This is a genomic window from Pseudomonas sp. NY11955 (assembly GCF_048068035.1).
Classification (GTDB): Bacteria; Pseudomonadota; Gammaproteobacteria; order Pseudomonadales; family Pseudomonadaceae; genus Aquipseudomonas.
Window position 1 is genome coordinate 394446 of record NZ_JBLUPS010000004.1, and the last position, 50682, is coordinate 445127.

General features: G+C 59.2%; 75 protein-coding genes (2 of these 75 running past the window's edge). 19 read left to right on the forward strand and 56 right to left on the reverse strand.

The annotated features are described in order from the left end of the window. The 22 genes from ACNFBR_RS10315 to ACNFBR_RS10420 all read right to left on the reverse strand — a co-directional run. Positions 1-246 carry the 5' portion of a DUF3168 domain-containing protein gene (locus ACNFBR_RS10315; protein WP_416734834.1) on the reverse strand. 141 nt of this gene lie to the left of the window's left edge, so only the first 246 of its 387 coding nucleotides appear in the window; the start codon lies at positions 244-246; its stop codon lies beyond the left edge, outside the window. Beyond that, positions 239-739 carry an HK97 gp10 family phage protein gene (locus tag ACNFBR_RS10320; RefSeq protein ID WP_416734835.1) on the reverse strand — a complete coding sequence of 167 codons (501 nt, stop codon included), beginning with the start codon at positions 737-739 and terminating at the stop codon, positions 239-241. The genes ACNFBR_RS10315 and ACNFBR_RS10320 overlap by 8 nt, the downstream gene beginning before the upstream one ends. Before the next feature lie 3 nt (positions 740-742). Beyond that, complete coding sequence (locus ACNFBR_RS10325; RefSeq protein WP_019750982.1) at positions 743-913, reverse strand: DUF7302 family protein; 171 nt, start codon at positions 911-913, stop codon at positions 743-745. A gap of 8 nt (positions 914-921) precedes the next feature. After that, positions 922-1248 carry a head-tail adaptor protein gene (locus ACNFBR_RS10330; protein WP_416734836.1) on the reverse strand — a complete coding sequence of 109 codons (327 nt, stop codon included), beginning with the start codon at positions 1246-1248 and terminating at the stop codon, positions 922-924. Beyond that, entirely contained in the window at positions 1245-1586 is a 342-nt protein-coding gene (locus ACNFBR_RS10335; RefSeq protein ID WP_416734837.1) for a head-tail connector protein, read from the reverse strand. Before ACNFBR_RS10335 ends, ACNFBR_RS10330 begins: the two co-directional genes overlap by 4 nt. 3 nt (positions 1587-1589) lie before the next feature. Next, positions 1590-2153 carry a hypothetical protein gene (locus ACNFBR_RS10340; protein WP_416734838.1) on the reverse strand — a complete coding sequence of 188 codons (564 nt, stop codon included), beginning with the start codon at positions 2151-2153 and terminating at the stop codon, positions 1590-1592. A gap of 58 nt (positions 2154-2211) precedes the next feature. Then, positions 2212-3396 carry a phage major capsid protein gene (locus ACNFBR_RS10345; protein WP_416734839.1) on the reverse strand — a complete coding sequence of 395 codons (1185 nt, stop codon included), beginning with the start codon at positions 3394-3396 and terminating at the stop codon, positions 2212-2214. 2 nt (positions 3397-3398) lie between these two features. Continuing rightward, the gene (locus ACNFBR_RS10350; protein WP_416734840.1) at positions 3399-4256 is read right to left on the reverse strand and encodes a head maturation protease, ClpP-related; all 858 of its coding nucleotides are present in this window, start codon (positions 4254-4256) and stop codon (positions 3399-3401) included. A gap of 16 nt (positions 4257-4272) precedes the next feature. After that, the gene (locus ACNFBR_RS10355; protein ID WP_416734841.1) at positions 4273-5571 is read right to left on the reverse strand and encodes a phage portal protein; all 1299 of its coding nucleotides are present in this window, start codon (positions 5569-5571) and stop codon (positions 4273-4275) included. 150 nt (positions 5572-5721) lie between these two features. Further along, positions 5722-7401 (reverse strand): terminase large subunit, encoded by a 1680-nt coding sequence (locus ACNFBR_RS10360; RefSeq protein ID WP_416734842.1) that lies wholly within the window; start codon positions 7399-7401, stop codon positions 5722-5724. 3 nt (positions 7402-7404) lie between these two features. Then, entirely contained in the window at positions 7405-7905 is a 501-nt protein-coding gene (locus ACNFBR_RS10365; protein WP_416734843.1) for a terminase small subunit, read from the reverse strand. A gap of 158 nt (positions 7906-8063) precedes the next feature. Beyond that, entirely contained in the window at positions 8064-8402 is a 339-nt protein-coding gene (locus ACNFBR_RS10370; RefSeq protein ID WP_416734844.1) for an HNH endonuclease, read from the reverse strand. Further along, positions 8402-8713 carry a phage holin family protein gene (locus tag ACNFBR_RS10375; RefSeq protein WP_416734845.1) on the reverse strand — a complete coding sequence of 104 codons (312 nt, stop codon included), beginning with the start codon at positions 8711-8713 and terminating at the stop codon, positions 8402-8404. Before ACNFBR_RS10375 ends, ACNFBR_RS10370 begins: the two co-directional genes overlap by 1 nt. 88 nt (positions 8714-8801) lie before the next feature. Beyond that, positions 8802-9710 carry a hypothetical protein gene (locus ACNFBR_RS10380; RefSeq protein ID WP_088512197.1) on the reverse strand — a complete coding sequence of 303 codons (909 nt, stop codon included), beginning with the start codon at positions 9708-9710 and terminating at the stop codon, positions 8802-8804. A 177-nt stretch (positions 9711-9887) separates the two neighbouring features. Then, positions 9888-10574, reverse strand: coding sequence for a hypothetical protein (locus ACNFBR_RS10385; protein WP_416734846.1), 687 nt, complete (start codon positions 10572-10574; stop codon positions 9888-9890). An 11-nt stretch (positions 10575-10585) separates the two neighbouring features. After that, positions 10586-10903 carry a hypothetical protein gene (locus tag ACNFBR_RS10390; protein ID WP_416734847.1) on the reverse strand — a complete coding sequence of 106 codons (318 nt, stop codon included), beginning with the start codon at positions 10901-10903 and terminating at the stop codon, positions 10586-10588. Beyond that, positions 10900-11148 carry a hypothetical protein gene (locus ACNFBR_RS10395; RefSeq protein ID WP_416734848.1) on the reverse strand — a complete coding sequence of 83 codons (249 nt, stop codon included), beginning with the start codon at positions 11146-11148 and terminating at the stop codon, positions 10900-10902. Before ACNFBR_RS10395 ends, ACNFBR_RS10390 begins: the two co-directional genes overlap by 4 nt. Then, positions 11145-12443: a tyrosine-type recombinase/integrase gene (locus ACNFBR_RS10400; protein WP_416734849.1), complete on the reverse strand. Its 1299-nt coding sequence runs from the start codon at positions 12441-12443 to the stop codon at positions 11145-11147. Before ACNFBR_RS10400 ends, ACNFBR_RS10395 begins: the two co-directional genes overlap by 4 nt. Next, complete coding sequence (locus tag ACNFBR_RS10405) at positions 12440-12868, reverse strand: VRR-NUC domain-containing protein (protein WP_416734850.1); 429 nt, start codon at positions 12866-12868, stop codon at positions 12440-12442. The genes ACNFBR_RS10400 and ACNFBR_RS10405 overlap by 4 nt, the downstream gene beginning before the upstream one ends. Then, entirely contained in the window at positions 12865-14244 is a 1380-nt protein-coding gene (dnaB, locus tag ACNFBR_RS10410) for a replicative DNA helicase (protein WP_416734851.1), read from the reverse strand. The genes ACNFBR_RS10405 and dnaB overlap by 4 nt, the downstream gene beginning before the upstream one ends. Continuing rightward, positions 14237-14953 carry a helix-turn-helix domain-containing protein gene (locus ACNFBR_RS10415; RefSeq protein WP_416734852.1) on the reverse strand — a complete coding sequence of 239 codons (717 nt, stop codon included), beginning with the start codon at positions 14951-14953 and terminating at the stop codon, positions 14237-14239. Before ACNFBR_RS10415 ends, dnaB begins: the two co-directional genes overlap by 8 nt. A 322-nt stretch (positions 14954-15275) precedes the next feature. Beyond that, complete coding sequence (locus tag ACNFBR_RS10420) at positions 15276-15488, reverse strand: YdaS family helix-turn-helix protein (RefSeq protein ID WP_060709090.1); 213 nt, start codon at positions 15486-15488, stop codon at positions 15276-15278. Positions 15489-15575: 87 nt separating this feature from the next. On the opposite strand from ACNFBR_RS10420, the gene ACNFBR_RS10425 reads away from it, so the two are divergent. The 6 genes from ACNFBR_RS10425 to ACNFBR_RS10450 all read left to right on the forward strand — a co-directional run bounded on the left by ACNFBR_RS10425 (position 15576) and on the right by ACNFBR_RS10450 (position 18583). Beyond that, positions 15576-16223, forward strand: coding sequence for an XRE family transcriptional regulator (locus tag ACNFBR_RS10425; RefSeq protein ID WP_238066228.1), 648 nt, complete (start codon positions 15576-15578; stop codon positions 16221-16223). A 211-nt stretch (positions 16224-16434) separates the two neighbouring features. Beyond that, positions 16435-16686 carry a DUF1654 domain-containing protein gene (locus tag ACNFBR_RS10430; protein WP_416734853.1) on the forward strand — a complete coding sequence of 84 codons (252 nt, stop codon included), beginning with the start codon at positions 16435-16437 and terminating at the stop codon, positions 16684-16686. A 435-nt stretch (positions 16687-17121) separates the two neighbouring features. Then, positions 17122-17322: a hypothetical protein gene (locus ACNFBR_RS10435; RefSeq protein WP_416734854.1), complete on the forward strand. Its 201-nt coding sequence runs from the start codon at positions 17122-17124 to the stop codon at positions 17320-17322. A gap of 127 nt (positions 17323-17449) precedes the next feature. Then, positions 17450-17833, forward strand: a complete 384-nt coding sequence (locus ACNFBR_RS10440; protein WP_179027669.1) for a response regulator transcription factor — start codon at positions 17450-17452, stop codon at positions 17831-17833. Positions 17834-17852: 19 nt separating this feature from the next. After that, entirely contained in the window at positions 17853-18122 is a 270-nt protein-coding gene (locus ACNFBR_RS10445; RefSeq protein WP_179027670.1) for a hypothetical protein, read from the forward strand. Next, the gene (locus tag ACNFBR_RS10450; protein ID WP_416734855.1) at positions 18119-18583 is read left to right on the forward strand and encodes a hypothetical protein; all 465 of its coding nucleotides are present in this window, start codon (positions 18119-18121) and stop codon (positions 18581-18583) included. The genes ACNFBR_RS10445 and ACNFBR_RS10450 overlap by 4 nt, the downstream gene beginning before the upstream one ends. A 12-nt stretch (positions 18584-18595) precedes the next feature. On the opposite strand, the gene ACNFBR_RS10455 is transcribed toward ACNFBR_RS10450, so the two are convergent. Further along, positions 18596-19195, reverse strand: a complete 600-nt coding sequence (locus ACNFBR_RS10455) for a hypothetical protein (protein WP_416734856.1) — start codon at positions 19193-19195, stop codon at positions 18596-18598. Positions 19196-19285: 90 nt separating this feature from the next. Here ACNFBR_RS10455 and yejK point away from each other — a divergent pair, with 90 nt between their 5' ends. Next, on the forward strand, positions 19286-20287 hold the full coding sequence (gene yejK / locus ACNFBR_RS10460) for a nucleoid-associated protein YejK (protein WP_416734928.1): 1002 nt from the start codon (positions 19286-19288) through the stop codon (positions 20285-20287). An 18-nt stretch (positions 20288-20305) separates the two neighbouring features. On the opposite strand, the gene ACNFBR_RS10465 is transcribed toward yejK, so the two are convergent. Both ACNFBR_RS10465 and ACNFBR_RS10470 read right to left on the reverse strand, forming a co-directional pair. Beyond that, positions 20306-20905 (reverse strand): hypothetical protein, encoded by a 600-nt coding sequence (locus ACNFBR_RS10465; RefSeq protein ID WP_416734857.1) that lies wholly within the window; start codon positions 20903-20905, stop codon positions 20306-20308. 115 nt (positions 20906-21020) lie between these two features. Beyond that, positions 21021-21848, reverse strand: a complete 828-nt coding sequence (locus tag ACNFBR_RS10470) for a hypothetical protein (protein WP_416734858.1) — start codon at positions 21846-21848, stop codon at positions 21021-21023. Positions 21849-21898: 50 nt separating this feature from the next. On the opposite strand from ACNFBR_RS10470, the gene ACNFBR_RS10475 reads away from it, so the two are divergent. Next, positions 21899-22822, forward strand: a complete 924-nt coding sequence (locus tag ACNFBR_RS10475) for a DNA cytosine methyltransferase (RefSeq protein ID WP_416734859.1) — start codon at positions 21899-21901, stop codon at positions 22820-22822. 296 nt (positions 22823-23118) lie between these two features. On the opposite strand, the gene ACNFBR_RS10480 is transcribed toward ACNFBR_RS10475, so the two are convergent. Further along, the gene (locus ACNFBR_RS10480; protein WP_416734860.1) at positions 23119-23751 is read right to left on the reverse strand and encodes a hypothetical protein; all 633 of its coding nucleotides are present in this window, start codon (positions 23749-23751) and stop codon (positions 23119-23121) included. Positions 23752-23816: 65 nt separating this feature from the next. Here ACNFBR_RS10480 and ACNFBR_RS10485 point away from each other — a divergent pair, with 65 nt between their 5' ends. Both ACNFBR_RS10485 and ACNFBR_RS10490 read left to right on the forward strand, forming a co-directional pair. Further along, complete coding sequence (locus ACNFBR_RS10485; protein ID WP_416734861.1) at positions 23817-24137, forward strand: hypothetical protein; 321 nt, start codon at positions 23817-23819, stop codon at positions 24135-24137. After that, positions 24137-24388, forward strand: a complete 252-nt coding sequence (locus ACNFBR_RS10490) for a hypothetical protein (RefSeq protein ID WP_416734862.1) — start codon at positions 24137-24139, stop codon at positions 24386-24388. The genes ACNFBR_RS10485 and ACNFBR_RS10490 overlap by 1 nt, the downstream gene beginning before the upstream one ends. Before the next feature lie 337 nt (positions 24389-24725). Here the strand turns inward: ACNFBR_RS10490 and ACNFBR_RS10495 are convergent, their stop codons facing one another. After that, positions 24726-25025, reverse strand: coding sequence for a hypothetical protein (locus ACNFBR_RS10495; protein ID WP_416734863.1), 300 nt, complete (start codon positions 25023-25025; stop codon positions 24726-24728). Between the two features lie 179 nt (positions 25026-25204). On the opposite strand from ACNFBR_RS10495, the gene ACNFBR_RS10500 reads away from it, so the two are divergent. From ACNFBR_RS10500 to ACNFBR_RS10525, 6 genes are read left to right on the forward strand one after another with little or no spacing between them, the layout of a single operon-like run. Next, on the forward strand, positions 25205-25531 hold the full coding sequence (locus tag ACNFBR_RS10500; protein ID WP_416734864.1) for a hypothetical protein: 327 nt from the start codon (positions 25205-25207) through the stop codon (positions 25529-25531). Continuing rightward, positions 25528-25824, forward strand: coding sequence for a hypothetical protein (locus tag ACNFBR_RS10505; protein WP_416734865.1), 297 nt, complete (start codon positions 25528-25530; stop codon positions 25822-25824). Before ACNFBR_RS10500 ends, ACNFBR_RS10505 begins: the two co-directional genes overlap by 4 nt. Further along, on the forward strand, positions 25821-26075 hold the full coding sequence (locus ACNFBR_RS10510; RefSeq protein WP_416734866.1) for a hypothetical protein: 255 nt from the start codon (positions 25821-25823) through the stop codon (positions 26073-26075). The genes ACNFBR_RS10505 and ACNFBR_RS10510 overlap by 4 nt, the downstream gene beginning before the upstream one ends. Continuing rightward, complete coding sequence (locus ACNFBR_RS10515; protein ID WP_416734867.1) at positions 26072-26323, forward strand: hypothetical protein; 252 nt, start codon at positions 26072-26074, stop codon at positions 26321-26323. The genes ACNFBR_RS10510 and ACNFBR_RS10515 overlap by 4 nt, the downstream gene beginning before the upstream one ends. Then, positions 26320-26574, forward strand: coding sequence for a hypothetical protein (locus tag ACNFBR_RS10520; RefSeq protein ID WP_416734868.1), 255 nt, complete (start codon positions 26320-26322; stop codon positions 26572-26574). Before ACNFBR_RS10515 ends, ACNFBR_RS10520 begins: the two co-directional genes overlap by 4 nt. Then, on the forward strand, positions 26571-26975 hold the full coding sequence (locus tag ACNFBR_RS10525) for a phage protein NinX family protein (protein WP_416734869.1): 405 nt from the start codon (positions 26571-26573) through the stop codon (positions 26973-26975). The genes ACNFBR_RS10520 and ACNFBR_RS10525 overlap by 4 nt, the downstream gene beginning before the upstream one ends. Positions 26976-27034: 59 nt before the next feature. Here ACNFBR_RS10525 and ACNFBR_RS10530 read toward each other — a convergent pair whose 3' ends face one another. Then, on the reverse strand, positions 27035-27427 hold the full coding sequence (locus tag ACNFBR_RS10530) for an NUDIX hydrolase (protein ID WP_416734870.1): 393 nt from the start codon (positions 27425-27427) through the stop codon (positions 27035-27037). A 223-nt stretch (positions 27428-27650) separates the two neighbouring features. On the opposite strand from ACNFBR_RS10530, the gene ACNFBR_RS10535 reads away from it, so the two are divergent. Together ACNFBR_RS10535 and ACNFBR_RS10540 are read left to right on the forward strand one after the other, a co-directional pair. Next, on the forward strand, positions 27651-27863 hold the full coding sequence (locus tag ACNFBR_RS10535; protein ID WP_021782767.1) for a hypothetical protein: 213 nt from the start codon (positions 27651-27653) through the stop codon (positions 27861-27863). Further along, positions 27863-28969 (forward strand): tyrosine-type recombinase/integrase, encoded by a 1107-nt coding sequence (locus ACNFBR_RS10540; RefSeq protein WP_416734871.1) that lies wholly within the window; start codon positions 27863-27865, stop codon positions 28967-28969. The genes ACNFBR_RS10535 and ACNFBR_RS10540 overlap by 1 nt, the downstream gene beginning before the upstream one ends. Before the next feature lie 298 nt (positions 28970-29267). Here the strand turns inward: ACNFBR_RS10540 and ACNFBR_RS10545 are convergent, their stop codons facing one another. From ACNFBR_RS10545 to ACNFBR_RS10620, 16 genes are all read right to left on the reverse strand, one after another. Then, positions 29268-29567, reverse strand: coding sequence for a hypothetical protein (locus tag ACNFBR_RS10545; RefSeq protein ID WP_416734872.1), 300 nt, complete (start codon positions 29565-29567; stop codon positions 29268-29270). Next, on the reverse strand, positions 29564-29857 hold the full coding sequence (locus ACNFBR_RS10550) for a hypothetical protein (protein WP_416734873.1): 294 nt from the start codon (positions 29855-29857) through the stop codon (positions 29564-29566). The genes ACNFBR_RS10545 and ACNFBR_RS10550 overlap by 4 nt, the downstream gene beginning before the upstream one ends. 71 nt (positions 29858-29928) lie before the next feature. Beyond that, the gene (locus ACNFBR_RS10555) at positions 29929-31050 is read right to left on the reverse strand and encodes a hypothetical protein (RefSeq protein ID WP_416734874.1); all 1122 of its coding nucleotides are present in this window, start codon (positions 31048-31050) and stop codon (positions 29929-29931) included. Continuing rightward, positions 31051-31425 (reverse strand): hypothetical protein, encoded by a 375-nt coding sequence (locus tag ACNFBR_RS10560; RefSeq protein WP_416734875.1) that lies wholly within the window; start codon positions 31423-31425, stop codon positions 31051-31053. It lies immediately after the preceding gene. Then, positions 31425-31721 carry a hypothetical protein gene (locus ACNFBR_RS10565; RefSeq protein WP_416734876.1) on the reverse strand — a complete coding sequence of 99 codons (297 nt, stop codon included), beginning with the start codon at positions 31719-31721 and terminating at the stop codon, positions 31425-31427. Before ACNFBR_RS10565 ends, ACNFBR_RS10560 begins: the two co-directional genes overlap by 1 nt. A gap of 22 nt (positions 31722-31743) precedes the next feature. Beyond that, a complete protein-coding gene (locus ACNFBR_RS10570) occupies positions 31744-32256 on the reverse strand; it encodes a DUF2514 family protein (RefSeq protein ID WP_416734877.1) in 513 nt (170 codons plus the stop codon). After that, a complete protein-coding gene (locus ACNFBR_RS10575) occupies positions 32253-32756 on the reverse strand; it encodes a glycoside hydrolase family 104 protein (protein WP_416734878.1) in 504 nt (167 codons plus the stop codon). Before ACNFBR_RS10575 ends, ACNFBR_RS10570 begins: the two co-directional genes overlap by 4 nt. A gap of 57 nt (positions 32757-32813) precedes the next feature. Beyond that, entirely contained in the window at positions 32814-35078 is a 2265-nt protein-coding gene (locus tag ACNFBR_RS10580; RefSeq protein WP_416734879.1) for a hypothetical protein, read from the reverse strand. A gap of 39 nt (positions 35079-35117) precedes the next feature. Continuing rightward, on the reverse strand, positions 35118-38171 hold the full coding sequence (locus ACNFBR_RS10585) for a host specificity factor TipJ family phage tail protein (protein ID WP_416734880.1): 3054 nt from the start codon (positions 38169-38171) through the stop codon (positions 35118-35120). Beyond that, positions 38140-38544: a hypothetical protein gene (locus tag ACNFBR_RS10590; RefSeq protein ID WP_416734881.1), complete on the reverse strand. Its 405-nt coding sequence runs from the start codon at positions 38542-38544 to the stop codon at positions 38140-38142. The genes ACNFBR_RS10585 and ACNFBR_RS10590 overlap by 32 nt, the downstream gene beginning before the upstream one ends. 2 nt (positions 38545-38546) lie before the next feature. After that, positions 38547-39026 (reverse strand): DUF1833 family protein, encoded by a 480-nt coding sequence (locus ACNFBR_RS10595; RefSeq protein WP_416734882.1) that lies wholly within the window; start codon positions 39024-39026, stop codon positions 38547-38549. Beyond that, positions 39023-39493 (reverse strand): transposase, encoded by a 471-nt coding sequence (locus ACNFBR_RS10600; protein ID WP_416734883.1) that lies wholly within the window; start codon positions 39491-39493, stop codon positions 39023-39025. The genes ACNFBR_RS10595 and ACNFBR_RS10600 overlap by 4 nt, the downstream gene beginning before the upstream one ends. Positions 39494-39505: 12 nt before the next feature. After that, on the reverse strand, positions 39506-43156 hold the full coding sequence (locus tag ACNFBR_RS10605; RefSeq protein WP_416734884.1) for a phage tail length tape measure family protein: 3651 nt from the start codon (positions 43154-43156) through the stop codon (positions 39506-39508). A 57-nt stretch (positions 43157-43213) separates the two neighbouring features. After that, complete coding sequence (locus ACNFBR_RS10610; protein WP_416734885.1) at positions 43214-43528, reverse strand: superinfection immunity protein; 315 nt, start codon at positions 43526-43528, stop codon at positions 43214-43216. 57 nt (positions 43529-43585) lie between these two features. Beyond that, positions 43586-43894, reverse strand: a complete 309-nt coding sequence (locus ACNFBR_RS10615; protein ID WP_416734886.1) for a hypothetical protein — start codon at positions 43892-43894, stop codon at positions 43586-43588. A 56-nt stretch (positions 43895-43950) separates the two neighbouring features. After that, positions 43951-44208 carry a hypothetical protein gene (locus tag ACNFBR_RS10620; RefSeq protein ID WP_416734887.1) on the reverse strand — a complete coding sequence of 86 codons (258 nt, stop codon included), beginning with the start codon at positions 44206-44208 and terminating at the stop codon, positions 43951-43953. A 63-nt stretch (positions 44209-44271) separates the two neighbouring features. On the opposite strand from ACNFBR_RS10620, the gene ACNFBR_RS10625 reads away from it, so the two are divergent. Next, positions 44272-44532 (forward strand): hypothetical protein, encoded by a 261-nt coding sequence (locus ACNFBR_RS10625; protein WP_416734888.1) that lies wholly within the window; start codon positions 44272-44274, stop codon positions 44530-44532. On the opposite strand, the gene ACNFBR_RS10630 is transcribed toward ACNFBR_RS10625, so the two are convergent. From ACNFBR_RS10630 to ACNFBR_RS10685, 12 genes are all read right to left on the reverse strand, one after another. After that, complete coding sequence (locus tag ACNFBR_RS10630) at positions 44525-44677, reverse strand: hypothetical protein (RefSeq protein ID WP_416734889.1); 153 nt, start codon at positions 44675-44677, stop codon at positions 44525-44527. The two genes, ACNFBR_RS10625 and ACNFBR_RS10630, sit on opposite strands and share 8 nt — an antisense overlap. Positions 44678-44686: 9 nt before the next feature. Next, on the reverse strand, positions 44687-44899 hold the full coding sequence (locus tag ACNFBR_RS10635; protein WP_416734890.1) for a hypothetical protein: 213 nt from the start codon (positions 44897-44899) through the stop codon (positions 44687-44689). 47 nt (positions 44900-44946) lie between these two features. After that, positions 44947-45420, reverse strand: a complete 474-nt coding sequence (locus ACNFBR_RS10640; RefSeq protein WP_416734891.1) for a hypothetical protein — start codon at positions 45418-45420, stop codon at positions 44947-44949. 76 nt (positions 45421-45496) lie between these two features. Beyond that, positions 45497-46660 carry a phage tail tube protein gene (locus ACNFBR_RS10645; RefSeq protein WP_416734892.1) on the reverse strand — a complete coding sequence of 388 codons (1164 nt, stop codon included), beginning with the start codon at positions 46658-46660 and terminating at the stop codon, positions 45497-45499. A 66-nt stretch (positions 46661-46726) separates the two neighbouring features. Further along, positions 46727-47140: a hypothetical protein gene (locus tag ACNFBR_RS10650; protein WP_416734893.1), complete on the reverse strand. Its 414-nt coding sequence runs from the start codon at positions 47138-47140 to the stop codon at positions 46727-46729. Beyond that, positions 47137-47556 carry an HK97 gp10 family phage protein gene (locus tag ACNFBR_RS10655; RefSeq protein ID WP_416734894.1) on the reverse strand — a complete coding sequence of 140 codons (420 nt, stop codon included), beginning with the start codon at positions 47554-47556 and terminating at the stop codon, positions 47137-47139. The genes ACNFBR_RS10650 and ACNFBR_RS10655 overlap by 4 nt, the downstream gene beginning before the upstream one ends. After that, positions 47556-47942: a glutamate 5-kinase gene (locus ACNFBR_RS10660; protein ID WP_416734895.1), complete on the reverse strand. Its 387-nt coding sequence runs from the start codon at positions 47940-47942 to the stop codon at positions 47556-47558. Before ACNFBR_RS10660 ends, ACNFBR_RS10655 begins: the two co-directional genes overlap by 1 nt. Before the next feature lies 1 nt (position 47943). Beyond that, complete coding sequence (locus ACNFBR_RS10665; protein ID WP_247282990.1) at positions 47944-48315, reverse strand: hypothetical protein; 372 nt, start codon at positions 48313-48315, stop codon at positions 47944-47946. Beyond that, on the reverse strand, positions 48315-48620 hold the full coding sequence (locus tag ACNFBR_RS10670) for a hypothetical protein (protein ID WP_416734896.1): 306 nt from the start codon (positions 48618-48620) through the stop codon (positions 48315-48317). The genes ACNFBR_RS10665 and ACNFBR_RS10670 overlap by 1 nt, the downstream gene beginning before the upstream one ends. 41 nt (positions 48621-48661) lie before the next feature. Next, positions 48662-49630, reverse strand: coding sequence for a major capsid protein (locus ACNFBR_RS10675; protein WP_416734897.1), 969 nt, complete (start codon positions 49628-49630; stop codon positions 48662-48664). 9 nt (positions 49631-49639) lie between these two features. Further along, positions 49640-50386 (reverse strand): DUF6651 domain-containing protein, encoded by a 747-nt coding sequence (locus ACNFBR_RS10680; protein WP_416734898.1) that lies wholly within the window; start codon positions 50384-50386, stop codon positions 49640-49642. Between the two features lie 150 nt (positions 50387-50536). After that, positions 50537-50682, reverse strand: the end of a protein-coding gene (locus tag ACNFBR_RS10685; protein WP_416734899.1) for a hypothetical protein. It continues 931 nt past the right edge of the window; 146 of the gene's 1077 nt are visible here — the last part of the coding sequence; the start codon falls outside the window, past its right edge; the stop codon is at positions 50537-50539.

A 50682-nucleotide genomic window follows, 5' to 3' on the forward strand; every position in this document is an offset into this window, starting at 1 on the left:
AATGACTTCGCCGTTGATGCGCTTGACCTCAGCCTGGCCCACAGCATCCGACCAAACCGACAGGTAAAGCAGGCGCGTTTCACGCTTGCGGCCCGAGATCGGGCTGCTGTTGACTGAGACCTCTCGATCGATCGAGACGTACGGCATATCAGCGTTCAGCGGCGCGCCGTCGTATATCGGGCAGCTGATTTCGGCCTGAAGCCTGGCAAAGACCGCCTCCTGCAGTGCCAGTGATGGATCAGCCATTGCCTACCCCCTGGCTTGCCTTGCGCAGTGTGCGGCGCACTGCTGCTTCAATGTCAGCCATTACATACTCCCTATTGACGTGCATTGATGGGCGCAGCCACGGATGAGCTGGCCTGGCGGGAATGTCAGGATGTTTGCCGAAGAAGTGCGTACCGTCGCTCTTGTTGCTGACGCGCCGGTTGCGATCGCCTGCTCGCTTGCCGCCGATGTAGCCCTTGGTGCCGTACTCAATGAAGCGCAGGTAGAAGAACCGCCGATTGTCCCGCTTTCCACGGATCCCGATCTGGGCGTCCAGGCCGCTGGGTGAGACGTACACCCGTAGTGCTGCAGCAGCGGCGCCAGTGTCCTTGGGCATCAACTGCCGCTGGGTTTCCAGGATGCGGTTAGCCGCCTCCAACATCGCGGGCTGCAGCTCGTTGTCCATCGTTCGATGGATATTGCGCAGTGTCCGGCGTAGCCGGATATCGCCGCGAATGCTGGACCTGCGAGCCATGGCTTACTCCTTGGCCGGATCAGCCTTCGCTGGCTTCGCGGCCTTGTCGGTTACTGCTTCGGCGTAGCCTCGAGCAATCAGGCCTTCGCCATAGGCATTGTCGACCTCGAACTCTTCGCCCTTCTCACGCTCACCAGATGCGCCCGTCAGCGGGCCTAGTGCTCGAATTTTCATTGTTCACCTCATGGGTTTGGTACCGATGAGCAGAGCAGCCTCATCAGGGTGTTATCGTTGTCCGGCAAAACCGCCTCGACCTGGTAAGTGACCCCGCGGCGTATCAGACGCGACCCGGCAACGATGTCTGAGCGCGGCCTGCCGATGATTTCGGCCGTGACAACAGCGCTCAGTTTTTCAGCAACTGCCGTTACGCGCCCAGTAGGGGTGCGAACTTCGCACCACATTTCAGGGCGGGCTGCAGGGAACCACGTCACTGAGGCTCCCCCGGACTTATTGCGTTCTTCATGTCGGTGGGTCACTTCAAACCGGTGACGTAGCGGCCCGGCTCTCATACGCCCCACCCAACACGGTGCGGGGTCAGAAGCGCCTTCGAACCTTGCGGCAGATCGGTGGCAATGGTCCCGATCACAACGTCCTCACGGTTGGCGTAAAGGTGGCCGAGGATCAGCAAACAGGCAGCCTTGATCTGCTTGTTGCAGACCATGGGGGATTCACCGGCATCCTCGGCGGCGACGGCCTCATCCAGCGCCTGCTGGTCGGCGTAAAAGCGGCGGTTCAGATAGTCTATCGCCTGCCCTTCAGCGGCCTCGATCAGGAGCTCCAGGTATTCATCATCATCATCAGGATCTCGAAGATGATGTCGTGCGATCGACATGCTGATGACCGCCATGTGTTACCCCTCCGGGCGTTTGAGGGAAGCAAGGCCGCGCTGCACCAAAGCATCGGCATGGCGCTTGTCCACCACGTAGCCTGTACCACCACGCCGACGCAATTCACCGTCATCCTGGTAGGTGCGAAGCGGGAACACTTCGATCACAGCCGGCTTCACCGCCGCAAGCTTGGAGGGGATGGCTTCGCTGAGAATGGACAGATCGGAGGCTTCACTGCCCGATGCATCTGCTGCTACCTCCGCTGCCAACTGCTCCCCCGTGGCAGCCGACAAAGACGCTTCATCATTGCCCGCATCAGATGCAGGGGCGCATTGCGCCGCCTCGGATTCCAGGCCCGACGCTCCTGCGACGCTGGTTTCAGCTGGTTGAGCAGCGGCAACACTGGCACCAGCAGAGCCGTCCTCAGCAGGCGTGGCGCCTGCATTATCGCCCGATGGATTACCGGCATTACCCGGGCTGGAAGTTGGATCAGCGGCATCTGCACCGGCTGCAACAACTTGGTCATCCGAGCTAGGGCCCAGGCCTTCCGATTGAGCCTTACCGGCCTTTCTTCCTGTGTTCGACATACATCATCTCCTTCAAGATTGGCGCCCTTGCGAGCGCCGTTCCTGCTATTGGGCAGCGTTACTCGCCAGTCAGCGGACCGGTAACAAACGCTTCCCCGCGGTAGATGGCCAGGGCCAGGCGCTGCTCGGCTCGGACGGAGACCATGTTGTTTTCGAAGTCCTTGTCGTTCTCGGTGGAAATCAGGATTTCCACGTCCATACGATCGAAGATCTGCGCACCTAGTCCGAAGGCACCGACCAAGAAGTCGTTCTGCGGCATGGCCTGGGTGGAAACCACAGGGCGGCGCCACAGGGTTGGCTGGGTGTCACCTTGAGGCTGGCCAATCAGGTAGCGGCCTTGAGCATCCTTCAGCAACTCGATCAACGCCCAGTCGATCGGGTTGAGGACGATGCCATCCGACGGGAATTCAGCGAGCTCTGCTTGCAGCAGGGCCAGGCGCAGCCGGTCGATACGTTGTTCGCCAGTTACTACGACGCCGCCAGGGGCCGCGTAAATCTGCGCGGCGGGAACGATGCCGCCGATATTTGCACCGGTGCCATTACCAAAGAGCAGCTGGGACTCTTCGGCCAACTTGAGGCCGTAGTGGCCGCGAGCGTCGATGAAGCTCTTGAGGGCCGGGGCGTCGTCGAGAATCTGCCGGCTAGCCTTGAACAGGTGAGCCAAGGTGCGCACCGGCGCGTTTTCCAACTTGAACTTGATGTCGGAGTACGGCTTAGATCCGCCTTCCGCCACCGGTGCGGCGTTGTTGGTAAAGCCGTCTTCTCGAACGTACTCCACGGAGTTACTGCCAGTCTGGCCTGGGGCGATCAGATCGCGGATGGTCAAACGACGCTCGGGCATGGCTTGGATGCCATAACGGCGGTCAGGTGCCACCAGGTCGCCAGCAGAGCCGGGAACGGAGGTGATTGCCGCACGAGTCACAGAAATGCGGCGGGAGCCGCGGAAAGAGGAATCGACGCCTTCCATTTCCTTAGAGGCAGCGACGATTTCACCGGCCGAGTGCTGACGCTCAGGCTGGCCACGGTCGCGGTTGGCGTTTACAAGCTTCTGCTCAGCCTCTTGCAGGCGCGCCGAAACCTCGCCCTGCTTGGTTAGCAGTTCATCGACCCTCGCGCGGGTTTCGGCATTCATTTCACCGGAGGCCTTGATTTGCTTCTCGGTCGCCTCGGCCTGGCTTTTGATCTGATCGCCAATGCCCTTGAGGCTGGCATTGAGTTCCTTGACTTGGGCTTCAAAGTCCATGGTCAGTTTCCTTTCAGAGAATTGAGGATGTTGGTTGCCGCGCTCAGGGAGGCGGAGAGGTCTGGCGCGACAGCGCGGGGCTTATCGGTCGGGGCAGCGTTATGCGTGCCCCCGCCGGCAGCGCGAGGCATGCCGGACTTGAAATTGGCGAACAATTCTCGGCGCTCGGAGCGAGGCATGCCCCCTTTGGCCAGGGCGACGTCCATGGCCTTAAGCGCATTGTTCTGGGCGGCATCCTCGGTTTCGCGCTCGATGACTTCGCTGGAAGACAACAGCCCAGTGGCCAGGCCAAGCTCCACGGCACGCTTGCCACGGATGTAGGTTTCATCGTCCATCAGCTCGGCCATGTCCTCCGCCGACTGCCCACTCGTCTCGGCATAGAGGTCGGCCATGGCTGCATCGAACTCCTCCATGTCATCGGCGATGTCACGTAGGTAGTTGCGATTGCCGGCGAGCCAGGTCCAGCAGTTGTGGATCATGAGGAAGCCGCTACTGGCCACCTCTCGCGTGCTACCCGCGAGATAGATGATCGAAGCAGCGCTGGCCGCCATGCCGAGCACCTTGGTGGTGACCTTGTGGCTGTGTTCGCGCAGGCGGTTGTAGATGGCGATGCCTTCGAACATGTCACCGCCAGGCGAGTTGATGTACACGACCACGTCACGCTCACCAATGGCGCGCAGCGCGGCATCGATACGCTTCAGCGTGACGCCCTCGCCGTACCAATCCTCGCCGATCACGCCGTAAACCGTGATGGTGTCCGAGGTGTTCTCGACGGCCGCCTGTATCGCGGGGTTCCATTTATCGAGCGCGCGCGGGCTCATCTCGCTGCGCAGGCCGCGAGACTGGATCTTGTGTTTCATGGATTACTCCCGTGATTTACTTTTCCGGCTGTTGGAGCCAGTTCATCAGAGCGGCCCTTGCGGCCTGGCTATCGTTTTGCTTGCCCAACTGGTCAAGTGGCACCAGGTTGGATTGCACGGTCAGTACATCGCCACCCGGCATGCTCGGAAGGTTTTCTTTCCGCCGGCCCTCGTTTCGGGTCATGTAGCCGTTCTGCCCCATCGTGCTGAGATAGGCTGCACGGCCGGCGCTGTCCGCACGCAGGAACGCTTCAAGTGAGTACTCGGCGTAGAACTTGATCCGGTCAACCGCCGTCATGCACCACTTGTTCACGCACTGCTCGATCGGCGCCGTGAAGGACATGATGCAGTAAGTGAGAAACGCGATCTGCTGTTGTTCCAGGCCGGTCCCCCAGTTACTGCCCTTGTCGGTCTTCATCACCATCCAGGGCGGGACGCCAAACCATCGGCAGATCTCCTCGATGCTGTGCCCCCTCGATTCCAGCAGCTGCGCGTCAGCGGGGTTGATGCCGATCATCTCCGGCTTCACGCCTTGCTCGAGCACAGGGCTCTTACCGGCATTCAGCGCCCCGGAGATGGTCTTCACGTACTCCCGAAACTCAACGCGCTGGGCCGGGTTCAGTGTCTTGTCCACCGAAAACGCGACCGTTGGCATCATGCCGTTGCGGAAGGTGCTGTTGGCCGCGTCGTCTGCCGACATCGCCGAACCAAACACATCCGCGCCGTAGCGAATGGCCGAAAGGCCAACCCGGCCGTCCAAAGTGAAGGCCGGGATGTGCAGCATGTTCTGCCGCACAATCTCCCGACGCGCGCCCTTGCGAGGCTTGAAGAAGTATCTCAACCGGCCGTCATCATCGAACTCGAGGTCGACTCGGGACGGCATCAGGAAGTCCAGTGCAATGACGCGACCTGCGGAGCGGTGAATCTCGCAGTAGGCATTCCCCCACAGCAGCATCGAGGCAACGACTGCCTGCCAGAAATGAAAGGCGGCCATGTCCTCGTTGGGGCTGGTGTGCACCACGTCGTACAGCGGGAAGTCCCGCGCGCTCTCGCGACTGCCATCAGGCATTCGCCGGTAGATGCTCAGGGGCAAGCCAGCCACCGAGGTGGAGATGATGCGTACGCAGGCCCACACCGTAGAAAGGCGCATTGCCTTGTCGACGCTGACCGACTTGCCGCTGCTGGACTGGCCGCCCGCGAACGCTCCCCAGAATCCGCCATCCGATAACTTGATGCTCTTGCCCAGCCATTCACTCATGCTGGCCGAGGGCTTCGCGGCGGCAGCCCCCAATGCCTGGGATAGGGTCTTAATCACTAGTCAATCCTCTGCGGAGGAAGCCGGCGATGCAAAAGAAGCTCACCGCACCAGCAATCAGGGCCCAACCAGTGCCGGCCAGCACCCAGACCCCGGCACATGCCAGGCAGAAAGCCACCAATGCGCAGGCGATGAAAATGTAAAGTGCATTCATGCGATCAGTGGGTCCCGAATGCCAGCCATGAAGTTGTCCATTCCCCCGCGCCCCTCAGGATTGAGGCTGATCAGAGAAACGGCGTTGAATGTAGCCATCAGCGGGTCAATCTTCGCTGTGCCCGAAGCCTGCTTGGTGATCAAGAAGGCATTGGCCGACGGAACCCCTTTGGCGTTGCCGCAGGACCATGCCATGAGCGGCTGACCGCAGTGCAACAGTGTGCCCTCGGCAAGCTTGCGCTCAGTCGTCTTGATAGCGCCGGTGAGCTTCCACCCCTGGGAAATGCCAACGATTTTGTCTTCCTCGACACCGGCATCAGCCAGGGCATCCAGAACAGAGCCGATTCCTGCAGGGTCGAGCCCGACCTTGTCCAACAGGCCCGACTCGTTGATACGAGCGACGATGGCTGCGAACTGCTCCACGTCTTCACCGATCCGCTTGACGATGGTTAGGTCACCCACCGCCTCCAGATCCTTGAGCCGTGGCGCTTCGGACTTGCGGCGCTCAAGAACCGATGGGTGAGCCCAAGCGTGAGCCCAGTGGAACCAACGGCGGGTGCTCGTTTCCCGACCGACGACGGCAAGACCCAGCAAGTCGTCGAGCCCTCCCCCGTCGCCACCAACATCGATGACCTCACACCGCTCAAGGATTTCATCCAGGTTGAGCCAGGTGGCCGCCTGCGGCTCCCAGAACTCAGCACCGACCCAGGCGTCAGACATGAGGGCCAAGCCGATTTCGATGTTGAGGTGCTTGGCCAGGAAGCCGCGCAGCTCGGCCTCACCGTCGATCTCTGCCTGCATGAACAAGCGCTCAAGCGTCGGGCGATCGACTGAGAACCCCATGTTGGGGTTCACCAGGTGGAAGTTCTCTGGCTTGCGGGCGTCGCCGCTGTCGATCATCTCCTTCGAGAATTCATAGATGACCGGCAGGAAGCGATTGTCACTGATGCGGCCGTCGCGCACGCCGCGGGCATAGTTCAGCTTCGACCGGAACACACCAGCTGGCGGTTCGTTCGACTGCGTGGTCAGCCAGATGACGAAGCCTTCGGGCCTGGACAGCAGGCCGCCGGTGGCCTCTCGAATCATGTCGGCTGCTTTCGGGTTTTTACCGAACAGCCAGGCCTCATCGATCAGTACGCCCACGGCCTTTTTGCCACCCACCACGTCGCTGTCAGCGGCGACGACCTTCAGCGTGGCGCCGGTCTCTCGATGGGTGATCAGCCGAAGGTGTGGCTGCACATGAAGCAGGTCCTTCAGCTCTTCGTCGTTGTTGACCATGTCCTTCGCCGGCACGAAGGCGTTGTCGGCAATCTCTTTGGTCGGCGCGAGGATGATGAACTCGGCCGACATCCGCCAATTGCGCACCAGGGCTGTCAGCATGATCGCGGCGGCGATGGTCGACTTGCTGTTCTTCTTCGGGATGCAAAGCATGAACTCCCGAATCAGGCGCTCACCGGTCTCGCTGTTGTAGCTGCCGAACACGGCCCCAGCGAAAGCGAGCACCCACGGGGCGCATGCGCTCTCAATAGTTGGGCTACCCGGGGCATCTACAATGCGGAGCCCCTTGAAGACATCGAGGCTTTCTTCTGCCTCTTGGGGAAAGAGCGGTTCAGGGATGATGGATTCGCTGGCAGCCAGGCGCCGCCACCAGTCAGGGCAGGCTGTTGTCCAAAGCATGTGTCACCCCTTGACGACTGTGAGGGGCGGCTTGCTCTGGGAGTACTTGCCCTTGCCTGCCTCTTTCGCGGCCTCCGCCTTCTGCTCTTTCTTGCCCGCCTCTGCCTTCTTCCCGTGGATGTACGGCACGGCCGTCTGCGCAGCGTTGCGCCGGTCGAAGACTTTGGCTCGAGGCTCGTTCATCAGCGCGATCAACCACTCGAGCGGATCCTGTGTTTCTGGCAGACAGCTCAGGAACTCGCCATCCGCCTCATTGACCTCGAGAGGGTCATCTGTGGCCTCATTGGCCTTTGCTTTTCCTCTGCGTTTTTTCGGCTCAGGGTTAACACTGAGCTCTGCTCTACGAGCCAGAATTGCGGATGCGATCTTCGGATCATTGGCCCAGCGCGAACCAGCTGCAGCAGCCGTCGAGGGCTTACTGCCCGCGGCTTCCGCTGCTTCTTTGTTGGACGCACCCCGGGCCTTAGCGTCAACAAACTGTCGCTGTTTGTCTGTTAACACCATTAACAAAAACCTTCAGGGGGGAGAAAAATGTCTACGTGGGGTCGGTGGCGGTCTAGCTAGATGAGAATCCCTAGCTTTTGCCCCCCCTACCCCATTCGCAGCACGTCAATGGCGTGTCACTCTGTCGCCGGGCTGGGTTTCGGCAATCCGCTGACGTGTCAGCCACCCAGCCCCGCCGCCTCCTCGGCCTGCTTGACCGAGTCGTGGCAAGGCTTGCAGAGGCTCTGCCAGTTGGTCTGATCCCAGAAGAGAACCATGTCTCCACGGTGAGCAACGATGTGGTCGACAACCCCGGCCGCAGCTGTGCGGCCGTTCCGCTCGCAGTACGCGCACAATGGGTTGTCACTTAGATACTGCTCTCTCGCCTTCTGCCATCGATAGTCATAGCCTCGCTGGGAGCTGGTCATGCCGCTTCGCCAGCTGCCGGGTGCGACTACCTTGACCCGTGAACCTGCGCTCTCCTTGATGCGAGAACCGAGCGTCTTGAGCCTGGCCATCAGCCGTCGACCTTCCGTTCCGCCCAGCGCCTGCCAAGCTGGCGAGCCTGCTCAACGCCAAGCACGCCGACAAAGCCAGCGGTGGCGAACGACCAAGCGATGCTGAGGCCGAACTCCTTCACGGTAAGACCGACCACCATCACGATCAACGCGCCAAGAGTAGCCTCAATCAGCTGTCGGACTGGGCGGGTTTCCTGGCCATCGTATTGAATACGCAACCAGGTCAGGGCGAATGTCAGGCCCATCGCCAGGCCGTTCTCTCTTAGGGCTGTTAGTACAAGCACCCAGAAGGATGGGTCTTTCTCTGGCATATGGACCATCTCGATTCCTCCCGTTGCGGGGAGCACAAATGAAAAAGCCCTGACAATTGCCAGGGCTTGTTGGTGAAACTAGGTACTGCTAGTAAATTTTCTGAATCTCGACGCCCTTCGGCACCAAAGTACCTTGGCTGAAGTCTTGGCTGTAGGTGACCAGCACGTCAGCTACGATCTCGGACTCAGTTTTAGCTTTAGCGGTATCGGCATCATCAGCAAAGGTCATCCGAAGCCTTTTCTCAGCAGATATGGTCGGTAGCACGACCCACCAGCCGGTATCTTCCTTGTCGCGATCAAGCGCCCTGATCGAGACAGGAACCCTCTCGTAAGCCAGCACCTGGTCCTTAACTTTGAAATCCGGAGCCTGCGGAGTGTCACGCGCCATTTCGACGGAAACGTTCAGCTCCGCGCCCTTGTCACCCGCGTATAGGGTTCCGCCGTTCTCAGTACCGGCTGGGGCAATGAAGTTCATGGCAGCAGCAACTGCTTTTTTCTTGTCTTTGGACAAAGCCGCGTCGATCGCTTTCTTCAGCTGGTCTTCCGACACAGAAAGGGCGTCGGCGCCTATGTTAATGATCGTATTGTTGTTGGCCTGGATCGATGGAGTATTACCGCCAGTGAAGCTGTCGTAGGCCGCAACCGCTCCTACAGCCACCATGGTCAAGGCGGCCGCTACCACACCAGCACAAGCCACATACCGCAGCCCCGTCCCCATCTTCGTCCCCTGAAGCCATACCTTGAATTTTTCCTTCTCTGCCTCTGTAAGGAACATCAAGAGGCATTCGAAGTTTTCTTTGAGGCTACCTGTCTCAATCCGCTCGACCTTGAGTTCGACCCCGTCGATTTTCGCGCCGCTGAGCTCAGTGAAGAATCTTGGTAACGATTTCGCCAGCTTATCCAGGCCATCAAGGGACTTGATGATTTCAGGGATAGGTACAGGCGTCTTGGTATCAAAGTAGAACGCGAGCGGTAAAGAGACAACGATATCGTTCACAGCAGACTCCTTTCTCAGTGCGAAAGGACTCTACATTTCCAGATATCATTTTGCTATCAGCTTGACCACGAAAAAGCCCAGCACTATGGCTGGGCTTCTTGGGTCAGTCCTCAACGTGCGCAGGAATGACAGGATGGGGATAATTTCGCTCAGTCGCTCACTGATGTCAACAGGCAATCATGCAGCCTCTTTCATCAGCAGGCCCTCGGCTTCCAATATCACCCGCACCTCTGCCAGCGCATCGTCGATCATCCCGTCCAGCTTCTCGTTGATGTCCAGCCTCCACCGCCGGCGGGTCGACTCCGGCGTAGCATCGAGATCCCAAGTGTTCATGTCGTAGAAGCTGTCCGGCAGAATGATCACATCCTCTTCGACTGCCTCGATCCTTTTCTTCGCTGCCTGGCCAGCGGCAACTGCAGCATTTACTGCGGCCTCCCGGCGCCAAGGCGAAGCATCCAGCGGGATATCCACCGAAACAGATTGCGGCGCCTTGCGGCGTGCTCCCTTGAGCTTTGGAATGGCCCAGGCGGTCACCGCCTTGTAGATGAACAGTGTCGGCGCAGGGCTCGCGATGAGTGGCCGGATCAGCGTGATCGCCTGAACCTTCTTCGCTTTGTTGGTGCTGTATTTGGCGACCAGTGCATCCCAGTGCCTACCCTTGAGCATGTGGTGCAGGCGGGCAGACAGCCAGTAATCGATCTGCGTACGATCGATGCCGCCCGATCGGCCGCCCAATGAGGCCAGGCAGCCGCCCTCCTCCTCTGCCGACTTGTACAGCTTCTGCCAGGCCTGGGCCTTTGCCGATCCCTTCTCGCCCGCCGCCAGAGCGGCAACTACTGCACCCGATACGCTGCTATAAATCATGTCCTTCCCCCTCAATCGCCGGTGTAGTTGGTGCCGCCGGCGCCGCGCCGGTTGCTTCCCTGATATGTAGCCTCAGGCCCGGATGCCTGAGGGTTCTTCAACTGCTCGATCTGCCGTGTCGCGGCCTGCAGCTTGAGGCTGAGCTGGGTCACCAGTTCATCCAAGGCAAGGGCCTCGCCAGTGGCCGCCACTACCCAGCCGGAGCCGTTGCAGTGGTCGCATGGCAGTTCGTGAAACACGCCCTGAATGACCGCTCTCCCACGGCACAAAGGGCATACATCCAAATCAATTACGGCCTTCTTGAAAGCTGGGCCGTGGCTTTTTCTCATTGGCGGGCACGCCCCTTTTTGGCTCGTAGCCAAGGCTTGGTCGCACGGCTGCGCGGCACGACAGCACTGCCAGCCACAATCGTCTTGTCGAACTGCTCTAGGCCAAACAAACCTCCTTCCCGCGGCTCCACGGTCACTTCCTCGCCGAGATCCAAGCCAAACCACTCATCAATGATCACCTGCCCAACGATTCGACCTCTCACGCCGTAGAGGAAGGCGACGGCTCCATGCTCGGAAACATTCATTTCGAATCCTCGCTAATCACTAATTCGCTAAGGTCGCCCGAGGCCTCGCCGCCCTTGGCTTGTGGCGATTTCTGCGGGATTTCAAATAAGGCCTCTTTAAGGCCGTGGATGGCGGTGAAACCGATCCGGTCAAGCCACGCATGCCACTTCTCCAGAGCCAACTTGCGCTGCTCCATGGCCTGCGTGTGGATGTAGGTGCTGGCGATCTTGCCCAGCGTGTGGTTCAGCAGCATCTCGCCGATGTGGCCGTCGATGCCGAGGTCGGTCCAGGTGGTACGGGACACCTTGCGCAGATCGTGACTGGTCCACTCGCCCTGCCCCAGGCGGGTGAACACCATGCTGGCCTGGGTCTCGCTCAGGCACTGACCACGGCGATTTGGGAACAGGTAAACGCCTTCGTACCCTCGGGCCTGTTGAATAGCCCGGTACCGGATCAGCAGCGCTTTGAGCTGAGCGGTCAATGGCAGACGGTGCTCGGTGCGGGTCTTGGTGTGAGCCGCAGGAATGAACCACTCGGCAGCAGCCAGGGTTACGTCACTCCAGCGGGCCATCCGGGTTTCGCCGATTCGGGTACCGTGGGCCAGCATCATCAGGGCAAGCATGGCGTCGTGCGGGGTCGCCTCGAATGCCTGGGTCAATTGCTGCATCAGCTCGGGCAAGTGCACACCCCGCAGGCGAGCAGCCTTTGGAGCGATTCGTGCCTTGGTGAAATCACTGAAGCGCACTCCGGCCAAAGGATTGCTGCCGACCATCTCCAGCTTGAGGGCTTGGCGGAAGGCGGTCAGCAGCATGCCGAACATCTGCCGCAGATAGGACAGCGATAGCTTGGCCTGGGCTGGCCAGATCAGATGCTTGTCGATCAGCTCGGCGGTGACGTACTTGACTGGCAGCTCGCCGAGGCATGGGCGCAGATGCTGCCCGATGGCGGCGCGGGCGGCAGCCTTGCGCTTTGCAGACAGCGAGCGATCACGACCCATCCGGTCGGCGTACCAGTCGAGCAACTGACCCACGGTAGACATGCCCGAAACCACAGGCGCGGTGGCCGGGTTGCGCAGCAGCCGCTGCCGCAGCGCAGGCAGCTCGGCAATCACGGCCGCCACGGTCAGGTCGGGCCAACGGCCGATCGGCACCCACTTCTTGCCGCGCACCAGGTGCCAAGTGCCGCGCGCACGGTTGCTCCAAAAACGCAGGTACAGGCCCGGGTGACGCGGGTCGCGCAGGTCACGCACCGACTTGTCGGCAGCCTGCCGGCGCACCTCGGCCTCGCTCAGCTTCACTTCGCGGGTCGCGCTCATACAGCCACCGTGGCCGGCAGCAGAAGGTAGGCACGGATGGCCTCGACCGCATCGATGTTGCCCCGACACACGATGGCCAGGTAGTTCTCATTCGTCAGCAACTGCAGGAAGGCATCCTGGCTGGCCGACACCGGCGCATCGAACGGTGGCTTGGCCTTGAACTCGATGTACAACCCGAAATACCCACCGCGCGCCATGGGAAGCACCAGGTCGGGCACACCGGCCTTGACACCCTGCCCTTTCAGCTTGGCGGCGACTGCCTTGATCCGATGGCCACCGTTCGGGACGTGATAAATCAGCTTGTAGGCCTGCGGGTAGCGCAGCTGCATTTCTTTCATCAGCGCGGCCTGCTCCTGCCCTTCCCTGTCGACGGGCTTGGCGCGAGCCACTTTGGCCTTGAACGGGCGAAGGGCGGGTGCTGTCATGCGACTTCCTTGCGTGCGTAGCGGGCCGACAACGGCCGCTCGGATTGGCTTTGGGCCTTGGCCGGCGGCTGCCAGCTGGCCGATAGGGTTTCAAAGCGGTTGTATTGGCCGAGGAAGGCTGCGCGGACGGTGCCGGTTTCGATGTCGCGCCCCTTGCCGACGATGATCTCGGCGACGCCCTTGAGCTCGCTGTTTTCGTGGTAAACCTCGTCGCGGTACACGAACAAGATCACGTCAGCGTCCTGCTCAATGGCCCCCGACTCGCGAAGGTCCGAGTTCACGGGGCGTTTGTTCGGGCGTTCCTCGCACTTGCGGGAAAGCTGGCTCAGCAGCACGACCGGAATGCCCAGCTCGCGGGCCAGCAACTTGCAGCCGCGGCTGATGCTGCTGACCGCTTCGGTGCGGTTGCCGCCCTCGCCGTCCATCAGCTGCAGGTAGTCGACCATCAAGATGTCCAGGCCGTACCGCATCTTGTGCCGGCGGGCCAGCGAGCGTATGCGACCAACCGTGGCGGCGGCGCGGTCGGCGATGAACAGGTTGGCGTTTTTCAGCTTGGCCGCTGCAGCGCAGAGCTCGGCGCCATGCGACTCACAGGCCGAGCCGTTCTTGATCAGGTTGAGCGGAATACGGCCTTCGGCGGCGACGGCACGGTCAATCAGCTGGCCTTTGCTCATCTCCAGGCTGATGACCAGGCCGGACTTCTTCTGGCGCACCACGGCATCCAGCACGAAGCCCATGGCCAGGGTGGTTTTGCCCATGGCCGGTCGCCCCGCCACGATGATCAGCTGCTCGGGCTGCAGGCCGCCCAGCTTCTCGTCGAGGTCGGCCAGGCCGGTCGAAAGACCGATCAGCGTCTCACCGTGTGACAGCCGGTCGTGGCGCTCTTGCCAAACCTCCAGCTGGTCAGCCATCAGGTCGGAGACCTTCACGACCTCTTCGCCATCACTGCCTGCGTCGATGCCCATGGCCGCGGCCTGCACAGCCGCGATCTTGTCTTGGATATCGCCGCCACCCTGGACGATCTCCAGGGTGCGGTCGCTCAACTCGTACAGAGCGCGCTCAATGGCCCGCTCCCGGACGATACCGGCGTAGGTGCCGGCGCTTGCCACGCTCGGGGTGTTGGCCACCAGCGATGCGCAGTGGCCCAGCGCGCGTTCGCCGTTGTCCAGCATGCCGATGTGATCAGCCACCGTCAGCAGGTCCACAGACTTGCCGGCCGCGCGCACAGCCATAATCCCGCGGAACACCTCGGCGTTCTCGGCGAAGTAGAACGATTCGGGCGTCAGGTCATCGGACAGGGTGTCGATCAGCTCCGGGCGCTGCAGCATGGCACCCAGCAGGCCGTGTTCGGCCTCGGCGTTGTATGGCTCACGCATCGTAGTTGCCCTCCACCACCTTCACGAAGTTGGACGGAGCGATCAGCCAGTCGAACGTGCAGCGGAACTGGGTATCGCGGCCTTTCAAGCGTCCCATCAGGAAATCACTGGTCGCCACCTGGGCGAAGAAGTCGTTCCAGAAATCAAGATCCTGGTGGACAGAGCTTTCTGCCCAGCGAGCCTGGATCTTTGCCCTCCGGTCTTTGTTGATCAGCACGACACGTGGCAGCTGGTGGAGTACCTGGTTGAACAGGTCGACGATTTGTTCAACCGGGGCTTTTTTCGAGCCAGCGCTTGCACCTGTTTCTTCTTCTGACGGTTCCTTGATGGTTCCTTTACGGTTCTGGGGGCACGAGGTGCCGGGGTGGGGGGCATCTGGTGCCGGGGTGGGGGGCATTTCCTGCCGGGGTGGTGGGGCATCTGGTGCCGGGGGGCATATCGTGCCGGGGGCATATGCTGCCGGGGTCAAGGTGTACCAGGTGGAACGACCGAAACGTTGGTGGCTTTTCATCAAGCCAGCCTCTTCCAACCAGCGCAGTGCGTTGCGGACTGCACGCTCAGACAGGCACGTGCGCGAACCAATCGTGGCAACGGAGGGCCAGCAAACGCCGTCGTCGTTGGCATTGTCTGCCAGTGAAATCAGCACGGCCTTCTGCGCCGGGCTCATACCTTGCAGTGGCCAGCAGGCCGTCATGACGATCGTGCTCACGCCTCACCTCCGCAAAGGGATGCCCGCAAGTGCTCGACACACTCACGACGGAGCACGGCTTTCGAGGCAGCTGCATACTGGAGGGGGATCAGTCGCGCGGCCTGGGCGGCGGCGAGCTGGTGGTAGGCTTTGTGGTGTGAAGCGGACAAGGGTGCGGTGTTGCTTGCATCCATTGCAGAGTGCATAATCGATCTCGATGTTTGTTGTAGAGAAGCCGCCCTGCCAGGCGGTTTTTTTTCGCCTGCCTTTCCAGTACTGGATGGATTCGCAGGTGTTTTGTGCATCTACTGGCGCAAGGCCAGGTCATACATACTTCGTCTCGTCAGGCGACTTCATCCCATGGGAAGCCAGGGCAAAGAACTTCCTTCTTGAACTTGCCCTCCGTAAGTCGCTCGGCTCGTTTAGCCACCACAGGAGACATCCCGTGCTTACCGCGCACCCAGCCAGAGACTGTGCTCTGGTCAACATTGAGTCGCTCGGCGGTAACCTCCTGCGTCCCGAAGTGGGCGACGAGGTCCTTGTAAACAGAGGTCATGACACCACTCCATATGGGTTTTCCCGTATGGTAGTTTATGGGGAATCCGATTTGCAACCATATGGGAGCGCCCGTAATACTCGCGGGATGGAATTCAAAGACCGATTGAAGCTCGCTAGAAAGCACGCTCAGCTGAACCAAGCTCAGTTGGCCGCCGCTGCGGGCATGACACAGACCTCGATCTCCGACCTGGAGCGGGGGAAATCAAAGGCCACTGCTTTCATGGCGCAGATTGCCAAGGCGTGCGGCGTCTCCCCTATCTGGCTTGCCAATGGAGAGGGCTCGATGATCCCAAGCGATGGGAACGTCGAGGCCGGCCCACCAATCATCTCGGCGCCTCGAAGGATCGACATCGTGGGTACTGCACAGCTGGGGCCTGACGGCCACTGGATCAGCCTGGATAACTCAGGCGGCTGGGTTGAAACTTACTCGAAGGATGACGATGCCTACGCGCTTAGGCTGCGCGGCGACTCGATGGCTCCGGCCATTCGTAGCGGATGGGTGGCAGTGTGCGAGCCAAATCACCGCCTTGTCCCTGGTGAGTACGTGATGGTTACGACAACCGATGGCCAAAGCATGGTCAAGGAACTCCTCTTCCAGAACGAAGAGGGCGTTAGCCTGATGTCCATCAACGCTGCCTACGGGGATCGCAGAATGGTGGCATGGACAGAGATCGAAACTATCCATTACGTCGGCGCGATCCTTGGCCCCAGCAAGGTTCTTGGGCGAATCTAAAGCACTTACAGCAATCCGAAAGCCCGCGATCTGCGGGCTTTCTTTTGCCTGTCGAAACTACCTGATGGAAAAGTTTACATACCTTGACCTACACCTCATTGAACGCCCCTAAATCGAGCATTTCGGACTAAAAACCTGTGCGTTTTCTTGTCAGATGACAATGATCAAGCTTGCAATTACTGTATGCACATACAGTGAATGGAATTGCACTATGTCCAAGGCTAAAGCTATCCCCCCGTCAGCACCAACCACCTTCGATTTGCTTGGATTTCGCATACAGGCGGCCATTAATTCCCCTCGCGCTCAGAAAGCTCAGGCAGCCCTCTTAGAGCGAATGCCCAGTGATCGACAGGCTGACTGGGATAGGCTCCTCGATGAAATATCCGAGAATGACAATGTGACCGTATCCATCAGGGAAGGTGGACATGTCCAGGTTGCCTGGACTCTCCCACCGCAGGATTAGCAATTCGCTCCACCAGATGCCCGCCGATTTGAGCGGGTTTTTTTTGCCCGGCAATAAAATTATGGGAATACCCGTTGACACGAAATATGGGTGAACCTATATTTCAACCGTCGCCGCCCATAACGTAGCGGCAAGGCAACCAAGCCACCGCTCTTTACACAACCAGACGTGACCACCTCGACGCACCCAGGCCATCACCTGGGTCGGGACAAGCTAAGTCGTCGACCACGCAGCCTCTGGATAGCTGCCGGACTCCCCCCCCCATGGGAGGACGCCAAACCATGCAGCCAGCCGGGAAGAACACCGAACACGAAATGTGTGACCCGGCCAGGTGGGGATAGCCGCGGCAATACGCATGGTGCGGAAAACAGATTTCACTGGCTGGCCTTGGCGACAGGGCCAGACGGGAAATCAACCGCCCTGGAGGGCAAGACGATGGCGAAGCGGCCAACTAACCGCATCAAGTACAAGATCTGGGGCGAAGACAGCACGACTGAGTTCGACGGGAGCATCGCTGAAGGGCTGTATTACGGCGCCTGGAGCCTTTCTGTTGGCGATCGACAGAAGCTAATCGACAGGTTGCTCGAGCAGCAGAAGAAAGCCCTGAGCCAGTCACCCTGCGTTACGTCAGCCTGACGGAAACTGCCCGGTCCACCTGGTTCCCCATCACCAGGCTGCATCGGTCGTGACGTTCGCCCTCCCCTGGTCCGGGAGGTACGCGGCAGCGAGCGTCACGACCAGTGCAGCCCACCGAGGACACTTCATGGAAACGATCACTTGCGGCTCATGGATTGGCCAGCTCGGCAAGGCGCTGGCTCCACGTGAGCTCGAAGCACTGCTGTGGGTGGCCCAAGGCCTCACCACCAAAGAAATCGCCCGCAGGATGGCGGTCAGCCCGGGCACCGTAGCCAATCGAATCGAGGCCGCGCTGTTCAAGCTGGAAGCTGGCCGCCGCATCGAGGCGGTCACCAAAGCCATGCGCCAGCAGATCATCAGCCCGCTCTGCATCGCGCTCGTCGCCCTCATGACCATGCACGCGGTGATCAACGACAGCGACCCCATGCGCCGCGATCGCCGCGCCCCGGAGCGCCGCACCGCCCAAGTTCGAATCGTTCGCAAGGCCGAAGCCTTTGAATACCACGCCTGACCCTACCGAGGATCACCTCATGCAGACAGCAATGCACCCTGCTTTCGAGCAGAAGCTTGCCGTGCTCGCGGCCCTGCTCGAGCGCAGCAAGTCAGTGAGGGCCGAGGCCCATGCCAAGGTCAGCCAAGGCGCACCGCGCTACCAGGCATCTGGTAACGGCACGACCTGGGATGTGCTGGAGATCGCCACCGGCACCAAACATGGCTTCGCCTACAGCTACCGGGCGGCTCTGCGGTTTGTGGATGCAATGGAGGCAGGCGCTGCGAGCAAGCAAGGCGGCATGCAATGAGCAAGCGCAAGCCGCACAACATGCGCTCCCGGCTGGAGCGGACCTGCCGGGCTTTGGTCTCGGCCAACCACGCAGCCGTCGTGAACATCGACCCCAGCGGCCAGCAGGTGTTGATCAACTGGAAAAACCTCAAGCAAATCTGCGTGCGCCAGGTGGTTGATGCCGTGTGCGACATCCCGCACCGATGGACCATCTACTTGAGCGTGCTGTGCCGAACAGAGCTCGGCGAGCGGTACCACAAGTCGATTGAGGTCGCGCCACAGGGCAACTACCGGGCCGACCACCTGACCGACGTAATCGAGACTACCTACACCGACCTGCGGGCCACGGCCAACCCTAACCACTTGGTCGCGGCCGGCTGGATCGCCATACCCACCGACACAACGCTCGACGAAGCAGAGGCCGCAAAGATCTTTGCCGCTGTCGGGGCCTGGAATCAGCAGAAAGCAGCCATAGAATAGGCCACAGGGTTCTTACTCCATCTTTTTCGCCCTGTTCCATTCGGTTTTGAGAATTTGCTGTGCCTTCTCGACAATTTGGATACAGACCTCCTGAGACCCGCCATTCACTTTAACTGCCCTATCAAAAGCCGCCCTTGCCAAGTCAATCAGCTCTCTGAAATCCGACTCATTCGGGTTCGACAGAAGTTCAATTTTTGATTTAAGTGCTAACGCAGATTGTCGTGCTCTGCGCTTCTCATGTTCCCAGTCAGCAATAAGACCAGCAGCTGCTGAAGAGTCAACTGCTGTCACCTTGTCAATAAAAATAGAGTGTATCTCCCTGCTGTCTGATTGGTGCTGCAGTATCCCTACCGCAGCGATGTACTCTGAGCAAGTACCTCTTAAGTCGTTAATCCAGCCCTGCCTGCTATCCTTCAAAGCCACAGCCCTTGCAAGCTCACTTTGACTGCGCATTGTTCGCTTAAAAGTTGAGATTGTGACCAATGCACCTGCTATCACCGTTGCAAGTGTTACGGCAATTCCACCAATAGCGACCCAATCAGTTCCAGCATCAATAACTGCGCTAATTTTAGGTAGTCGATTGAGAGTCAGCATTACGTTTTCAATAGTCACACAAGCGCCCCACTAACAAGTTTTCGCCTTTGATAACCCATCTAAAACCAAATTGCCACCATGCCGCCCGCCGGCCACGGAGGAACTCCCATGCCCATTCGCCACGCAGTGATGCACTTCATCGACAAGAAGCCAGACGGCAGCCCAGCAGCCCTGCACATGGCCAGCGCCAGCTTGCCAGAGAGCGGCGCCATCGAGAACCTGGTGAACGATGTAAACGACGGCTACAACGCCAAGACCGGCAAGGCCTGGGGATTCTTCCACAGCGAATCCGGCGCCTACCCTCTCAGCGGATGGCTGGCCAAGACGATCAGCGGCGACATGCAGTTCATCGAATTCACCCGCACAGCGGTTGAGCACCTGACGCGCCTCATGGAGGAATCCAATCTGGCAGTCGGCGGGCACGTCCTGTTCGCGCTGTATCAGCAGGGCCTGACCGAATACCTGACCATCGCCATCCTGCGCCAGGCCGAGACGATTTCGGTTGCCGATGACTTAACCGTGTCGGTTTCGCGCAACCTCGATACCAGCGCCCTGCACTTCGCCACCCGGATCAACCTGAGCGAGTGGAAAAACAACCCGGCGTCGCGACAGTACATCTCTTTCATCAAGAGCAAGAACGGCAAGCGGCTTTCGCACTACTTCCAAGACTTTATCGGCTGCCAGGAAGGGATCGACAGCCCAGGCGAAACCCGCACGCTGCTCAAGGCCTTCAAAGATTTCGTAGAGGCCGAAGAGCTTCCTACCGAATCCGCCAGCGAGAAGAGTCAGCACCTGGTGGCCTATGCCCAAGCGCAGGACAAGATCGGCGAACCGATCAGCCTGGATGACCTCTCCGAGGCTCTCTTCGAAGACAGGCCGAAGACCTTCGCAGACTTCATCCGGGCCGGCGACTACGGGATGTCCGAGAGCTTTGCCGCCGACAAGCGCACCCTGAACCAGTACCGCCGCTACACCGGCCGCGCCGAAGGCATGTCGATCAGCTTCGAAGCGCACCTTCTGGGTGAGCGCGTCGAGTTCGACCAGGCAAGCGCTAGCCTGACGATCAAGAATCTTCCAAGTCATTTGGTAAAACAATTAACTACTTTTTGACCTGGTTCATTTTGTGGCTCAGGTTTCAAAACTTCGAACGGCATTAAAGCTGTCGTCAATAGCCGTGAGCTCACTTTCCATTTTTGCACGTAGCTCTTGAGTGCTGCCAAATTCATAGACTGAAACCACCAAAGAAAGCTTCAGAAGCTTTCCGACGCGATTTTCACACTCTTGAATCGCCCTATCCAACACCAACAAGTGTTCTCGCTGAGGAATGTTAGTAGCTTTCGATAGTTCCAGTAGCCGAAGTCCCTCCTGGTTATACCTATCGATCATGCGCTCATGCATATTGATTTGCTGGTCTAGCAGTTGAAGTTGGCAGGTTTTGTAGGCTTCAATCCTCTGCTGAGCGCCATCGTGGACGAAATGCTCACTTTGGTCCAACTGCAGTCCGATAGTGCGCATTACGGCAAAAAGGGTGACTAGCGAAACAATTGGCCCCAACACTCCACCAAAATATGACCCGAATGCAGACCATTTATCAGCGCTTAACGAAAGACCATCATTGAACACAAACAAATACAGAGACAAAACGATTAGCAGCGTAACAAGCAAAGAGGCTAGACCGACCGTTAGGAGAGGCCCCCATTTTTCTTGCAGTTTTGGTTTCTGCCTCATGGCTTAGCGGTCCTTTTAAATTTTGACAATTAGCTTACACCGAATACGAACCATGCCGCATCCAGTCACGGAGTGCGGCGCATGCCAGCCTGAGCCTCGGCCTCATCGGCAACCTTTACGCCTTTTCCGTCGTCTGTTCCTGTGCACCTGAGGCTAGCACCCAGCTTAGATCTAATCTGCTAAACGGAGGGGTATCTTTCCAAATCGGAATATAATTCAACTCATTAAGTTGGCACCAACCAAAAAACCCACTCTTTTCAAGCTCGATCCGCAGCCAGTTATGCTCGCTTGAGAACGTGCAAAACAAAAACAGGACTATTAGAATTCCGCTAGACAAATTGGACGAGATAGTGATATACGCCGTCTCTTTTGCCCCCTTGGGAACGCGCGAATTAATTACAAAATTAATAACGTTAGAAAGAGAATGAACATATGTATCAAACACATATGCTGGATCAGATCGCCACTCATCAAACCTCTTAACCCATGCATCAAAATCGGCATTATTAGCATCAAAACCATACAAAAACAAATCGACAGCGCTCTGAAAAGCAGCTTCCCCGGAAACTTTACCGCTGAGATGCACTGAAGGAACAAGTGACAGATTAAGAGTTAGCAATTGGAAAAAATTATTATCAAACTGCTGGCGCGCATTATGTTTATTCTGACGCTTCAAAGCTTTCGCCGAAGCCTTCAACTCCTTAGTTGACTTCGATAACTCCTTGCTCTGCAAAACTATGGTGTGGAGAAGTGCAAACAACCCTATGATAGAGAAGAGCGGATTTAGAATGCCGCCGACAAAGTCACCAAACTGACCCCAGCTCTCTTGCGAATCGGAGGGTGCGTAACCAAACTTTATAACAAACAAAGTTAGAAGGCCAATAGCTATCAGCAGAGCTGTTAGCACCACTGCTAACAGCCATTGAGGTAAACGCTTTTTCATTTATTTCAGAGCTACCTGATGCTTTTGTGCCACTATTCTAAGGGAGCCATATGTCCACAGCAATCGACCTGTTCGCCGGCCTCGGCGGATGGAGCACCGGCGCGCGCGCCGCAGGCGTCCAGGTTCTCTGGGCGGCAAACCACTGGCCGGTCGCCGTTGAATGGCACAGCGCCAACCACCCCGAAACGCAGCACGTTTGCCAGGACCTGCACCAAGCCCGTTGGGAACAGGTACCGGCACACGACATCTTGCTTGCTTCACCCTGCTGCCAGGGGCACGCAAAGGCGCGCGGCAAAAAGTCGGGCAACCCGGAGCATGATGCATCGCGCTCCACGGCCTGGGCGCCAGTATCGGCCCTTGAGTTTCACCGGCCGCAGGCGGCAGTGATCGAGAATGTACCGGAGTTCACCGACTGGGTGCTGTACCCGGCCTGGTTGCAGGCAGTGCAGGCGCTGGGATATCAGGCAGCTCCGCACATCGTCGACTGCGCTGACCTCGGGGTGCCGCAGCACCGGGTGCGCCTGTTTATGGTGCTGACCCGAAGCAAGGTACCGCTGATGCTGCAGCTACCGCAGGAGCGCCATGTGCCAGCAGCCAGCTTCCTCGACTTCGACGCCGGGCGCTGGTCGCAGATCGAGAAGCCAGGCCGGGCCCAGGCCACCCTCAACCGAGTGCGCAACGGTCGCCAGCGCTTCGGCGATCGCTTCATCATGCCTTACTACGGCAAAGGCTCCGGAACCACCGGCCGCGACATCAACCGCCCGATCGGCACTATCACCACCCTGGACCGCTGGGCCCTGGTCGATGGCGACCGGATGCGAATGCTTAGCGCCAATGAGGCGCTAGCCGCGATGTCGTTCCCGGCCGACACCCTGCGCCCGAACAACCACCGGCTGACCATGCACATGGCGGGAAACGCGGTTCCGCCTTTGGCAGGTCAGAGGGTTATCGAAGCACTGATCATGGCTGCTTGACGATATTTCTTTCGGAAAGCTTCGTGCCGCAAGCGGGGCATCGCAGTGACATCGCATCAAGGATTTCTAGCCAATCGACCGGCCGAGAAAATTCGACTCCCGTACCTGAAAGATCAACCGGACTGTATGCCTCGTAGCAGGCCGAATAAGGCTGGTCATTTTCCACTTGACGTATCGACCCAGAATGGCCGCAGTCACATCGCACGGGATGGGTCGTTCTCGTAGCCATCGAACAGCTTCCTTAATGTACGGACGTATAATTATATCTGCCTAAACCGAGACAACTCATAGCTAATTCAAATTTTTTGGCTAAGCAGGTGATCTAGCGCACCAACAGTCTGAGCATATAATGATTTTGCCCTTTCAATTGCCTCTTGCTTTATGGAGTCATACTCAGCCCTATCACCTGTAAGAAAACAGACCTCCGCAGCAGAGTAGAGTTGCTGAGGGTAACGCATGTACATGCTTATAAACACGTCCGGCCGCCCCTGAATTTCTGCTTCTTCTTGGGCGCTCAGGAATGCAACCGCAGAAGTCCATGACTTCTTATAGAAGCTAAAGGTATCCAAGACCTTTTCTCGTTTAGATTCAAGATCTTTAGCAAAATTATCAGGCACATCCTCGCCTCCAAGCTTTAACTCGATGGCTCTGGAGATATCCTGCAAATAACCTCTATACAGGTGAAGATCCGTTGCAGCGTCTTTTAAGCTAGACAGTCGTGAGAAGCGTTCAGAGAACCTGAACTGTTTCTTCCAAGAAGAAAGCGCGACCACGGCAACAACACATGCAAAAATAGTCGCAACATAACTGCTGGACTCTAACAAATCTTTTATTAACGCCTTATCAGTAAAAATAGGCGCCCAAACCACACCAGAAAAAAACGACCCCACAACTACGGCCGTCAAAATCGCGATGTCTTTTTTTTCCATAAACCCCTATCGCTCCGAGCGGGTAACCCAAGCCTTAGTTTACGCCACCAGCGAGACAGAAACCCATGCCCACAGAATATCGATCCTGCAGCAACGACCCGCGCGACCTCTTCATCAGCCTCAACCCGCTCGGCCTTGACGAGAAATGCCTGATCAAGAACAGCACCGGCTTCGAAGACCAGCGCACCCACAACGACTATCTGCTGTTCCTGGCGGGCTCCCGCGAATCGCACCCAGACCCGCAGCCCCACCCCGAGCCAATAGCCTGGATGGTTGGTACTGCCTTGGGTGGACCAAAGAAGAGGCGGAGAGGGATGCGGCGGCGACTGGGCTTCCGGTTGTCCCTGTTGGGCCGTTGGTATCCATCCCTGACGGATACTGCCTGATGCCCAAGCGGCTCACGGCCGAGAACGGCGCCAAGGCACTGCTGCTCGGCGAGTTCAAGCTGGAGGTCACCCAGGAATGCCAGGAATGCCGCGAGCAGGATGAGCCGGTAGAAGGCTGCGAGATATGCGATGGCGAGGGTGTATACGGCCAGTGCCACATCATCCCGTGGGACAAGATCAAGTACATCTACAGCGTGGCTGTGAAGGGCCTCGCGCTCCAGTCGCAGCGAGTGCCGCAGGCGAAACCTTGAAAGGAGCACATTTGTACTCCGGCTATTTAGCCGAACCACACACTCCCGAAACGTACTGCCTAACCAAGATCTGGGCCGCATCAACGGCTTCTTCCATAGACCCATACCTCGACGACAGCTGCATCGTGTGCGCCCAGATGCCAGAACGACTGATGCTGATAATAATGTGATCTGGCCCTGGGGCAACGGGAATAGAGCGGCGCAACTCGATTGTGGCTTCGTATCCCCGATGCTCGTATCTGACAGTTTTTGGATGGATGTCGATGCACACGCTGTGGAGCCTTCTAGTTCGATTCGCGTAAGGCTAACCATAGCTCTACTGCAACTGTTTAGTCCTCTATTTCAAAGCGGCGAGAAGCTCGCCGGTACGCACGCCTGCGACTGCAATTCGGCGCGCGCGGCCTACGCCCCAAGCCAAAGCCCTGGTCATTGACTCTCCAGGGCGCGAATCGTGGGCCTCCTCATGGACAGTCATACCGCCTGGGGCATAAACACCGATGAACATCTGCGTGCAACCCGTTCGCGACAGGCGCACCTGAACATCAATGCATGTGCCATCGTCCAGCTCTTCCTCATGTGTTCGATGGTGAAGCGTGGGATCTGCCCAGCCCCAGAAAACGTCACTGCGAATCCTCATCCCGGACTCCTACGACTTTCGTCTAATCAGTTTGTGTACACCCACCTTAGTCCCGGTTGCCTCGCCAGCAAAAACATTGTTCCGAAACGCGCGGTGAATCGGACCACCGGCCAACTTTCTTGTACCAAGACAGAATGTTGTACAACTCACTGCCGCGATATGGCGGCCAAGGAATCGTCATGCCTGAAGAAATCAAGCTAATCCAGCGGGCGCCGGTCGTGCGCGACGAAAACGGGATGTTCCAGCATCCGGACCTTCCCGACTTCGACGAGGGTGATGCCGACAAGTGCAAGGCCTGGATTGCCGAGCAGGGCCTGCAGGTTTGCATGGTCAGCCTGGAATACGCCGATGAGGCGATTGCCAACCGCTACTTCGAAAGCCATGACCCAGATTGCAGCTATTGGGAGCCGGAACGGCCTACCAGCGGCGATTGGTTCTGCCTGGCCATCCACGACACCGACGATGGCCCCGTGTGCTGGTGGGCGCGCCGCGAGGTGGCGGCATGAGGCTGAAACAGTATCCGCTGGACGTGCAAAGCGTCGGCAACGACACCTACATCGCGATGAGCAAGGGTCACCACGCCCTTGAGGTGTTCATGGCTGAGGCCGTAAAGGAACACCCGGGATGGTTCCTGGGCGGTCCTCAGCACAAATGGTGCAAGTCGGTGCCGGATCGCTCTGGCGAGTTCGCGCACCGATACGTGTTCGTCGAGGAAGGCACGCCAGGCGCTTGGCCGGCGACCTACTGCTGGGAGTTCGGTGAAAACTACAAGCGCTACAACGGCGAGGCAGGCATATGAGCGGCTTCGAAATCACTGTCACCGAAATGCCCGCTAACAAGCTGCCGGAGTACATCACTGCGCTGGACCAGGCCACACGCGACTGGACAGATCGCGCCGCTCGCGGCGAATGCCCATGGGTTTGTGCGGACTGTTGTTACACCTTCAACGAAGGCATGCCAGATCAATGCTGCCACGGGCTGCAGGCGTGCACCGACATCATCAAGCGCGACAAGCTGCGCGCCATGCGTGAAGGAAACGAACCATCATGACCCGCCTCGCCCTCTGCCTCCTGCTGCTGGCCACCGGCGCCAGCGCAACCGAGAACGTCATCGACGTACAGCACGACAGCCAGCGCGGCGTCACCTGCTACCTGCTGAATGGGGTCGGCATCAGCTGCATCCCCGACAGCCAGCTGCAGGCCGGTAACGAGCGCCAGATCTCCCCGCACGAAACCCAACCCGAACCTACACCTGCTCTGGCGCCTGGGCGCTGGATTGATGAGAGGTATCAGCTGTGAGCCAGACAAAAGAGCGGCTGCGCGTCGCGCTATCCGCCATGAGCCGAACCGGTAAGCGTGATCTGGGGCTTCACCTTTTCATGATCGTCTTCTGCCTGATCGTGCTCGCCATCGGCCTCCCCTTCATCTGGTTGCTCCAGTTCATGCCGGATTGGGTCTGGTACCCGCTGTGCGCAGCGTGGGTGGTGTGGCTCCTCTTCGGAGACACAATCGCAGCTGGCTACCGGGCGTTTCGAGGTAATCAGTCTTGACCGACCTGATCGAAGTGAAGACAGCCGACCTGGTTGGCGAGCAACTGGCTTGGGCCGTCGGCAAGGCAGAAGGCCTGGACGTCAGACTGGCACCACCAGGCTATAACGGGATTCCCTGGCGGGTATTCGTTCGCTACACCGGCGAGGTCACCATCCACGATGCGCGCTATGACCCGCACGAAAACTGGGCTGTAGGCGGATCGCTTCTTCACAAGCACAACGTCGACCTTTCAGTCGAGCGGCGAGGCCGAATCCATTGCTACCTGTGCAACGACGATGGCGTACCCACCGAATTCCGAGACGGTATGTACGGCGAGACGCACCTTATCGCAGCCTGCAGGTGCATCGTCTTGAACAAGCTTGGCCTATTCGTCCACGTGCCCAAAGAGTTATGCCAATGATCGTGCCCCTGATGTACATGACCCTCCTGATCTACAGGATGGTCAGAGGCGACGAAGATCTATGCCGAAAGCGCCGGAAGCTCTTTCGACAGCAATGCAACGGCTGCAGGATTGAGCGATGTGCGGCTTAGGTCGCCGCGTGACACCCATTTGCAGGCGGCAATTTCATTACGCGGGGCAGCCCGATCAAGGTCGCCAACACATGCTGTGAAGACATGATGAAGAGTGTTGCCGGCTTCCAGGCAGCAGAGTTCGAGCAAATTGTTGGAGTGCAACCCTGTCTCCTCCTCAAGTTCGCGAGTAGCAGCTTGTTGCGGGGTTTCACCTAGTTCGATTACGCCGCCAGGAAAATTCCACTTCCCGCCCTTTCTGCGCACCAGCAATACCTTGCCACTACGCAAGCAGATGATTGTGGCTCTTACCTTGGTTGGCTTCTGTTGTCTTTGTGGCATCTATTTGTTCATCACGATTTGTGGGCGCCGGGAACCCCCAACGCATTTCAAATGTTTCCTCACCTCTTCGATGACAAGTAGATGTTACACAGAGTTCAGCTGCACGGGCCCAAAACCTAGGATTCTACCTAACCCCTCCCCGCACCCACTCAAGTCCGCCAGCCAGGCGGAAACATATCGGTGCCCCCACCAATCTGCCGCCATCGGCGGCGTGGAGAACATAATGAAAAAAGAGCTAATCAAAATTAGTGAATTTCAGCGGCGAAAATGGGGCGAAAACGGTACGCCACTGTGTTCTCAGGCAATTCGAAACCATATCCGAAACCGCAAGATACCAGGCGAGCGGATAGGCAACATTTGGTACGTTGACTGGGCCGCCTACCAAAGAACAACCGGAAACAACCTGGTTGATATGGTGCTGAAAGGAGTCGCGTGATGGTTCCTCGACCAAGGAACAAGGCCAACAAAGGCCTGCCTATGAACCTTTACTTCGACGCTCGGCGGGGCACGTATCGGTATCGGCGCCCCACCGACGGGAAGTGGTTTCAGTTCGGCTCAGACCGAGGCCGAGCAATAGACGCGGCCGCACAGCTCAACACCGCTTTCCTGCGCGGGAGCGACTTGGTGGCCGAGGTTCTTGGCGAATGCTCGGTGACCTTGGGCGAGTTCCTGGTCACCTATGAGCGAGACGTGCTCCCGCCTCGCGAGCTAGCAAAAGCAACGCTTGATCTATACGCCGTCAGGTTCAAGCAAATTCGGGCAGAGTTTGCCGAGCGCCCCATAGACCAGATCACCATCAGGATGGTCGCTGAGTTTCTTGAACCGCTTACCCCACGGGCGAGTAACCAGGCACGAGCAATCTTGATCGACCTGTTCAACCATGCCGCAGCAAAAGGCCTCTGCCCGGACAACCCTGCGGCCAACACTATTCCGAAAATCGAGAAAAAGCAGCGCAAGCGGCACACCGTAGAAGGTCTGAAAGCAATCCGCGATAAGTCCCCGCGCTGGCTGAAAAACGCCATCGATCTTGCGCTCATTACGGCGCAACGGCGCGGCGACATCCTCGACATGAAGTTCGAAGACGTGCGTGATGGCTATCTGTATGTCGTGCAGAGCAAGACGGAGAAGGCTTCGGACGCTGGCTGGCTGAAGCTCAAAGTCACAGACCAATTGAGCGAGGTACTTACTCGGTGTCGCGACGACATTCTGTCCCCGTACTTGGTGCACCGCCGCCCGGAGCGGAAGAAGAAACGTGAAGGGAAGGATCATTGGACGAAGGTTGACGAGAGGTTTCTCACCCGTGCCTTCAAGGATGCGAGGGATGCTGCGGGCTGCTACAGCGACCTCAAAGAGGAGGAAATGCCGGGGTTTCATGAGGTGCGCGCCCTCTCCCTTCACCTGTACAAGCGGGCCGGGAAAGATGGCCAGAAGATCGCGGGGCATACCACTGAAGGCATGACCAGGAACTACCAGAAGGGGCACGAAGATGTGGTGTGGTCCGAGGTCGAAGCCGACCTGGATATTGGCGATTTCGCCGGATAGTTTTGCGCCCATTTTGCGCAAGTTTTGCGCGGGTCGCCCATAAAAAAATCCAGTCACCGCTAAGTGACTGGATTTCTTGGAGTATTTTGGTCGGGACGGAGTGATTCGAACACTCGACCCCTTGCACCCCATGCGTGCGGGATGTACGAAACGCCTTTAAATCCAAGGCATAGAACGGGCGCTCGCTGCAAACGGTGCCGCACTGTGCAGAACCAATTTTCACCATCCCCCGAAAATCTCCCCACGGGCTTCGGCCTGCATCCGGCGTTCTGCCGACCGTTTCCCTTCCTTTATATAGCTACTCACAGCTGGGCGACTGTCCGGACCCCTTGATCACTTGGAATCCACCCTGGTGGTCTGCCTCGTAATCCCCGAAGAGACCAATAGCCCAAGCCTCCTCGTGCTCCGCCAGCGCCCACATCCTGGCCGACTCGGCAAGCTCGAGCATGTCGACCAGATCACTGTCGTCGACATCTAGGCGCCGGCGAGCGGCATAGGCCATTTCACTGAGCACCGCGGTGCGGCCATCAGGATCAGCCACCAAAGCAACCTGATCGCTTAGCTCGTCCAGCCAGGCCTGTGGCAGCCCGGCCGTCATTCTGCCCTGCACCACCACGACTGCGCATACAGCACGCCGTCGATCTCCTCGATTCCGTTGATGTTCATGCCGAGCTGGGCCATGCCATTGACCTTGGCGTCATGCAACCGAGGGATGATGTCGGGCCCAGGTGTTGGGTTGAACACCCAGGCCTGAGTCGAAACCCGGCCCAGCGGCTCGCTGTGGTGGTCACCGATATGGATGTCGGCGCGCAGGGGCTGGATCTTCCCGAGCTGATTTGACGGGATGGCCACACCTTTTACGCGACGGCGAACGAGGAGAAAATACATAGCGCACCGATACTGTATGAATAAACAGTATCGTATAGGCAGGATAGCGCCCGGGCAAACCCAGTCGTCGCTTACTGCAGGATCTCTTGCCCGAGGCGGTAGGTAAATGTCGGCGCGCCGAGGTTTTGCACGGTGCGGATGCGTGCCCAGTAGCCGGCCGGGATGTAGCCGATAACCTGCTGGGTCTGTGGCTGAACGCCCTGCAGCGCGATCGCCAGCGTGTAGACCTGCCCCTGGCCAACTACCCCGACCTGCTGGACGTTCGTCGTGAACGCCTGGTCGGTGGCGATCTCCAGGAACACGTCACAGTTCTGTCCACCGGTGATACTGGCCGTGACTTGGCACTGCAAGCTGTACCGGGCATCGACGTCGCGGGTCGTGTTCGGCTGGAATGCCGTGTTGAGCGGTCTGGTCACCGAGCTCTGGCTGCGGTTGGTGCCGGCGGTCACCCTGCCCTGGGCGTCGGTCGTGACGTTGGCATAGCTGCCGGCCGTGCCGGTGTTCGGCAGGCTGATGGTGCCGATGGTGGTTATGGTGCCGCCCGCCAGGCCGGTGCCGGCGGTGATGCTGGTCACGGTGCCGCCCGGGATGGCAGGGAATGTGGCCGCACTGCCGTCGCCGCGCAGGTACTGTGCCGCGGTTCCGGTCGGGGTGTTGAATTTGCCCGTCAGGCCGGAGGTCAGCGCCGCCGTCGTCGCGTACCCGCCGAGCGTGGCGGCCAATGCCGTCTGGGTCACCCCGTCCGAAATCCCGTAACCCGCCAGGGTGATAGGCGTGGAGGTGATGGTGGACCAGGCCTGCGTGTGTGCTGCGGGAGCGAAGGTTGCCGGAATACCGGTCAGATCGGCATATGCCCCGCTGAACAGGACTGGCTTACCGCTCAAATCGGCATAAGCGCCGCTCGTGGCCACCGTAGCTAAAATCGGTTTACCGGTGATGTCGGCCCAGGCCTGCGGCAGCGCCACAACCGCGCCTGAATCCAATGCCAGGCCGGCGCCGAAGCGGAAGAACACCGGCAGGTTCGTCGCGCCGTTGTAACCCATGACGCCATTCACTCCGCCGCCGGATGGCGGCACCACGGCCCGGGTTAGGGTCGCGGTGTCAGTCGGGTTTCGCTGGTTGATCAGCAGGTCATTGCCAGCGCCCAAGGCGAGCGCAGGGATAAGCAGCAAGGCTGCCAGGAATCGCTTCATTTATACGGTCCTCGACCAGAGATTGGGGGCGAACTTGAAGAACACCGTCACGCTGCCGGCATTTAGCATCACGATGGCGTTGTCGATGGTTGTGGCACCGGTCACGGTGATTTCGGTGATGTTGCGCGAGCTGCGCATGACCAGGCGCTGGTTGTCGCGGCTGGTTGCCTCGGGCGGAAGTGAGACGGTGATGGCGTTGAGGTCGCCGGCCGGAGTCAGGTTGACGAACAGATCGCGGTCGGTCGCCGGCAGGCTGATCATTTGCCCCTCGGTCGGCGTGTAGGTGACGTTCATCGGGTCCATGGCCTGGCCCATGGCCTGCTCGATCATGGTTTGGATGTCGTCACGGCTCAGGTCGCTGGCTGGCTCGATCATCACGCATCCTCCTGCACGCAGAGGACTCCGGTACCGCCAACGCTGACGGGGTTCCAGCAAAATACCCACAGGCCGGGTGCGCCAGGTCGAACGCGGACCGGCCCGCGACGGCGGTCTATCTCATACCCCGGCAACTTCCAATCCTGCGGCCCAAGCAACGGCGGCGCCGCACCTTCCCACAGGTACGCAAGCGAATCGGTCTTCCCCTGGATCAGCAGACCGGTACCGACCGCAATGCCAGTCAGCGCGTACACATCGACCCACTCGTTCGCAGCGGGCTGAATGTCCTTGATCATGCCTCTCTCCTTCCTGTTGTGGTTACTTCCCCTTCACACCATCCGATATCGCCTCGCACGCCAGACCAGCTATTCGGCTTCGCTCAAGCGCTGCTGCGCAGCTGCCCGCCATTCGGTCAGACTCTTCAAGCAATCCCCCGAGCACCACGACGGCAGAGGTTCTTGCCTGGCGCTGCTGGGCAGCGATGGTGTCGCAGGTGGCTCGGTGGCCGGCGCGCAGTCTGGCGATTTCCCCGCGCAGGCCGCCAGCAGCAGACTCAGCAGCAGCGGCGCGGCCTTGGGCCAGTTCCAATTCTTGTCGTGCATTCTCGCCCTCCTCGTCCGCCACAGCTTGGCGGCGCTGTTCTTCGGCCCTGGCCTGGGCGGCAGCACGCCGGTCGCGCTCTGAAACCCCTAGGCGGTAGTCGGCAAGTTCGGCGCGTGCCGTTGCTGTCTCATCTTGAGCGACTACCACCCGGTAATGCTGGCCGCCGGCAACCAGTACCAGAGCGATCAGCCACCAGCACCAGGCCGGTACCGAGCCAAGCCATGTCATGCCAGCGTCCCGCCGAGCTTCTGCCACTGAGCCAGCAGCTTCTCTACCTTGTGCGGGTTTTGGTCGTAGTTGTTCCCGGGAAACGAGGCCCAAATGTTCGAGCACTTGGCGATGGCTTCAGCGATGCGACCGGCCTTGATGTCGTCCAGGGCCCGCCGCTCGCGGATCAGCTGGATTGCCCAGCGGTCCTGGCTCAAAGGCCCGAAGTCGGGAAGCCTCAACTGGTCGCGGTAATGCGCCCAGTCCTTGAGCATGAATTGATACCGTCCGCTTGCGTTGCTGGTCAGTCCCTTGGAATTGATTTTCTTGGACTTTCGCCCCTTAGCGAACGGGTGGTCGCTGAAGTCGCTGAAGGTTTCAGGCTTCATGTCGATACCGGTCACGATCACGTCGTAGCCATCCTGGCTTCCGATTCGATACGTGTCTTCCGAGAAGGCGATCAGGTCCAGAAACCGGAGCACGTTCGCGCCTCCGGCCTGGGTTTCGGTGAGTCTGGCCATGTTTTCTCCAGGCACAAAAAAGCCCGCACTAGGCGGGCGACTTTCATTCATTTCCTATCAGCTAACCTTCACGAAATCGGCATTCGGCAGTCCGTAGGCAAAGGTCGGGTGGCTGGCCTTGGTCATCTCAATGACTGAGTCGAGACTGGCAGGCTGCATTGCAGGCCCCTGCCACGATACTCCAGCTCGGTACTTGTAGCCTCCTTTCGCCGGGAACGCTTTTCCAGTCGGACTAAGGACCGCACCAAGATACCACTTGCCGTTTACCGATCCGCGCAAGAGTGGCTCGGTATCAGCCACGTGCTCGCTATTACCAGACGCATAGCTTTTGTCCATCCACATTGCCATTTGTCCGTTGGTGTCATCCTGAAGGACGATCGCCCATGCGTTCGGGAACGACGACTTCGCCCCTGAGTTGTTGTCGGCAAGCTGATACGAGCCGCGAGCAGTATTCGATCCGCCCAGGACGAGCTGGGTACCCCTGAAGCCTCCTGACAGCAACTGGAGGCCGTAGTCGGTCCTCACGGAGATGTTCTCCAGCGCTGTAACGTCGGCATCAACCTCCATGCAGGAAGGAGTAACGTTGACACTGAGGCTTTGCCGAAGGATGTATCGACCAAGGCTAGAAGTGTTGTAGCCCATAAGTTCATTGATGATCTGGAAGCGCACGCGCTCAGATCTTCCACTCTGTCCTTGAGCTATTGGCACCCCGTCCGCGAAGCACTTGAACAGGATGTTTCGCGCAGTCGGGTTACCGGTAGCGTCTCCGTTGGATCCGTGCGCCCCGCCGGTAAAGTTAATCGCCCCACCATCGCCATTTGCGTCAGCCGACACGCGCATAGGGGGGAACCAGTCGCTGTTGGTGGTGCTTAGAACTACCCATGCCGCCGTGCTGAGATCTGAGCCAGGCGCACCTTCCACAGAGATTAGGTTGGGTAGCTGGTTGACTCCATTTGGCCCGAAGCGAAGGCGGAAGCATCTCCCTTTGCTAACCCATGCCACCCGCAGGTTGTTTGAGCTATCCATTGACCATTCGAGCGGGATGCTTGTCGACTGTGCTGCAGGAGCGGCCAAGGTGTAGCGCTGCGGGTCGATGATGTAGCTATATCCAGCCTGCCCGGATATGTTCCCAGGAATTCGCGTGCCGAATGCAGGGAATGCCGTGGTGTCAACCGTAATTCGGAAGTGCATACCTGCAATTGATGGACTCTCGACTACTACGGTCTGAATTCCGGCTCGCGGAATGTCAGGTGTTGGGTCCGAGTAGTTTACGACGATGTTTGCCGGATTATTGGATGTTTCATACCCTAACGCATCGAATTCTTCGATTATCCAGCCATCCTGTTTAGAGTTTGGCAGAGGGTATCCGTTATTGAAGTAGGCGACTCGATATAGCTTCCCAGGCCTGGCACCGACAACCTGGAAGTCGAGCAGGCAGGCCATGAATAGCAACGGCTGAACACTTGTAACACCATTGCGCGCGCTTGATTTCTGAGGGTAGACGCGGTTCCGGTTCAGTGAAATAGAGTTTCCGATGCCCTTCAGCCCGATGTAGCATGATTGCTCAATGATCCACGAGTAACCTGCTGAACCTGAGTTGAGCGCGGAGACTGCCGTTCCGGCAGCAGGAAGGGCGGCTGCATCTATGGTGATGACGAACTGAATGTTAGGTCGAAGAGCCGGAACAATAGTGAATGTCTGCACCCCTCCAGTCCTAACAATGGGCGCCGGTGCGTTGTTGGCCGAGTGGATCGTAACCGCTACACCTGAGCTCGAATACGTACCCGCATCAAACTCCTCCAAAACGATTCCATGAGCGATATTGCCGCTCAGATTGGCCTCATTCTGGAAGTACGCAATTCTGTAGAGTTTTCCGTCTAGATACTGGGAATCCCCGACAACTTTTACTTCTAGAATCAATCTGTTCAATGTTGCGCTAGCAGTCGATGTAACGCCGCCCCTGTTCATTTGTTTAAGCGGAAATCCCTTCCCTCGGTTAATGGTCTGTGAGTCTGACAGCCAAGAAAGAAGGGAAGAGACCTCTACTGCGACTCCGGCGTCGTTCCGGTATCGGGTTTCAAACACATCGCCGGTTCCTGGAACCGAGAAAAAACGGTTGTTGGTTCCAGTGCCACTGGTTGCGGCCAGGCCAGCCGCTACCGTGGTGTAGGTCCCCATGCTTGCAAGGAACTCGGCGTAGATCTTTTTCAGGGTCGGCTTGGAGATGCCATTAATCACGACAAAATCTGCGTCGGATAGGAAAAGCGAGTTTGCGTTGGCCACAAGCTGCTGGAACAGCTGCAGAGATTCTGCGCCGGTCATAGGTTTCCTCTCATATCCCGGTAACCGGGCTGTGTTAATTCAGGCAGGTGGCGACTGGTCGTCGTAGGTATAAACGCGGACGTCATAGGGCATGCCCTTCATGGCGACGTTGCCGTTTGCGGGGTCAGAGCTGGTGATCAGGGTTGGGTATGCCCACCGTGATGCTGGGCCAAACAATAGATGCGGCGGCTCAAGCGGACCTTCGATCACTGGGGTGAAGCCCAACGCGTCCACGCGGACTACGTACTCGTTCACTTGGGTAGCGGTGAATGGCCCGGCCAGCGTGCCGTCAAGCTTGCGCACACCTACCAGATGCTCGCCGCCAGCCGTCCAGTTGAACGGCTCTGACGAGTGCAGGTAAGTGCCGAGATCAGTAACTTGGTAGTCGAGCAGAATCGAGCTCTGGCACCGCTTTGGCGCATCATCCGCAACAGCCGCAAAGCTCAAGTAGCCGCTGTTGCTGCCATCCATCTCGGTTTCCCAGGTGTAGATGTCGGTACGGAACTTCTGGTGTCCGCGTCGGCGCATGCCGAAACGCCAGGCCCTGGTCTTGTCGCTGAAGCCGGGCATCTTGATCTTCTCGACCTTCGTACCCAGATCCCCCGGCCAGCGGCACTCGACTGTTTCCCAGGACCAGGTTGTGCGCGACAAATACTCGACATCGACGCCATCAAAGTCATTGATCGACGGCATGGCGCCGCTGATCTTCAACATTTTGGTCATGTTCTGGGGCGAGTAGGTCTGGGTTTTAGGGCCGTAGCTCACGTCGAAGGCTGCCCGCGCGCTATCCCGGACCGGCCGAAGCAGGCCGCGGAACGTCACCAGCTCACCGAATCCGCACGCCAACGCGTTGTTCACCATGTCCTTCACGGTGATCGTGGCGTCTAGCGTCTCGTCGTAGGTGTCGCCACGAGCCACGCAGATTTCGTGGAAGGCCTGCCACTCAGGAAGATCCAGATCGTCGTCGGTGTAGCCGCGCTGCTTCAGCTGGTAAATGCACCATGGCACGATGTCGCGACTTGGCCCGGAGCCGCCAGCCATGAGAGGCAGGATGCGGGTTGCTTCTGCGCTCACCTGGCTTTCCGATTGCGCAGAAAGACGGTCACCACCGCGAATGTTGCAGGTAATGACTGTCAGGCCTGGGTAGCTCGTTGGCGAGTACTGCATCCGCCCGCGCAGGTCCGTCCATGTCGCGTCGTCTCGAGCCTCATCGTTGATTCGGCCAGGCCGGTCCTTGTACAGCTTGCGAACCCTGGCCTCGGCGCGCATCGCATAGGGAAGCGCGACGCGACCAGTAAAGCCCTGAGCGTCCAGGCTTCCACCCCAGTTCATCTGCTCAAGCACGGTCCACGCGCCTGCCACATCCATGTCGCGGTACTCGAAGACGTAGTAGGTCGGGATCTCGTAGATCTGCCCTTCCCGGCCAATGCCGCACAGGCCGTTGGCGTAGGTGACCGACCACTCCAGTTCGATGACTTTCTCGTTTTCCGGGCAGCAGGCAAATGGCCCGCGATATCCGCCCTGCAGGTTCGAAGCGTCCAGGGTGATCAGGCCGTTGACAGTCTGCATGGTGTTGAAGCCTGGCCAGCCTGCATCGGTAGCGCCTGATGAGGTCAGGCGCTCAACCTCCAGCAAGCTGGTGCTGAAGGCCGTGATCCTGTACCGCAATCCGCGAGGACCGATGGTTGCCAGGCCCTGGCCCAGCGCCAGGCCGACCACGGGCGAGCCGCCGTCATAGTTCAGCGTCATCTCGGCTGGCTGCTCAGGGATGGCACTGGTGGTTGCCGTGCCGGTTACGCCGGCCGGTGACGCCCCAAGAATGGTCGAGGCGCCTGTTGCGGTGACGGCCTGACCGGCGAACGGCGTCAGTTCAACGAAACGCAACCGCCCGCTGCTCTGCTGTGCCTGGAACGGAATGCCGCTGAGCAGCGTGTTGAGCGCGGACACCAGGCCAGCCAGGTCGGTTGTTGCCGTGTTAAGCGTGATCGGATAGGTGGACGAGCCGCGCACAAGGTTGAAACTCAGCGGCGTAACGTTGAAGTCGTAGCGCGTCGGCGCAGCCGAGCCGGTCAGCGTAGATGCGGTGCCCGGGTTGGCAGGGACCGCTGGACTGTATGGCGTGTAGCTGTTCACCACGTACAGGCCGGCGTTCGCCCCGGCGACTTCGATCAGCATGCCGGCCGTGGGGTTCAGCATATCCAGAGGCCCGCGCACGATGTCTCGACCCGCTCCGCCGTCGATGACGGTGTAGGTGTACGGCGCCAGCACGCGAACGATGATGCCGTTCGACCAGTCGGCCGGAAATTGGCCGGATCCAGTCGGAACGCTGATGGTGTCGCCGACGAATTGGTAGGCCGAAGCGGTGGCCGACCTGGTCAGATCGGTGGCCATGGTCAATTCCAAGCCGGCAGAGCCGCTGGAGCTTGCCCCGACTTCAGGCACGTTGAACCAGTTGATGTGAGCTGGATCTGCCGACAGGTCGGCACCTGGCGGGTAGACCGTGAACGTGGCGTCCGCGCCCAGGGAAATCAGCGGCGTTTCGCCTACCTTGACCTTGGCCAGCGGCACGTCGTATGCACCTTCGCCGATGTACAGCAGCATCTCTACACGCTGGTCGCGCGGCGCAAGGAAGGCGCGGCGCGGCTGACACAGGTAAGAGCCATAGACACGCTGATGGCCTGCAATCTGCCGAACCGGGTCGCCCAGTTTGACCTTGTTGCCTTTTGCGCTGGCACCCATCAGAGGGTCGCCCTGCTGGGTGCCGGCGCTCGATGGCATGCCCGGCATCTTGGGCATGATGGACTTCAACACCGCCTTGGCGCCCTTGAACAAGGCGAATGTGATGGAGAATGGGTCAGTGCCCTTGGGCTCGCGGTAGATCTGGAGCAGGTCGGACGGCTTGAACTTCACCTTGTGCCACAGGTGCTGCTCGATCACTTCGTCATTCAGCACAGCGCTGATTGGCGGGCTTTCCCGGCGCTCGTATGACGGGGCCTGGCTCTTCAGCCAAGCCTCAATGGTTATGCGGCGGTCGGTCTTCCAAGTGCCGAGCGGTGCAGTGTTACTCAGCTTGTTCGGGAAAAATTCGATCACGGTAGTACACCACCTTGGGTTGCGCGGCTTCGAACTCGCCAGTTGTGCGGAGGCAGGCGCCGCCGGGGTTTGTGTCCAGCACCTTCAGGCGCCCTTCGCTTTCCACCACCACGCCGACATGCAGGCAAAGCGCGCCGCGGAACACGGCGGCAATGGCGCCCGGTTCCGGCGCGCACTCTTCCATGCCCTGGCGTAGGTCGTGATAGGCCTCGGTGTTGGCCCTGAGCCTGTCCTTCCCCACAGCACCAAGACTGGGAAGCAGCGCCAGCCCGAACACCTGATGGCGCACGGCGATGCACAACCCCCAGCAATCGAAGGCAATAGGCCCCCGTGCACCCTCGCGATACGGGGCGCGCATGAATTTCTCGATCATGGTCAGATGTACTTCAGGCCAGGTGCCAGAGAGGTGGTCAGTACGGTACGCAGACCGTTGGTGTTCAGCAGGTCGAAGAAGCCCGCAGTGAGCTTGGTCACGTCGTCCTCATACTCCCGACTGAGCAGCGTCATGCGGTACCGCTCGCTCGGGAAGGACAGGTCTTCAGCCAGGTAGCGCCGGAAGGTGATGATGAAGCGCTTGTCGGCGGCCTTGGCCGCCTCCACCACCTCCTGCACCTCGCCGGTCACGTTGTCCAGGCCAAGCACCAGGTTCTGGAACGCGCTGTTGTCGTTCTTCGGCAGGGCAAGGTCCATGGCCATCGCGATGAAGGTGAGCGTCCGCCCGTCCTCGGTGGTGCACACTCGGTCTTCCCAACCAGAGCAGTAGAGGTGGGAGACGGTGCCGCCCTCCTCCCGCGCCTCAATGGTATCGACCAGCTCGCCCCGGCCGGATGCGTAGCACTCTTCGATCAGGCTCATCCGAAGTACCTCGTGTACCACTTGTCCAGGCTTCCTGACAGCTGGGTGTTGAACTGGTCCAGCGGCATACCAACCGAAACACCGATGTACTGGTCTTCGGTCAGTACAGGCCGCTCTTTGAGCTGCATCACCGCCGAGTACCGCCAGCGGCTGATCTGCGTCAGATCAGGCCCCTGGTAAATGCCCTTGAAGTGCGCGATGTAGGTCTTGAACCCGATCGGCGTCTGAAGTGGCATCTCGAACCAGTCAAAGCCGTTGTTGATGGCCCAGACGTACCAGCCTTCGAACTGCGCCGCCTCGGCCTCGCTGAAGTTGAAGTTGACCTTCACTTCAGTGGGCACGTACCGGTGCCTGATCCGGTACCGCGTGCGCCCAGTGGCCATCTGGGTGGCCCGCATCGGATCAACCGTGCTCAGCCCATAGCCCTCCTGCAGAGGAAGTGGCAATTCTGCCGGGTATTGAATCATTGCCATTCCTCGTTAGGTGCCCACGCGCTTGAGTCCGTAGGTGCTTTCAAGAGCCTGTGATCTCTCGCCACCTCCATAGATGTCAGCCACGAAGACCTCCACTTGGGCGCTGCCATCATCTCTGGTGCTTTGCTGAACAGTTCCTGCGCGAGACTGGTCTTGAACCAGGCTGACGTAGACGTTGGTGTTCTGCGACGTAGAAGTGCCAGCGCTGCTGCCAGTCGAAGATGACGACGAAGAGCGAGCTGCGGTGATCGGCGTCACGTTGCCGGTGCGCAGCGCCTCGACCGCGGACACTCCGCCGAAACGACGGATATCAGCCTGCGACCAGACGACCTCGCCTTTGTGCACCACGCCAGCCGGTTCGTACTTACCGCCCGCGCCGGTGTAGCCGCCTTCGGAAAAGCCCTTTAGCAGCGCGTATGCCGCGACGAGCGCGGTACCGCCCACGACAGCAGCCGCGCCGAACGTACCAATGGACGCCACAAGCGCTGCTGGAGCCCAAGAGGCCAGAGTTTCAGCGGCAGCTGCCAGGTTGGCGGTCAGGACGGTGCCGATCGACGACAGGCTACTAGCCGTCGTGACCGCGTCCGTGGTCAGCTTGGCAGTAGTCTTGACACCCTCCGCCGCCACCGTCTGGGTGGCTTCCGCCTGGATTCCAGCAAGCTTGAGCGCCTGCATCACCAAGAACCGCGCTGTGATGTCGGAAAACGCCGTCAGCATCGAGTTGGCAATGGTGCCCGCCAGGTTGCCGAAGGCATCGCCCAGGCTTTCCGTGCCCTTGATGATCCCCTGAATGCTGCCAGAGATCGACGAGGTGGTGTCGCCAAGGATCGACTCGGTAGCCGCCCGGGCCTGCTCGTTGTAGTTGGTGGTGATGTCGACGTAGTTCTGCCAGGACTCGGAAACCCCTATCAACCACTCTCCGCGCATCGCGTCCTGCGCGGCGTAATAGTTCTGCTGGTCGGCCATGCGAGTGGCAAGTGCCGCACGCAGGGCGTCAGTCTCACCCTTGTAGAGGTCGGTATCGGCTGTGGTCGGGTTGTCGATTCGGTTGTAGTCGCGAGTCAGCTTGTCCAGTTGCTTCTGATAGTCCTGGCGAATTTTCAGATCGTCCTGGAGCCGTCGTCGCAACCTGTCACTTTGCCCTGCCCCGGCCAGCTCTACCTCCTGGCCCTCGCGCGACAGCTCAAGCTGTGACTGCAGGTTCTCCCTGAACGCCTTCAGCTTGGCCTCGTTCTCCAATCGAGCCTGGGTGAGCTGGTTGGCCTTCTCAAGCTCAGCGTTCTGCTTCTGCTGGGCTAGGTTCAGCTCAGCCATCGCCAGAACCTGCTTCTGCGACGCGGTGAGGGTCTTTTGCTCCTTGAGGTTGGCGATCTCGGTTTCGAGCTCGATCAGCTTCTTGGCTTCGGTGCCGAGCTTCTGGGTCTGCTCTACCTCACCAGCGATAACCCGGCCCTGCTGCTGCAGAACGGCATAGCGCTGGCGGGCCTCGTCCAACATGCGCTGGCCGGCGTCTTCCCGATATTGCGGACCTTTTGGCTTGCGTGGATCTTTGTACTTCTCGTTGATCGCTGCAATGTCTTTGGCTTGTTGCTCGGCAGAGATCAGGAGCGAGTTGTCATTCTTGATCTTCGCCTCTGACACCCTGCGCTCTACGAGCAGGCGATACTCGGCTATCGCCTTTTCGCGTTTGGCGGCATTGTTTTCTGCATTTTCACGCAGTTTGTCCAAGGCGATTTGGTCGTCCAGTGCTTGTTTTTGCTGCTGCTGAGCTAGACCCTGGGCCATCGCGCGGCGGTCCTTCTCAGACTTCAGGATTAACAGCTGAGTCTTCTCAGCCTCCAAAGCCTGCTGACGGAAGGTGTCATCTGGAGTAAGGTTACTGATTGGATCAACCTTCCCTCCGCGTGGATTGCGCTGATTTCTGAGGTCTGCAGCCCTCGCTATAGAAGCAAGTTGCTCGTCCAGTGCTTTCAGCTGGTCATCCAACGTCTTTTCACGGCCCACGTTCAGCGCCGCATCCCAGGCCGCCTTGGCTGCTCCCGTCACTGCCTTCCAGCTGGCCTCGATGTATCCAAGGTTGTCCCGTACACCTTTCGAGGTCCGATTCAAGCCCTGCTCATACGCATCGTTCGCAAGCTCTGCGGCTGCCTGAGTTCTCCCCTGCTCCTGCAATGCCTTGATCTGCTCGTAGGTCGAGGCCGTCAGGAAGTTCATGGACTCATTGAGCTTCAGGATCTCGGCCACTGGATCTTTGGCGATCTTCTCGAAGTTCTTGACGGTCTCTTCTGCAGCCTGGCCGGTGGCTGACTCGAAGTCGATAGCCGCCCGGGTGATCGACTCAAATGAGGATGTAGGAATGCGTGTAGAGGCAGCCAGTTGGGCCAGCACAGCCGCTGCCTTACCTACAGTACCTCCGGTGGCAGAAACCTGCTGCGCCATTGTGGCGAGTTGCTCTGTGGTTGTGCCAGCCGTATTGCCAGTCAGGGCAAGGGAAGAATTGAAGGCAGTAGCCTCATCACTACCTTGCTTGTAAGCCAGCGCAAGAACCCCGGCCGCCGCAGCAGCGACTGTGAATGGGTTGACCAGGCCAAGAACATAGCTGCTCGTTGCCCTCGCGGCCTGACCCATCCCGCCAAAGGAGTCTTTAATTTGCGAGCCTTGCTGCAGGAAAACAGTCAGCGGCGCCTGCCCGCCTTGAAGGCTGATGAGGATGTCGGAGAACTGGGCAGGCAGCATTCGGAGCGCGGCGGCGTTCTGCTTGGCACTTATCCCGGTTTTCTTGAGGCCGTCATCAAAGCTGGTAAGCGCAGCGCGAGCTTGATCAATCTTACCCTGGTACTGTGCGAAGGTATCAGCATCAAGGGCACCGATCTTCTTCTGCTTCGCCAGTTTGCGCTCCTGCTCATCCAGGCGGTTGAGTGCTCGCGTGGTTGGGTCAATAGCGGCGAGAAGATCGTTCAGACTCTCGGTCTGTGCCTCAGTGGTAACCTTTACCTGCCGATTGGCTACTGCAACCTTCTGGGTCGACTCAGCCAGACGTCCTTGATTAGCCGCGAGGACCATGTTTCCGGACAGGAGGCCCTGCTCTGCCTCCGAGAGGCCAGTGGCAACGCTAGCCAGGTTTCGCTGCTCTTGTGCAGCCTTCACCGAGGCTTCGGCAATCGCCAGAATTCGGGTTCTGGCTTGCTCCGCCGTTTCACCCACAACCTTTTGGGCATTCGACACACCGGCAAGCGAGTTCAGAGAATCCTGCAGCTTTCGGCTGTAGGCATCAAAGGTGGCCGAGTTGATCTGCCCAGAGTCACGGGCCTGGGCCAAGGCTGCTTCTTGGGCGGCTAGGTCGTTCAGCTTCTTGGTGAGCGGGTCGATCTTGCCAAGCAGGCTGTCCAGTTCCTTTCTTTGGCTGGCGGCTGCCTTCGCTGCCGCATCAGCGCTTTTTGCTGCTGACTCAGTTGCTGCCGACGCTTTGTCATTCGCGGCCTGCACCTTAGCCAAGGCCATAGCCAGGTTGGCGTAGTCAGAGCCAGACTTGCGAAGCGTGGAATTGGCTCGCACGCCCACCTGCTCCAGAGCCTCGAGAGCCGCCCTGACGCTGTTAACCTGCTGCTCTGCGCTTCTTCCGTCAACTTCAAGCTCGAGGCGGGATTTTAGCGCCATAGCTTTCTCCGGGCGTAAAAAAACCCGCACTAGGCGGGTTTGTATGGTGTTCAGGAATCACTTCAGGATCCGGGACTTTTCCTTCTCGAACTCTGCTTCGCTGATGTGCCCTCTCTCCTTGAGATCTGCGAGCTTTTCGAGTTCTGAGGCCTTCCCATTCGAATTTTCAGAGCTGCTATTCAGAGATGATGCGGACCAGATAACCGCCGCAACCCATCCGAGGAAGGTCCATCCCAGGAAGAGATTGAGGGCAAATATCCCTCCGCGACTTGGGTGGTTCCTGCTCTTGGCGTTGATCGTCGGCAGGAAATACAGAACCACTCCAATGAACAGGAGCATCAGAGAACCTTCGGTACCTATGTCGTCAAGCATCCATTCCCACCCAGAATTTCACGATTTTTCAGGAATTACGGCAGTATACCGCTCTCGTCAGCCCTGCGCTTTAGGTGCATGCAGTGCTTGCCATATCTCTCCGCCAGGGCGAAGTTGTTTTGCGACCCTGTCTCTCGCAGCGGGTCGCAATGCCTCAACCTCGAACTTCATCATCTCCTCGATAGACTGGCTGGGTGCGACAGAACTACCAGTTACTACTGCCGCAATCCTAACGTTTACGGCGGTCTGCTCTTCGCCGCGCTCCAGCCAGTCTGAGGCCGGGCTGTCAGCATTGAGGTCCCTGTAGAACCAGTCTCCCACCAGCTCGTTGATCTTTCTGAGTAGCTCTTCTCTATCGTAATTCACGTGGCCTCCTTTTCTGATGGAGGCAATTTACCACTCGCCAACGTGCACGTGTACGACTACGTCAGCTTCGACAACCCCGCAGCCTCTTCAAGGCGCGACAGCCGGCGCTCAAGCAGCTCATCTGCCTTGCGCTTCTCCTCGATCATCGCTTCAGGCGAAAGCGGGGTATCGCCTCGTGTCAAATCTTGCTCACCCTGCTCCTGTTGCTCTGCCATGTTGTTGCCCCTGTTTTCTTGAAGCGCCTTAGGCGCGCCGGCCTGGATGGAATTCCAGTAGCCGCGAACCTGGGCACCGTAGTAGCGTTTCGCCTCCAACTACCCGCTCCGGTCCACTGCCGGCAAGCCCATGGACCGGGGCAACATCGACCAGGAGGTCGCATGAGCTACGAACGAGAGATGCATCGCTTCATTGAGCAACAGCAGAAGTACATTCAAGAGCTAGCTAACACCGTTGAGACTATGGCCTGCTTGACTCGAGGACTGCTCAAGGCTGTGCATGAGTCGTCAGGGGACAGCGGCGTTGATGCAGTCCTCGACACGGCACTGGCAGCAGCAAGCGGTATGCGCTGGAGCGGCGAAGCCAGAGCTAACAAGGTTCTGATCAAGCAGCTTTGCGACGAGGCTAAATCCGCTAGATAATCGGATTCAATCCGAGCGCTTCTTCGAGGCGCGTGAGCCGGCGCTCTAATAGGTCGGCCTCATCACTCGCGAGCTTCTTCAACTCCTCGAGCGTTTTTACTGGCTTACCATCCGGCTGCTCTTCAATTTCTTCCAGATTTTGCATGCTCATCTCCTAATTTTCGTCCTCTCCCACCAGCGCGACCTCATCCAGGGCGAATATCACCTCGTCTACGAGCCGCCTAGGCAAGGGCAGCGGGTGCACCTCAAGCCAGTCAGTGATCTCCCGCGCAGATAGCCTCAGCGGCTGCACTGCTGCTGCACCGACCAGGTAGCGCCGGCCGCGTGCCGCATTTCGGAACGCGTTCAGCAGGCTGCCGGTGATCACATCCAGTTCCGGCTCATCCGGAACCGCGATGCGCAGCTTCTGGTAGATCAGGCTTCGTTTTGCGGTTCGATGGCCCCATTCCCGCTCCCATTCGAAGCGGGCGACAGCTTTCCCTTGATCTCGTCCTGCTCAGCCCGGTTGTCGGCGGCAATGGCCGCGGCGCGGCGCAGGACGAAATAGAAGAAGTCAGCATCACCGCACAGCATCTCGGTGCAGGTGTTCTCGCTGTAGGCCAGCGGCTTGCCGTTCTCGTCCTGGGCGCCTTGCCAGTCCTTGACGATGAAGGACGCCAGGAGCAGGCAGTGGTTATCGTGCTCGGTCTTTTCGCCCTCGATCACGCCCACCGCCTCCTGGCCGAACTGGGCATCGTTGCGGGCCAAGCGGCGGCGCATGCGCTCCAGGGCGATCTGGTACTGCTGGTTGTCCAGCGGCATCAGCAGAATCTTGGTATCGGCATCGAACTCTTCCCAGCGCGCCTCAGCGTTCTTGCTGGTGTCGATCTTTTTCAGCTTGAGAGCCATGAATCATCCTCACGCCACGCCATAAAAAGGGCCGGCCCGGGCGGCGTTATCCCGGGGCGGCCAAAGGTGATTCTGGTTACGCGGTGACCGTGATCGCCGAGGTGGCGGTCTTGGTTGGGTCCGACACGCTGGTGGCGGTGATGACTGCCGAGCCAGCAGCAACGCCGGTGACCAGGCCGGACGAGTTGACCGTGGCGATCGAAGGCGCCGAGCTGCTCCAGGTGACGTTCTGGGCGGCGCCAGAAGGCAGCGCAGATGCGGTCAGCTGCCGGGTGGCAGCCACGGCAATCGAGGCCGTGGTCGGGGTTACGGACACGCTAGACACCGGAACGAACGGCACGCGGGTAATGGTCGGGGCCTGCTTGGCTACGGTGTAGTTCAGTGTGACCTCGATCAGGTCGCGCTTGCCGCCATTCGGCAGGTCGCCATCCACCTCAAGGGCCGGGAACGACAGGTCATAGCGGTTGCCCAGGCTGTCAGTGATCGGGAATGCGAGCGCAATGGTTTTCCGGCTGAAGGTGTTCTTCCAGATCTGCCAGGCGCGGTTCGACCAAGCAAGAGTGACGGTGCCAGTGATGGCCGCCTCGGTCGCGATCTGGGCGCCAGGGCCGAGCTTGCCGTTACCAATGCAGCGTTGAGCCTGAAGGCTGTTGTCCAGGTTGATGGTCAAGGCCGATACGCAAGCCACACCTTCCAGGCTTTGCCCGTCGACAGTGATGGTGCCCACGTTCAGGTTCGACATGAACGGGGTGGTGGTCGGCGGGGTGATAGTCGAAACGGTGTTGGTGTCACCGTCGGCGTAGTCCAGGCCGGCCATGGTGAAGGTAGCAGTGATTTTCCCGTCGGACGGGATATCCAGAGCGAAGACCGACGCATGCATGCCCTTGAACAGGGTATACACGCTCACGTCGTTGAAGTTCTTCGCGATGGTGAAGGTGCGGCGAGTGCTGCCTACGGTCAGGACATCGCTAGACCAGGTGCCGTAGAAGGCGGCTTCCAGCAGCTTGTCGAAGGATCCGTAGGACAGCTCACCCACCAGGTCGCCCTGAATGTCGGCGCTGGAGACCACCGAGCCCTGGCTGATGCGGGAGTCGGTGATCTCGTCGCTGACCTGGGTATTCACGGTCGGCGACAGGGTGTTGCTGGTCAGGCGCAGGGTATCCCAGGCGCCGGTGGTTGGGGTGATGCCCGGGGTAACCTCGGGAATCAGGTAACTGGTGACTTGTGCGCCAGACGACATGCGAATGTCTCCTTTCTGCGGGCATAAAAAACCCGCTCAAGGCGGGCAGGATCAGGGTCTTGCAGGTCAGCCGGCGCGGAACCGGACGTTCACGTTGATCTGGTAGTAGTCTTCGAAGTCGCCGACAACCTGCTGGGCGACCTCCATGCATTCGATATGGCCTGACTGCCAGGCCTGGAAGTGGTCCGAAAGTGCGTCGGCGAGCATGTTCAGGGCTGACAGCCCGGTGGATCGCCGGCAGAAGCACTGGATGACCACCTGCCCTGGCCTCCGATAGCCCGGCTTGTCAGCCATGCCGCAGAAGAACGGCGTGGCGTACTGGATTTCGAAGGCACACCAGACGCCTTCCGCGGGAGGCTTAAATATTCCTCCACCTGGCTGCTGTGCGTTCGCATACTCAATCCTCGCCTGCTCGATGCCGGCGAACGACGCCATCCGGGCAGTGAGCGTCTTGCGGACTGTCTCGAAGGGTACGGTCATGTCCATTTCTCTGTCACAGCGATGAAGGAAATCCCGTACACGCCCTTTGGCGCCATGCGACTGTACCCGTCGGGCGTGATCTTGACGCTAGGGCCGCTCGGGTAGCCTCCGAACTCGATGACCTCGCCGTACGCGCTGTTATTCTGTACGAAGACCGTGCTGAAAGGTTTCAAATCTGTCAGCGCAGCACGGGCCGCGCTTCGGGTCTCGGTGCCGAGGATGTCCAGCTTGGTGTTGACGCTGTAGTCCTCGGAGCCTATCGAAACAATGTTGTCGGCCATGTAGTTGCCGCTGTCGATCGGCGCGTGGATCGTGATCTCCTGAACCAGGTCGATGACGATGTTGCGCTGCATCTCTACCAGGTCTTGCTCTACCTGATCCGCGAACAGCACCGGCGACAGCGACCATCCGGCCATCACGACCTCCTGAGCTGCAGGCGGTAGGTGGCCGATGCTGGGTCAGCCCGGGCGGTCTTGACTTCGTAGGTGAGCTGCTTCGCACGATCCATCAGGTCAGGCGCGGTTACCTTGTGACCAACATCAGGCACATCGGTTATCTCATTGGCGAGGACCGTCAGGCGAAGATCGCCGACCAAGATGTTGATGTTGTCGATCCGCCGATCCTCGTAGCGAGACAGCACGCCACGGCCCGTATACATCATTGGCTGCGCCGTGCTGACCTCCTCGACCGGATCCCAATCGCCAGGCCCCATATACTCGCCCGTGAAGTTCACGACCGCATCAGCCAAGTCCGTGTTGAAAGCTTCAGCCAGGTCAGCCTGCAGTTCATCGCGAAGTCCCATATCAACCCCTCACGATCTTGGTCTGGCCGCTGCTGTTCAGGTAATGCGCCAGCAGCGCTAGGGCGAACGATTCGCCAGCGCTGATGGTGCGGGAGGATTCCGAGTAGGTTTTGCTGCTGGAAACCCCGTCAGCGTTGACCGACTTGCTCAGCACGCCGGTTTCCTTGCTGCCGTAGATGTTGCCAGCCGCAGCCTCTCTGGCGATCTCGGCGCCGGCCTGAATCACGTCATCCGGTACCGGGTCGAACTCAGGCAGGCCGAGATTGGTGAGCCAGGTGTTGGCCATCAGCACCGCCCGGGCCTTCTGGTCGTCGGGCGCCCAGGTCGGCCCAAGCAGGGCGTCTACCTGCTCGACGGTGATGTAGATGGTCATTACTTGGCCTCGATCAGCTTCTGCAGGTCTTCCAGGCTGGCATCAGCGCTGAACTCGATGCCTTTGGCTTTCAGGGCATCCTGCAGATCTGCTTTCTGCTTGGCTTGCTCTTCGGCCTTCAGCTTGGCCTCAGCAGCTGCCTTCTTGGCATCAGCCTTGCTCACCTTGGCCTCCTTCGAAGGCTCTGGATGCTCATAGCCTTCTGGCGCGAACTTGGCGTCGATGATCTTGTAGCCCTTCTGGCGCAGGTATTCCTTGCGCTCAGCGGTGACCGGGTGTTGCTCGTAGACGATTTTCTCGGGCATGACTGCCTCCTTGGAAAGCGCCCCGCAGGGCGCTGGACCGATCACTTGTCAGCGTCACCGATGGTGAGAACGCCTGCCGATGCTTTGATGCTGTTCGCCACCAGATCCCAGTTGGTCCCGGTCGCCAGCTCGGCGTTGGTCGGGGACTTGCCACCGTTGGTGGTATCCCAGGTGAAGCCCTTGAGGCCCAGACCGAAGGTGTAGTCGGCCTGCATGGTGGTTTCGATACGCTCCTTGCCGTTGGAGGTCTCGATGTTGGTGATCAGATCGGAGCCATCCATCACCACCGCTGCGCCATCGGTCAGGCTCAGCACTTTCTGCTTGTCCGGGGTGCCGGCTTCGGACAGGGCCGGCGAGTCGGTGACGATCACCGCCTTGCCGAGGATGTCGACCACCTGGACGCCGGTGAAGGTGAACAGACGCTCGGCGTTGACCAGGTTCTGGCCAATCAGCTTGTGGTACATCGCGCCGTTCATGACCTGGGCCACCAGGCGCTGCGAGGCATCACCGAACAGGGCGTGGGCGTTGTTGATCGCGCCGTAGCTGACACCGGCGGTAGCCGACACGTCGTTGGTTGCGCCAGGCTGGTTGCCGATGGCAGCCACGAGGGCAGCGATGGCGGTGTTCAGCTGGTCGGCCATGATCGACTCGGACAGGTTGCGGCTGATCACTTCCAGCGCTTCTTCCGGGTTCTTCTGCACCCACGACAGCTGCGACGGCTCCCAGATGATCGGACCGAAGCCGCCGGCGATCTTCACGGAGTCGTACTGCTTCTGGGACAGCGGGGTCGATGCCTGCGCGCCGTTGGCTGCATAGCGATCAACGCGGCGCTGGGCACCATGCAGGCCAGCCCAGAACGACTCTTGCAGGAAGTCGCCGTCGATGCCCTGGGTGGTGAGGCGAATCGCGCCACGGGACGAGGCGTTGAACTTCTCAACGTCCTGAGCCAGCGTCTCGATGGTGGTGCGCTTGAGGTATTCGTTGAACACCTTCATGTTCGAAAGAGACATATCGTTTCCTTATGCGTCTGCGGTCATGGCCTTGATGGCTTCCAGGCGCGATGCCTTGTCGCCGCCAAGGCTTCCCTTGGCTGGCGGCCTGTGACCATTGTTCGGATTTGCCCCGGTGCCTTGAGCACCAGAGCCTTTGAGGATGTGATCGCGGTGCGGGTACTGCGAGACGAGGGTTTCAAGCGCTTCGTTAAAGTCGGCCAGCTCACCAGGGCGGGATCGGCTAAAGATCTTCTGGCCCTGGGCGTCGTAGGCGACGACCTTGCCTTCCTCGATCTTGAAGCTGTTGCCGAAGGTGGCCTGCACCATGTCGGCCGGAACAGCCATCTTCTCGGCGATGTACTGCGAGCGGGCGAAGCTTCCGCCGATCTTCTCGGCGTACAGTTGCTGCTCGAAGGTCTGCGCCTTGCCGTTGGCTTCATCCAGCTGGGTCTGGAAGGCTTTGCTGATTTCGCCCTTCACCTTCTCGATCTCGCCGGCATCCACCAGCTTCTTGGCGTCGAGGTTGGCGACGATTTCCAAGGCCTTGCGCGCGGCTGCAGCGTCTTCGATGCCCTCGAAGGCCTTGGCGGTCTTCTCGAATCCATCGGCACGCTCTCGATGCGACTTGGCCTCGGCGTTCAGGCGGGTGATGGTGCTTCGGGTGCCTGCTGCGTCGAAGGCGACTTCTTTGCCGTCGTCTTCCACATAGACCGGTTTCCCGTCCTCGATCACCGCATACTGCTTGCCATCCACTTCAACAGTCTTGAGTTTCATGTCGTCTCTCTGGGCCATCCGGCCGTTGTCGGGTCATCCGACCCAGTTGCGCCCCGTCCATCCGAACCGCAGGCATTAAAAAGCCCCGCACTTGGCGAGGCTTTTGAATTCGGCGCCACGAAACGGCGCATTTGTGTTTTGTGGCGCGGGCTACATCAGGCGCTCATGAAGCTCTTCGAGCGTCAGGAACTTGCCCTTGTCGTTGTAGAAATCCTGCAGCTTCAGCTTGCCCTGTCGCACCAGCTTTCCGCGCTCTGGCCCGAGGATCTGGTCCTGCCGAGCCGCTGGCTGACGCT

Bases quoted from the DNA above. Each gene is read 5' to 3' on its own strand.
- ACNFBR_RS10655 (WP_416734894.1), bottom strand. From the start codon at position 47,556: ATGGCCGGATGGTCGCTGTCGCCGGTGCTGTTCGCGGATCAGGTAGAG.
- ACNFBR_RS10605 (WP_416734884.1), bottom strand. From the start codon at position 43,156: ATGGCGCTAAAATCCCGCCTCGAGCTTGAAGTTGACGGAAGAAGCGCA.
- ACNFBR_RS10580 (WP_416734879.1), bottom strand. From the start codon at position 35,078: ATGACCGGCGCAGAATCTCTGCAGCTGTTCCAGCAGCTTGTGGCCAAC.
- ACNFBR_RS10335 (WP_416734837.1), bottom strand. From the start codon at position 1,586: ATGGCGGTCATCAGCATGTCGATCGCACGACATCATCTTCGAGATCCT.
- ACNFBR_RS10405 (WP_416734850.1), bottom strand. From the start codon at position 12,868: ATGACAGCACCCGCCCTTCGCCCGTTCAAGGCCAAAGTGGCTCGCGCC.
- ACNFBR_RS10590 (WP_416734881.1), bottom strand. From the start codon at position 38,544: ATGATCGAGAAATTCATGCGCGCCCCGTATCGCGAGGGTGCACGGGGG.
- ACNFBR_RS10500 (WP_416734864.1), top strand. From the start codon at position 25,205: ATGCCTGAAGAAATCAAGCTAATCCAGCGGGCGCCGGTCGTGCGCGAC.
- ACNFBR_RS10445 (WP_179027670.1), top strand. From the start codon at position 17,853: ATGCAGACAGCAATGCACCCTGCTTTCGAGCAGAAGCTTGCCGTGCTC.
- ACNFBR_RS10600 (WP_416734883.1), bottom strand. From the start codon at position 39,493: ATGATTCAATACCCGGCAGAATTGCCACTTCCTCTGCAGGAGGGCTAT.
- ACNFBR_RS10480 (WP_416734860.1), bottom strand. From the start codon at position 23,751: ATGGAAAAAAAAGACATCGCGATTTTGACGGCCGTAGTTGTGGGGTCG.
- ACNFBR_RS10485 (WP_416734861.1), top strand. From the start codon at position 23,817: ATGCCCACAGAATATCGATCCTGCAGCAACGACCCGCGCGACCTCTTC.
- ACNFBR_RS10545 (WP_416734872.1), bottom strand. From the start codon at position 29,567: ATGACGGCCGGGCTGCCACAGGCCTGGCTGGACGAGCTAAGCGATCAG.
- ACNFBR_RS10320 (WP_416734835.1), bottom strand. From the start codon at position 739: ATGGCTCGCAGGTCCAGCATTCGCGGCGATATCCGGCTACGCCGGACA.
- ACNFBR_RS10505 (WP_416734865.1), top strand. From the start codon at position 25,528: ATGAGGCTGAAACAGTATCCGCTGGACGTGCAAAGCGTCGGCAACGAC.
- ACNFBR_RS10645 (WP_416734892.1), bottom strand. From the start codon at position 46,660: ATGTCGTCTGGCGCACAAGTCACCAGTTACCTGATTCCCGAGGTTACC.
- ACNFBR_RS10530 (WP_416734870.1), bottom strand. From the start codon at position 27,427: ATGCCACAAAGACAACAGAAGCCAACCAAGGTAAGAGCCACAATCATC.
- ACNFBR_RS10595 (WP_416734882.1), bottom strand. From the start codon at position 39,026: ATGAGCCTGATCGAAGAGTGCTACGCATCCGGCCGGGGCGAGCTGGTC.
- ACNFBR_RS10440 (WP_179027669.1), top strand. From the start codon at position 17,450: ATGGAAACGATCACTTGCGGCTCATGGATTGGCCAGCTCGGCAAGGCG.
- yejK (WP_416734928.1), top strand. From the start codon at position 19,286: ATGCCCATTCGCCACGCAGTGATGCACTTCATCGACAAGAAGCCAGAC.
- ACNFBR_RS10360 (WP_416734842.1), bottom strand. From the start codon at position 7,401: ATGCTTTGGACAACAGCCTGCCCTGACTGGTGGCGGCGCCTGGCTGCC.
- ACNFBR_RS10395 (WP_416734848.1), bottom strand. From the start codon at position 11,148: ATGAATGTTTCCGAGCATGGAGCCGTCGCCTTCCTCTACGGCGTGAGA.
- ACNFBR_RS10630 (WP_416734889.1), bottom strand. From the start codon at position 44,677: ATGCAAAATCTGGAAGAAATTGAAGAGCAGCCGGATGGTAAGCCAGTA.
- ACNFBR_RS10375 (WP_416734845.1), bottom strand. From the start codon at position 8,713: ATGCCAGAGAAAGACCCATCCTTCTGGGTGCTTGTACTAACAGCCCTA.
- ACNFBR_RS10665 (WP_247282990.1), bottom strand. From the start codon at position 48,315: ATGACCATCTACATCACCGTCGAGCAGGTAGACGCCCTGCTTGGGCCG.
- ACNFBR_RS10390 (WP_416734847.1), bottom strand. From the start codon at position 10,903: ATGAGAAAAAGCCACGGCCCAGCTTTCAAGAAGGCCGTAATTGATTTG.
- ACNFBR_RS10385 (WP_416734846.1), bottom strand. From the start codon at position 10,574: ATGATTTATAGCAGCGTATCGGGTGCAGTAGTTGCCGCTCTGGCGGCG.
- ACNFBR_RS10450 (WP_416734855.1), top strand. From the start codon at position 18,119: ATGAGCAAGCGCAAGCCGCACAACATGCGCTCCCGGCTGGAGCGGACC.
- ACNFBR_RS10420 (WP_060709090.1), bottom strand. From the start codon at position 15,488: ATGACCTCTGTTTACAAGGACCTCGTCGCCCACTTCGGGACGCAGGAG.
- ACNFBR_RS10650 (WP_416734893.1), bottom strand. From the start codon at position 47,140: ATGACCGTACCCTTCGAGACAGTCCGCAAGACGCTCACTGCCCGGATG.
- ACNFBR_RS10345 (WP_416734839.1), bottom strand. From the start codon at position 3,396: ATGGACTTTGAAGCCCAAGTCAAGGAACTCAATGCCAGCCTCAAGGGC.
- ACNFBR_RS10400 (WP_416734849.1), bottom strand. From the start codon at position 12,443: ATGAGCGCGACCCGCGAAGTGAAGCTGAGCGAGGCCGAGGTGCGCCGG.
- ACNFBR_RS10640 (WP_416734891.1), bottom strand. From the start codon at position 45,420: ATGGCTCTCAAGCTGAAAAAGATCGACACCAGCAAGAACGCTGAGGCG.
- ACNFBR_RS10340 (WP_416734838.1), bottom strand. From the start codon at position 2,153: ATGTCGAACACAGGAAGAAAGGCCGGTAAGGCTCAATCGGAAGGCCTG.
- ACNFBR_RS10475 (WP_416734859.1), top strand. From the start codon at position 21,899: ATGTCCACAGCAATCGACCTGTTCGCCGGCCTCGGCGGATGGAGCACC.
- ACNFBR_RS10535 (WP_021782767.1), top strand. From the start codon at position 27,651: ATGAAAAAAGAGCTAATCAAAATTAGTGAATTTCAGCGGCGAAAATGG.
- ACNFBR_RS10660 (WP_416734895.1), bottom strand. From the start codon at position 47,942: ATGGGACTTCGCGATGAACTGCAGGCTGACCTGGCTGAAGCTTTCAAC.
- ACNFBR_RS10550 (WP_416734873.1), bottom strand. From the start codon at position 29,857: ATGTATTTTCTCCTCGTTCGCCGTCGCGTAAAAGGTGTGGCCATCCCG.
- ACNFBR_RS10540 (WP_416734871.1), top strand. From the start codon at position 27,863: ATGGTTCCTCGACCAAGGAACAAGGCCAACAAAGGCCTGCCTATGAAC.
- ACNFBR_RS10510 (WP_416734866.1), top strand. From the start codon at position 25,821: ATGAGCGGCTTCGAAATCACTGTCACCGAAATGCCCGCTAACAAGCTG.
- ACNFBR_RS10560 (WP_416734875.1), bottom strand. From the start codon at position 31,425: ATGATCGAGCCAGCCAGCGACCTGAGCCGTGACGACATCCAAACCATG.
- ACNFBR_RS10490 (WP_416734862.1), top strand. From the start codon at position 24,137: ATGCCCAAGCGGCTCACGGCCGAGAACGGCGCCAAGGCACTGCTGCTC.
- ACNFBR_RS10365 (WP_416734843.1), bottom strand. From the start codon at position 7,905: ATGGTGTTAACAGACAAACAGCGACAGTTTGTTGACGCTAAGGCCCGG.
- ACNFBR_RS10680 (WP_416734898.1), bottom strand. From the start codon at position 50,386: ATGAAACTCAAGACTGTTGAAGTGGATGGCAAGCAGTATGCGGTGATC.
- ACNFBR_RS10465 (WP_416734857.1), bottom strand. From the start codon at position 20,905: ATGAGGCAGAAACCAAAACTGCAAGAAAAATGGGGGCCTCTCCTAACG.
- ACNFBR_RS10435 (WP_416734854.1), top strand. From the start codon at position 17,122: ATGGCGAAGCGGCCAACTAACCGCATCAAGTACAAGATCTGGGGCGAA.
- ACNFBR_RS10430 (WP_416734853.1), top strand. From the start codon at position 16,435: ATGTCCAAGGCTAAAGCTATCCCCCCGTCAGCACCAACCACCTTCGAT.
- ACNFBR_RS10565 (WP_416734876.1), bottom strand. From the start codon at position 31,721: ATGATCAAGGACATTCAGCCCGCTGCGAACGAGTGGGTCGATGTGTAC.
- ACNFBR_RS10370 (WP_416734844.1), bottom strand. From the start codon at position 8,402: ATGGCCAGGCTCAAGACGCTCGGTTCTCGCATCAAGGAGAGCGCAGGT.
- ACNFBR_RS10625 (WP_416734888.1), top strand. From the start codon at position 44,272: ATGAGCTACGAACGAGAGATGCATCGCTTCATTGAGCAACAGCAGAAG.
- ACNFBR_RS10350 (WP_416734840.1), bottom strand. From the start codon at position 4,256: ATGAAACACAAGATCCAGTCTCGCGGCCTGCGCAGCGAGATGAGCCCG.
- ACNFBR_RS10570 (WP_416734877.1), bottom strand. From the start codon at position 32,256: ATGACATGGCTTGGCTCGGTACCGGCCTGGTGCTGGTGGCTGATCGCT.
- dnaB (WP_416734851.1), bottom strand. From the start codon at position 14,244: ATGCGTGAGCCATACAACGCCGAGGCCGAACACGGCCTGCTGGGTGCC.
- ACNFBR_RS10495 (WP_416734863.1), bottom strand. From the start codon at position 25,025: ATGAGGATTCGCAGTGACGTTTTCTGGGGCTGGGCAGATCCCACGCTT.
- ACNFBR_RS10470 (WP_416734858.1), bottom strand. From the start codon at position 21,848: ATGAAAAAGCGTTTACCTCAATGGCTGTTAGCAGTGGTGCTAACAGCT.
- ACNFBR_RS10425 (WP_238066228.1), top strand. From the start codon at position 15,576: ATGGAATTCAAAGACCGATTGAAGCTCGCTAGAAAGCACGCTCAGCTG.
- ACNFBR_RS10670 (WP_416734896.1), bottom strand. From the start codon at position 48,620: ATGCCCGAGAAAATCGTCTACGAGCAACACCCGGTCACCGCTGAGCGC.
- ACNFBR_RS10515 (WP_416734867.1), top strand. From the start codon at position 26,072: ATGACCCGCCTCGCCCTCTGCCTCCTGCTGCTGGCCACCGGCGCCAGC.
- ACNFBR_RS10325 (WP_019750982.1), bottom strand. From the start codon at position 913: ATGAAAATTCGAGCACTAGGCCCGCTGACGGGCGCATCTGGTGAGCGT.
- ACNFBR_RS10575 (WP_416734878.1), bottom strand. From the start codon at position 32,756: ATGGCCAGACTCACCGAAACCCAGGCCGGAGGCGCGAACGTGCTCCGG.
- ACNFBR_RS10610 (WP_416734885.1), bottom strand. From the start codon at position 43,528: ATGCTTGACGACATAGGTACCGAAGGTTCTCTGATGCTCCTGTTCATT.
- ACNFBR_RS10675 (WP_416734897.1), bottom strand. From the start codon at position 49,630: ATGTCTCTTTCGAACATGAAGGTGTTCAACGAATACCTCAAGCGCACC.
- ACNFBR_RS10555 (WP_416734874.1), bottom strand. From the start codon at position 31,050: ATGAAGCGATTCCTGGCAGCCTTGCTGCTTATCCCTGCGCTCGCCTTG.
- ACNFBR_RS10330 (WP_416734836.1), bottom strand. From the start codon at position 1,248: ATGAGAGCCGGGCCGCTACGTCACCGGTTTGAAGTGACCCACCGACAT.